At 42.9% G+C, this 57,671-nt stretch carries 46 protein-coding genes and 1 tRNA gene; 31 read left to right on the forward strand and 16 right to left on the reverse strand.

Annotated elements, in window-relative coordinates:
* Nucleotides 1-345: hypothetical protein (locus tag WHS63_RS07975; protein ID WP_445204646.1), on the forward strand; the 345-nt coding region annotated here is incomplete at its 5' end.
* Between the two features lie 300 nt (nucleotides 346-645).
* Nucleotides 646-1,254 (forward strand): bifunctional nuclease domain-containing protein, encoded by a 609-nt coding sequence (locus WHS63_RS07980; RefSeq protein ID WP_445204647.1) that lies wholly within the window; start codon nucleotides 646-648, stop codon nucleotides 1,252-1,254.
* 67 nt (nucleotides 1,255-1,321) lie between these two features.
* Here the strand turns inward: WHS63_RS07980 and WHS63_RS07985 are convergent, their stop codons facing one another.
* The 5 genes from WHS63_RS07985 to WHS63_RS08005 all read right to left on the reverse strand — a co-directional run bounded on the left by WHS63_RS07985 (nucleotide 1,322) and on the right by WHS63_RS08005 (nucleotide 6,641).
* Entirely contained in the window at nucleotides 1,322-2,590 is a 1,269-nt protein-coding gene (locus WHS63_RS07985; RefSeq protein WP_445204648.1) for a nucleoside permease, read from the reverse strand.
* A 295-nt stretch (nucleotides 2,591-2,885) separates the two neighbouring features.
* Complete coding sequence (locus WHS63_RS07990; RefSeq protein ID WP_445204649.1) at nucleotides 2,886-3,773, reverse strand: 4-hydroxy-3-methylbut-2-enyl diphosphate reductase; 888 nt, start codon at nucleotides 3,771-3,773, stop codon at nucleotides 2,886-2,888.
* A 45-nt stretch (nucleotides 3,774-3,818) separates the two neighbouring features.
* A complete protein-coding gene (gene cmk, locus WHS63_RS07995; protein WP_445204650.1) occupies nucleotides 3,819-4,508 on the reverse strand; it encodes a (d)CMP kinase in 690 nt (229 codons plus the stop codon).
* 62 nt (nucleotides 4,509-4,570) lie between these two features.
* Nucleotides 4,571-5,605, reverse strand: coding sequence for a type IX secretion system protein PorQ (gene porQ, locus WHS63_RS08000; protein ID WP_445204651.1), 1,035 nt, complete (start codon nucleotides 5,603-5,605; stop codon nucleotides 4,571-4,573).
* 67 nt (nucleotides 5,606-5,672) lie between these two features.
* A complete protein-coding gene (locus tag WHS63_RS08005) occupies nucleotides 5,673-6,641 on the reverse strand; it encodes a diacylglycerol/lipid kinase family protein (RefSeq protein WP_445204652.1) in 969 nt (322 codons plus the stop codon).
* Between the two features lie 263 nt (nucleotides 6,642-6,904).
* On the opposite strand from WHS63_RS08005, the gene WHS63_RS08010 reads away from it, so the two are divergent.
* From WHS63_RS08010 to WHS63_RS08020, 3 genes are read left to right on the forward strand one after another with little or no spacing between them, the layout of a single operon-like run.
* Nucleotides 6,905-7,705, forward strand: a complete 801-nt coding sequence (locus tag WHS63_RS08010; RefSeq protein WP_445204653.1) for a ParA family protein — start codon at nucleotides 6,905-6,907, stop codon at nucleotides 7,703-7,705.
* Nucleotides 7,706-7,724: 19 nt separating this feature from the next.
* Nucleotides 7,725-8,636: a ParB/RepB/Spo0J family partition protein gene (locus WHS63_RS08015; RefSeq protein ID WP_445204654.1), complete on the forward strand. Its 912-nt coding sequence runs from the start codon at nucleotides 7,725-7,727 to the stop codon at nucleotides 8,634-8,636.
* Between the two features lie 18 nt (nucleotides 8,637-8,654).
* The gene (locus WHS63_RS08020) at nucleotides 8,655-9,563 is read left to right on the forward strand and encodes a DUF5683 domain-containing protein (protein ID WP_445204655.1); all 909 of its coding nucleotides are present in this window, start codon (nucleotides 8,655-8,657) and stop codon (nucleotides 9,561-9,563) included.
* A 270-nt stretch (nucleotides 9,564-9,833) separates the two neighbouring features.
* Here the strand turns inward: WHS63_RS08020 and WHS63_RS08025 are convergent, their stop codons facing one another.
* From WHS63_RS08025 to rimP, 7 genes are all read right to left on the reverse strand, one after another.
* Nucleotides 9,834-10,871, reverse strand: a complete 1,038-nt coding sequence (locus WHS63_RS08025; RefSeq protein WP_445204656.1) for a hypothetical protein — start codon at nucleotides 10,869-10,871, stop codon at nucleotides 9,834-9,836.
* 131 nt (nucleotides 10,872-11,002) lie between these two features.
* A complete protein-coding gene (fdhF, locus tag WHS63_RS08030; protein WP_445204657.1) occupies nucleotides 11,003-13,726 on the reverse strand; it encodes a formate dehydrogenase subunit alpha in 2,724 nt (907 codons plus the stop codon).
* A gap of 2 nt (nucleotides 13,727-13,728) precedes the next feature.
* Nucleotides 13,729-14,982: a complex I 51 kDa subunit family protein gene (locus WHS63_RS08035; protein ID WP_445204658.1), complete on the reverse strand. Its 1,254-nt coding sequence runs from the start codon at nucleotides 14,980-14,982 to the stop codon at nucleotides 13,729-13,731.
* Between the two features lie 11 nt (nucleotides 14,983-14,993).
* On the reverse strand, nucleotides 14,994-15,455 hold the full coding sequence (locus WHS63_RS08040; protein ID WP_445204659.1) for an NADH-quinone oxidoreductase subunit NuoE family protein: 462 nt from the start codon (nucleotides 15,453-15,455) through the stop codon (nucleotides 14,994-14,996).
* A gap of 513 nt (nucleotides 15,456-15,968) precedes the next feature.
* Nucleotides 15,969-18,890, reverse strand: a complete 2,922-nt coding sequence (infB, locus tag WHS63_RS08045) for a translation initiation factor IF-2 (protein WP_445204660.1) — start codon at nucleotides 18,888-18,890, stop codon at nucleotides 15,969-15,971.
* Nucleotides 18,891-18,946: 56 nt separating this feature from the next.
* A complete protein-coding gene (gene nusA, locus WHS63_RS08050) occupies nucleotides 18,947-20,185 on the reverse strand; it encodes a transcription termination factor NusA (RefSeq protein ID WP_369489554.1) in 1,239 nt (412 codons plus the stop codon).
* 26 nt (nucleotides 20,186-20,211) lie between these two features.
* The gene (gene rimP / locus WHS63_RS08055; RefSeq protein ID WP_445204661.1) at nucleotides 20,212-20,679 is read right to left on the reverse strand and encodes a ribosome assembly cofactor RimP; all 468 of its coding nucleotides are present in this window, start codon (nucleotides 20,677-20,679) and stop codon (nucleotides 20,212-20,214) included.
* Between the two features lie 201 nt (nucleotides 20,680-20,880).
* Between rimP and WHS63_RS08060 the strand changes: the two genes are divergently transcribed.
* The 24 genes from WHS63_RS08060 to galK all read left to right on the forward strand — a co-directional run bounded on the left by WHS63_RS08060 (nucleotide 20,881) and on the right by galK (nucleotide 50,020).
* Nucleotides 20,881-22,002: a glycosyltransferase family 4 protein gene (locus WHS63_RS08060; protein WP_445204662.1), complete on the forward strand. Its 1,122-nt coding sequence runs from the start codon at nucleotides 20,881-20,883 to the stop codon at nucleotides 22,000-22,002.
* A gap of 2 nt (nucleotides 22,003-22,004) precedes the next feature.
* A complete protein-coding gene (locus WHS63_RS08065; RefSeq protein ID WP_445204663.1) occupies nucleotides 22,005-22,583 on the forward strand; it encodes a ribonuclease HII in 579 nt (192 codons plus the stop codon).
* A 75-nt stretch (nucleotides 22,584-22,658) separates the two neighbouring features.
* Nucleotides 22,659-24,809: a S46 family peptidase gene (locus WHS63_RS08070; protein ID WP_445204664.1), complete on the forward strand. Its 2,151-nt coding sequence runs from the start codon at nucleotides 22,659-22,661 to the stop codon at nucleotides 24,807-24,809.
* A gap of 357 nt (nucleotides 24,810-25,166) precedes the next feature.
* Complete coding sequence (locus tag WHS63_RS08075; RefSeq protein WP_369489549.1) at nucleotides 25,167-25,685, forward strand: SiaB family protein kinase; 519 nt, start codon at nucleotides 25,167-25,169, stop codon at nucleotides 25,683-25,685.
* A 5-nt stretch (nucleotides 25,686-25,690) separates the two neighbouring features.
* Entirely contained in the window at nucleotides 25,691-26,101 is a 411-nt protein-coding gene (locus tag WHS63_RS08080; protein WP_369489548.1) for a DUF1987 domain-containing protein, read from the forward strand.
* 10 nt (nucleotides 26,102-26,111) lie between these two features.
* Nucleotides 26,112-26,513 (forward strand): DUF1987 domain-containing protein, encoded by a 402-nt coding sequence (locus WHS63_RS08085; RefSeq protein WP_445204665.1) that lies wholly within the window; start codon nucleotides 26,112-26,114, stop codon nucleotides 26,511-26,513.
* A gap of 217 nt (nucleotides 26,514-26,730) precedes the next feature.
* Nucleotides 26,731-28,425, forward strand: coding sequence for a glutamine--tRNA ligase/YqeY domain fusion protein (locus tag WHS63_RS08090; protein WP_445204666.1), 1,695 nt, complete (start codon nucleotides 26,731-26,733; stop codon nucleotides 28,423-28,425).
* Nucleotides 28,426-28,524: 99 nt separating this feature from the next.
* A tRNA-Gln gene (locus tag WHS63_RS08095) sits at nucleotides 28,525-28,600 on the forward strand.
* 214 nt (nucleotides 28,601-28,814) lie between these two features.
* A complete protein-coding gene (locus WHS63_RS08100; protein WP_445204667.1) occupies nucleotides 28,815-29,996 on the forward strand; it encodes an acetyl-CoA C-acetyltransferase in 1,182 nt (393 codons plus the stop codon).
* An 18-nt stretch (nucleotides 29,997-30,014) separates the two neighbouring features.
* Nucleotides 30,015-30,758 carry a 3-oxoacyl-ACP reductase FabG gene (fabG, locus tag WHS63_RS08105; RefSeq protein WP_445204668.1) on the forward strand — a complete coding sequence of 248 codons (744 nt, stop codon included), beginning with the start codon at nucleotides 30,015-30,017 and terminating at the stop codon, nucleotides 30,756-30,758.
* A gap of 83 nt (nucleotides 30,759-30,841) precedes the next feature.
* Entirely contained in the window at nucleotides 30,842-32,395 is a 1,554-nt protein-coding gene (locus tag WHS63_RS08110; RefSeq protein WP_445204669.1) for a sodium:solute symporter family transporter, read from the forward strand.
* Nucleotides 32,396-32,409: 14 nt separating this feature from the next.
* On the forward strand, nucleotides 32,410-33,720 hold the full coding sequence (locus WHS63_RS08115) for an acetyl-CoA hydrolase/transferase family protein (protein WP_445204670.1): 1,311 nt from the start codon (nucleotides 32,410-32,412) through the stop codon (nucleotides 33,718-33,720).
* Between the two features lie 16 nt (nucleotides 33,721-33,736).
* Nucleotides 33,737-34,744: a 3-oxoacyl-ACP synthase III family protein gene (locus WHS63_RS08120; RefSeq protein WP_445204671.1), complete on the forward strand. Its 1,008-nt coding sequence runs from the start codon at nucleotides 33,737-33,739 to the stop codon at nucleotides 34,742-34,744.
* A gap of 20 nt (nucleotides 34,745-34,764) precedes the next feature.
* Nucleotides 34,765-35,781, forward strand: a complete 1,017-nt coding sequence (locus WHS63_RS08125; RefSeq protein ID WP_445204672.1) for a 3-oxoacyl-ACP synthase — start codon at nucleotides 34,765-34,767, stop codon at nucleotides 35,779-35,781.
* A gap of 192 nt (nucleotides 35,782-35,973) precedes the next feature.
* Complete coding sequence (locus WHS63_RS08130; RefSeq protein WP_445204673.1) at nucleotides 35,974-36,480, forward strand: hypothetical protein; 507 nt, start codon at nucleotides 35,974-35,976, stop codon at nucleotides 36,478-36,480.
* Nucleotides 36,481-36,558: 78 nt separating this feature from the next.
* The gene (locus WHS63_RS08135; protein WP_445204674.1) at nucleotides 36,559-38,154 is read left to right on the forward strand and encodes a hypothetical protein; all 1,596 of its coding nucleotides are present in this window, start codon (nucleotides 36,559-36,561) and stop codon (nucleotides 38,152-38,154) included.
* A gap of 10 nt (nucleotides 38,155-38,164) precedes the next feature.
* Nucleotides 38,165-39,118 (forward strand): alpha/beta fold hydrolase, encoded by a 954-nt coding sequence (locus WHS63_RS08140; RefSeq protein WP_445204675.1) that lies wholly within the window; start codon nucleotides 38,165-38,167, stop codon nucleotides 39,116-39,118.
* Nucleotides 39,119-39,125: 7 nt separating this feature from the next.
* Nucleotides 39,126-39,521, forward strand: a complete 396-nt coding sequence (locus WHS63_RS08145; RefSeq protein WP_445204676.1) for a hypothetical protein — start codon at nucleotides 39,126-39,128, stop codon at nucleotides 39,519-39,521.
* A gap of 64 nt (nucleotides 39,522-39,585) precedes the next feature.
* Complete coding sequence (locus tag WHS63_RS08150; protein WP_445204677.1) at nucleotides 39,586-41,010, forward strand: hypothetical protein; 1,425 nt, start codon at nucleotides 39,586-39,588, stop codon at nucleotides 41,008-41,010.
* Nucleotides 41,011-41,115: 105 nt separating this feature from the next.
* Entirely contained in the window at nucleotides 41,116-42,222 is a 1,107-nt protein-coding gene (locus WHS63_RS08155; RefSeq protein ID WP_445204678.1) for a helix-turn-helix domain-containing protein, read from the forward strand.
* A 160-nt stretch (nucleotides 42,223-42,382) separates the two neighbouring features.
* Nucleotides 42,383-43,705 (forward strand): Omp85 family outer membrane protein, encoded by a 1,323-nt coding sequence (gene omp85, locus WHS63_RS08160; RefSeq protein WP_445204679.1) that lies wholly within the window; start codon nucleotides 42,383-42,385, stop codon nucleotides 43,703-43,705.
* A gap of 24 nt (nucleotides 43,706-43,729) precedes the next feature.
* Entirely contained in the window at nucleotides 43,730-46,888 is a 3,159-nt protein-coding gene (locus WHS63_RS08165) for a glycoside hydrolase family 2 TIM barrel-domain containing protein (protein ID WP_445204680.1), read from the forward strand.
* A gap of 23 nt (nucleotides 46,889-46,911) precedes the next feature.
* On the forward strand, nucleotides 46,912-48,864 hold the full coding sequence (locus WHS63_RS08170) for a glycoside hydrolase family 97 protein (RefSeq protein WP_445204681.1): 1,953 nt from the start codon (nucleotides 46,912-46,914) through the stop codon (nucleotides 48,862-48,864).
* Nucleotides 48,865-48,868: 4 nt separating this feature from the next.
* Nucleotides 48,869-50,020: a galactokinase gene (gene galK / locus WHS63_RS08175; protein ID WP_445204682.1), complete on the forward strand. Its 1,152-nt coding sequence runs from the start codon at nucleotides 48,869-48,871 to the stop codon at nucleotides 50,018-50,020.
* 65 nt (nucleotides 50,021-50,085) lie between these two features.
* On the opposite strand, the gene WHS63_RS08180 is transcribed toward galK, so the two are convergent.
* Nucleotides 50,086-51,006, reverse strand: a complete 921-nt coding sequence (locus WHS63_RS08180) for a glycosyltransferase family 2 protein (RefSeq protein WP_445198832.1) — start codon at nucleotides 51,004-51,006, stop codon at nucleotides 50,086-50,088.
* Complete coding sequence (locus WHS63_RS08185) at nucleotides 51,003-52,595, reverse strand: hypothetical protein (RefSeq protein WP_445198831.1); 1,593 nt, start codon at nucleotides 52,593-52,595, stop codon at nucleotides 51,003-51,005. The genes WHS63_RS08180 and WHS63_RS08185 overlap by 4 nt, the downstream gene beginning before the upstream one ends.
* 232 nt (nucleotides 52,596-52,827) lie before the next feature.
* Here WHS63_RS08185 and WHS63_RS08190 point away from each other — a divergent pair, with 232 nt between their 5' ends.
* Both WHS63_RS08190 and WHS63_RS08195 read left to right on the forward strand, forming a co-directional pair.
* Complete coding sequence (locus WHS63_RS08190; RefSeq protein WP_445198830.1) at nucleotides 52,828-53,334, forward strand: plasmid pRiA4b ORF-3 family protein; 507 nt, start codon at nucleotides 52,828-52,830, stop codon at nucleotides 53,332-53,334.
* A 4-nt stretch (nucleotides 53,335-53,338) separates the two neighbouring features.
* Entirely contained in the window at nucleotides 53,339-53,845 is a 507-nt protein-coding gene (locus WHS63_RS08195; protein WP_445198829.1) for a prolyl-tRNA synthetase associated domain-containing protein, read from the forward strand.
* 297 nt (nucleotides 53,846-54,142) lie between these two features.
* Here WHS63_RS08195 and WHS63_RS08200 read toward each other — a convergent pair whose 3' ends face one another.
* Entirely contained in the window at nucleotides 54,143-54,325 is a 183-nt protein-coding gene (locus WHS63_RS08200) for a hypothetical protein (protein ID WP_445201108.1), read from the reverse strand.
* A gap of 715 nt (nucleotides 54,326-55,040) precedes the next feature.
* On the reverse strand, nucleotides 55,041-57,605 hold the full coding sequence (locus WHS63_RS08205) for an adenosylcobalamin-dependent ribonucleoside-diphosphate reductase (RefSeq protein WP_445200009.1): 2,565 nt from the start codon (nucleotides 57,603-57,605) through the stop codon (nucleotides 55,041-55,043).
* Nucleotides 57,606-57,671: the final 66 nt, after the last annotated feature.

Genomic DNA, 57,671 nt, shown 5'->3' on the forward strand with positions numbered 1-57,671 from the left:
ATTGAGTCCTTTCACAGCACGGTTACCAGGCTGGTGTGCAACAGGAACGTATTTCGCGATATAGATCACGCCAGGGAGATCTTCAGGGCGTTCTACTACGCTTACAACGAGACAAGGGCTATGAAATCGCTCCTTAGCTACCCTCCCAGAAAGTTCCTAAGGCTCTGGGAGGCCGGAATCGTGGGCGTCAGGAGAGATAAAAGAAATAAAGAAATTTTTTTCTTCAGAGAGAAGCCTTTCCCCCCTACAGGGATTGGCTCCTCCCCTGAAGACTTGATTTGGGCAAACAAAAATAGTATTTTTGATTCTTCAGTTCTAAACCCTTTGGAAATTAGTCCAGTTTAAAGGGGGTCAATACAACCACCTTCAATCATGAATCTGAAATCTGAAATCTGAAATCTGAAATTTTAAATTTTTAACCTTTATCCTTTATCCTTAAACATCCCCCCCGCTGTACACTGCTCATTGAACACGGTACGCTAACAATGAGTTCCTTCGCTTCGATCAGGATGACAAAAGAAATGCTTGTTTTTGTTAACTAATCAACATTGAATTATCAACTCAAAAAATTATTTGGGTTTGTGAATAAATGGTATATTTGTTTTAATTTGCAAATCTGTTTCTACACACTGAACATTTGTTCAAATGAGTAAAATTAAGTTAACCGTATTAGGGATATCGTATAGTCAAACCCAATCAGGAGCATACGCTCTGGTTCTGAGCGAGGAGAATGGGAACCGACGAATTCCCATAATCATAGGGGGGTACGAGGCCCAAGCCATAGCCATTCAGCTCGAAGGACTAACCCCGCCCCGCCCGCTAACCCACGACCTATTCCTCAACTTTGCCCGTGCCTTTGGTATCGATCTTATTGACGTTCACATCTATAAGCTGGAAGATGGCGTTTTCTTTTCAAAACTGCATTGTGAGGATAGCAAAAAGGAACTCTTTATTGACTCACGCACTTCCGATGCCGTTGCCCTTGCCCTTAGGTTCAACTGCCCCATTTATACCACTGAGGAGATAATTGAAAAGGCAGGCATCACCCTCGATGTAGAGGAGTATAATTCCGAAGAACCTCAAGATGAGAGCGAAACTGAAACACCAGAACCAACCGATAGCTTTACTGATCAAATCCGCAGGTTATCGCTCGATGAGCTCAACCGCTTACTTGGTGAGGCTGTTGAAAACGAGGAGTACGAAAAAGCAACCAAAATTCGCGACGAGATAAAACGTAGAGAAAAGAAAAAGTAATAAATCATTCAAAAACAAAGGCCATGAGTTTTTCCCATGGCCTTTTATATTTTAACACACCTACCTTTTAGTGCTGAACGTTAGCCACATCGGCAGGGTTATGCTTATGCTTGAATAGGAAAGCGAATAGAACGGCAACCACTAGCGAGTAGGCTGCAAAGGTTATCCAAATGCCTGTCCAGTTGAACTGTATTGCACCTTCAGGCGCATTAGGTATGGTGAAGAACTTGTCGATTATGATACCGCTAATGCTACTTCCCAGAAAAGCACCAAAACCGTTTGTCATCATCATAAACAAACCTTGCGCACTTGCCCTTATGGATGGCTCACTTTGGGTTTCAACAAACAACGATCCTGATATGTTGAAGAAATCGAAAGCCATACCGTAGATTATACATGAAAGGATAATCATCCAAAGACCCGGGCCTGGATCGCCAACTGCAAAAAGGCCAAAACGCAGCACCCATGCTACCATGCTCATCAGCATCACATTTTTAATCCCAAAACGCTTAAGGAAGAAGGGAATGGTAAGAATAAACAGTGTTTCGGAGATCTGTGAAATGGACATGATAATGGCAGGGTATTTTACGGCAACCAGATCAGCAAACTGGGGTAGTTTGGCAAAATCGTGAAGGAAGGTGTCGCCATAGGCGTTTGTCAGCTGCAGCGATGCACCAAGCAACATGGCAAAAATAAAGAAAATGGCCATCTTGGTGCTTTTGAAAAGCTTAAACGCATTTAGTCCAAGCTCATCGACCAACGACTTCTTATGACCACGAGCCAAGGGCGGGCATTGAGGTAAGGTAAAGGCGTATAGGCCTAAAATGAACGATGCCATGGAAGCAACGTAAAACTGGGTTGATGAAGTTTCAAAGCCCATTAAGCTGATAAACCATAATGCCACAATAAAACCAATTGTTCCCCATACCCTTATGGGCGGATACTCTTTTATGATATCCATTCCCTTGCTTTTCATTGAGGAGTAGGCAACAGTGATGGAAAGAGCAATGGTTGGCATGTAAAACATCATGTTAACCAGCATAACCCAAAACATTGTTGTGGGGTTATTGACCATTGGGACTATAAATAGCATTACTCCACCAAGTATGTGGAAAATTCCGTAAAGCCTTTCGGCATTTATCCAACGGTCGGCAATGATACCTGCTATGGCAGGCATGAACAGCGATGCCAGTCCCATTGTGGAGAAAATGGCGCCAAATTCTGTTCCGCTCCACTGCTTGGTTTGAAACCAGTAAGCCCCTATGGTAAGTAACCATGAACCCCAAATGAAAAACTGAAGGAAATTCATTAGGGTAAGTCGTAGTTTCAAATTCATAATGTTCAATTTAGTTGTTGATTTGGTCGGTAAAAATAGTATCGTTTTTTTGGTTATACTATATAGTCAACAATTTTTTAGATACTTAACCTAAACATTTGAACTTTTCAAAGCATATTTTCTACCATTTTACAGAAATTAGGGAAATATTGACTTGTTGAAACCAAAACATAGAAGTTCTGCAGAAGCCCTTTATTGTTCTACCCTATAAACCCTAATGATGTTTTATTGGCGTGCCCTAAACCTACTCATTAACCCGGTGACTTATTTCAGGACTAGACACATCCTTTAACCTTTATCCTTTCCCCTTAACAATTGCCTCAATGGCACTTGCCACCTCCTGCATGAGCCAAAGTGGAGTTGAGGTTGCCCCGCTAATACCTACACTCTGGCAACCACTTAACCACTCAGGCTTTAATTCAGCCGAATTTACAATCAAATGGCTATTGGGGTTTGCTTCCAGGCAGGCCTCAAAAAGCATCTTCCCGTTTGAGCTGTTGGTGCCACTAACAAAAATCATCACATCGTGTTTTTGTGCAAAAGCCTTAATGTGAGGCTTCCGGTTCGACACCTGTCCGCAAATGGTATTGTTAACCTTAAGCAGGGTTTCGGGCTGTGTGTTGTATATAGCTACCCGGCGCTTTATCTCCTCAACAATCTCCCTATAGTGCTCGGGTTCCTTTGTGGTTTGCGAGAAAATTTCGATAGGTTTACTGAAATCGATCCCGTCAAGATCGTTCAAATCCTGAACCACTACAGCCTGGTTGTTAGTTTGTCCGCATAGGCCGATAACCTCGGCGTGCCCCTTTTTACCAAAAATAATTACAGTTCCGCCAAGCGGTTGAAGGCGCTCCCAGGCCTTGCGGACACGTTCCTGTAGCTTGAGAACCACCGGACAGGTAGCATCAACCAGGTTGATGTTGTACTTTCTTGCCAACTCATAGGTTGATGGTGGTTCACCGTGAGCACGGATTAGTACACTCCTCCCTGCCAGCTCGGGCAGCTGGTCGTGCTTTACGGTTTTCATGCCTATCCCTTTAAGGCGATTATTCTCCATCTCGTTATGGACTATCTCGCCCAGACAGTTGATTTCAATTCCTTTGCTCAGATTCTCTTCGGCTGTTTTGATTGCATTTACTACACCAAAACAGAAACCGGCATTAGGATCAATCTCAATTCTCATTCAAATTCAGTATTATACTGCTAAACAGATAAGCTATAATTTGGTTTAAACGGTAAGGCGCTTAACCATTTCCTCCACCCACTCCATTTGCTCCTCAACTGTCATGTTAGTATTATCGAGAACTACGGCATCATCGGCTTTACGAAGTGGAGCCACATCGCGGTTCTGGTCAATGTAATCGCGCTCCTCAATATTTTTAAGCACCTCGTCTAAGGTAACATTCAAACCCTTTTCCTGCAACTCCTTTAACCTGCGCCGGGCACGAACAATAGGGTCGGCAGTCATGAATATTTTCAGCTCTGCATCGGGGAATACCACTGTACCAATATCGCGGCCATCCATTACAATTCCTTTCATTTTACCAAGTTCCCTTTGCAGCTCCACTAAGCGGGTTCGCACAGCCGGTATAGCGGCAACAAGGCTCACATGGTTAGCAACCTGCGGACTCCGAATTTCGTCCTCAACCACCTCGCCATTCAGGGTTGTAAGGTAAGCCATTTTAACAGGATCGTATGAGAAGCCAATGTTTATCTCCTTTAAAATACTTTGAAGCATTGATGTATCCACCACTCCATCGTTAATAAGCCCACGGCGGAGCAGTTCCAGCGTAACCACTCTATACATTGCTCCGCTATCAATGTAAAGGTAACCTAATCGTTTTGCAATGGCCTTAGCAAATGTGCTTTTCCCACACGATGAGAATCCATCAATAGCAATAACTATTTTTTTATCCATTGGTTGTAAGATCATTTTTTGAACCCGCTAAGGTAATAAAAACTCCACTTGATGGGTGGCCTCTAAAGCCAGTTTTGAAGATTGGTGGTTATTGAAAAATGGTTGGTAGAGCCGGTTAAATGGTATGTTGCCCTACTGTAGCTAACATCAAACTTCTTTATTCTAAGGCTTACTCCCCAGCTAAACCCAACGGTTGAAACTCGCTCCTGCACCTTAAGCTCATTCCGACGCTGGTAGTTATACCCCAGACGTAAGGCAAAGCCTTTCACGGGTACAAACTCAACCCCGGCAATTAAATGGCTAATCAGCTCACGACCTACCCGCTCAACCATATTGGGCGACGGTTTGTCATCTTCGCCAAGAATTTCGGTGTTGTTAATGGGGGAACTGTAATACAAATCGTAACGTTCCAGGTGCTGCATGGTTACAACAAACCTGAAAGGTGCGTGCGCCAGCTTCTTACTGAAACCGACAACCGCCTCAAAAGGTAAGTTCTCGTAAGTTCTGGCAGTGTAAGGTTTTACCATCACACCAACATTCCTAAGCGCAATACCCACAGCAAAGAGTTTATTGCCCGAAAGGTAATGTACGCCAAAATCGGTAGAAATCCCCAGGGAGTAGTAACGCTCCAGGTGCGAGTAGATGGGTTTAACGCTTACCCCTACATTAAAACAGGAATCGATTCGGTAGCTGTAGGTTACCGCCAAAGCAAAATCGTTGCCACTAAAGGTGCCCGATATTACTCCCGATTCATCAGCTTGGTCGAAACGGCCATAGTTAATTCCGAAAACTGAAAAGCCAAGCGTACTTCTGGAGTTCAATCGCTGGGCGTACGACACCGCTGCAAAATTAATGCCGGCGTAGTAGCTTGTGTAGAACAAGCTAACGGCATTATGCAGTGATGAATCGAGCATAGCCGGGTTTTGGTTAGTCAGGGAGATATCGGCCAAATCCGATGCTGCCATCTTACCACCAAATGCAGCAACGCGCGAAGAGTAAGGCAGATTCAGAAACTGATAGGTAGATAAGCCCCCATTCTGACCATTAACTGAAATGGCCATAATGAAATAAAGAATGATTGTTGGTGCAACCCGCATGGTGGTTTTTATGGGCTTAAATCTAAATAAATATCATTTTAAACGGATAGTATATGCCAAATATTGCCTACCTGGCTGCCGGTTCAAGTAGCTGGGGCTGTTTCTTAGCGGTTAGCTTGGACTGGTTAAACTGCTCACCAACTATTACGGAGAGCGCTTGCTGCATAATTGAGAATTTAAGAGGAGTTTCGCCAAGCGATTCGCCATCAACCTCAAGACCAACGGCTGGGATACTCATTATTTCAATGCTTTTCCCCCTCACGCCTAAAACACGTGAATGCTTTAGGATGGTTCCGTTGTAAAGCCTTGGCAGGTTGGCCACCACATTAAGCTTGCTTATCTTTTTAATAATGGTAACATCAAACAGCCCATCGTCCGAAAGGGCAAAAGGAACCTGCATCATACCTGCGCCGTTAAAGCGGCAAATTCCAATGGTGAGGCTGAAAACTTTGTCCTGAAAGTGCTTACCATCAACCTTTACATTTATTCGGGTTGAGCGGTACCGGATAAGCGCCTTAATAAGGCTAAGAATGTATAGCAACGCGCCACGTTTTCCCAAATCCTTTAAACGGTTAGTCCGGCGAGCTACCTCGGCATCGAAACCAACGCCGGCGGCGTTAATGAAGTAACGGGTATGCCTAACGCTCGATTCGTAGTACTCGGCCACACCTACATCCTGCTTGAATACCCTTTTATTCTTGATTGCCCTAACGCATTCCTCGTAGTTGTGTGGAATCTCATACATCCGAAACCAATCGTTTCCGGTACCAACACCTATTACTCCAACAGTAATTTCGCTGGGGCTTACCGTCTTTTGAATAAAAATCCCGTTAACCACCTCGTTCAGGGTGCCATCACCACCAACTGCAATAATATTTCGGTAACCCTTTACTATTGCCTTCACGGTGAGCTCAACAGCATGGTACTTATACTCCGTAAAGGCATGGGAATAGCGAATATCGTACTTGTTGAGCAAACGACTAATGATAGGCCAGTCGACAACCGATTTACCCCCTCCAGCCCGCGGGTTTACCACTACAAACCAACTTGTTTCCAACGTATAGAAATTTAGTCATCGAATCCGATGCAAATATAACCATTCTGTTAAAATTCATTCACTTATCCGGAAAATGGTTTTTGTTTGATAAAAGAATTTCTATTTTTGCAGTTACCGTTTGCACAAACCGATTGTTAATAACTTGTTAATAACATCGGGGCAAATGTTCATATTCACATCCATGGGGGTGTGGAATGAAAAAGAAAGGAAACTTATTTTTGACCCTTGTAAAAAACATAGTAATGGCAAAAGTAATTGCATTAGCTAACCAGAAAGGTGGTGTAGGTAAAACCACCACAGCTATTAACCTTGCAGCCAGTTTGGCGGTTCTTGAGAAAAAGGTACTCCTGATTGATGCCGACCCTCAGGCCAACGCCACATCGGGTACCGGTTTTGATTTGCGCAACGTAAAAACCAGTATCTACGAGTGCCTTATAGATGATATCAACCCTAAGGATATCGTTCTCAACTCTGAAATTAAGGGGTTAGACCTTATCCCCTCGCACATCGACCTGGTTGGTGCCGAAATTGAAATGCTCAACATGCCCAATAGGGAAAAGATACTTAAAGGGGTAATTGAAAAGGTTAAGGATGATTACGACTTTGTTTTCATTGACTGCTCGCCCTCATTGGGTTTAATTACTGTTAACGCACTCTCTGCTGCCGATTCGGTAATTATTCCTGTACAGTGCGAGTACTTTGCACTCGAGGGGTTGGGCAAGCTACTTAATACCGTAAAAATCATTCAAACCCGTTTAAACACCGAACTGCAAATTGAAGGATTCCTGCTAACCATGTACGATCCTAGGCTTCGCCTTTCGAACCAAGTAGTAGATGAGGTACGCAAGCACTTCCAGCAAATGGTGTTCGAGACTATCATCCAGCGCAACATTAAGCTGAGCGAAGCACCCAGTTACGGCAAACCAGTAATTCTGTACGATGCCGCATCTACCGGATCGTTAAACTACATGAACCTGGCTCGCGAGCTGCTGCAGAAAAACAACATGACCAGCATTGACAATAGTAGCAAGATAGAGGAATAAGAAGGAGGAAATATTTACCATGTCAAAAAAGATGGCTTTAGGCAAAGGGTTAGGTGCTCTAATTGACGATGCGGTTGACCCAACACGCAACCAGGATATTAAAACCGAAAAACAGGTTGTGAGCGAGCTGGTTAACGAGATTGAAATTGAAAAAATCGACGTTAACCCCTACCAACCCCGTACCCAGTTCGATGAGGAAGCGCTAAAGGAGCTAGCGGAATCAATATCCAAACTTGGTGTTATACAACCCCTCACAGTTCGTGCGGTTGATGGTCGCTTTCAGCTTATTTCGGGTGAGCGCCGCCTAAGGGCAGCAAAACTTGCCGGGCTAAAAACAATCCCAGTATTCATTCGCACTGCCGACGACCAGGGTATGCTTGAAATGGCCCTGGTTGAAAACATCCAGCGTGAGGACCTTAACGCCATTGAGGTAGCCATTAGCTACCAGCGCCTGATTGAGGAGTGTAACCTTACCCAGGAGACCCTATCCGAGAGGGTTGGCAAGAAAAGGGCTACCATATCCAACTACTTGCGCCTGCTTAAACTTCCAGCCGAAATTCAACTTGGCATAAGCCAGGACCTAATTAGCATGGGGCATGCTCGCGCACTTATTACCATTGAAGATCCTAAGGTACAGCTCGATATTTACCACCAAACCATTGCCGAAGGGCTATCGGTTCGTAGGGTTGAAGAGCTAGCCCGCATGGCTAACGATCCAACTCCCGTAAGTCCTGCTAAAACTAAGGATGGAAAGGAAAAGGTTAACCTTGGTGAACAGGAAATAGTCCTGAAGGATCATCTTACCAACCGCTTGGGACTCCGCGCCGATGTTAAGCCCGGTCCCAAGGGCGATGGCAAAATTGTTATTGCTTACAATAACCAGGCTGAACTGGAAGCCATTCTTGAAAAGTTTATCAAGATTGAGGAGTAGATACTAGTGTTGGAATCCATGCATGGCACTTGCTTTTTACTAAATGGCCGACAAGTCGATAAACGCCTGTCGGCCTTTGCAATTTTATTTCTTTTACTTATCGCACCAAGGGCTTACTCGCAAACAAGCGATACCAAAACGCTAAAAAAGCGCGATTTAACCACCCGAATCTGGCTAGGATCGCATGTACTGCCTGGTTACGGCCAAGCATACAATAAGCAATACTGGAAAATTCCAATTTTTTACGCCGGCATGGGCGCCATGGCTTACCAGGGTTACCAAATGAACTCTGACTATAAGAAATGGCGAAAGGAATACCTGGCACTGCCCGCCGATGACCCAAATCGCGAAGCATTCAACATCAATGCCACGGAGTACCGACAGAAGAGGAATTTATACTACGCCGCAGCCACTGCCTTTTACCTGGCCAGTGTTTCCGATGCAGTGCTGGTATACAACCGTGGCAAACACTCACCTGCTACCGCATCAATCCTATCAACATTGGTGCCCGGTATGGGGCAGGCATACAATGGCGCATACTGGAAAATACCGGTTATTTATGGTGGGTTATCCACCTTCTACTTCATGATTGACTGGAATAACCGCGGTTACAAGCGCTTCAAAACCGCCCTATTCAACCTGATAGATGACGACCCCGACACAAAGGATGAGTTCAACGGAACCCGGACTAAGGAAGAGTTAAGGTACTACATGGACAGCTACCGCCGCAATCGCGACCTGTCGGCCCTGGGTTTTGCTGTGGTGTATGTACTGAACATCATTGATGCCAACGTTGACGGGTACCTATACGACTGGAACGTGGACGACAACTTAACGTTCCGGGTTGAGCCAACCGTTTTTAACCCATCCCAGAATTTAACATACAGCACACCCGCCTTTGGGGTTTCGTGCAGGGTTACTTTCTAAGAACTTCATTTTTTTTATAATTCCCCTTAAATTAAAGCCCCCAAATGTAGCATTTATAATGAAAATCTAAGTTGTTTTGATAAGCAGTAACGATAATTGTTTGTTCTTGGGCTCAATTTTCTCTAAAGATTATCTTTTGGGGAATCAACCACTATGCGAGCCAGAAAAAGTTTGTTAAGCCTATTGTTCAAAAAGAGCGAAACCATAAGGCTTCGCTCTTAGCATATTTCAAGTAACTTTGGGAATAGAATAAAATATATAAATGATAAACTACTTATAACCTCCATCATATATATCCCAATATATATCTGAGTACGGGTTGTGTTTGAGACACTCATAAATTTGAGGCATTAATCCTTCAACCTCAACCTTTTCACCATTAGTGAATTTAAATAATACTTTCCAAAGTTCATCCTTTTCATATACAAAATCACCAACCTTTTTACCTTTTGTTGACGCTGAAAAGTTGATGAAAGTATTTCTATCGGAATTGTCTATTTGATTACTATTTGTATCAACATTCAAATTTAATTCAAGGTTACCAAATGTCCACTTTGATACGATGTTGTAATAATCAACACCTCCCAAATATTCCCACTGTATATTATATGTTTTACTAAAAAACACTTTATTGTCTTTCTTAATTATTATTTTCTCAATATCTTTATCTTTATCTTCATTGCTGTAATCATAATCAGATTCTTCATATTCAATTGAATATGAACCAAAGGTTATAGTGGCATTTGTTTTTCTACTATCCTCCTGTGTGTTTTCGGTTCTAGAGCATGTTAAATTACAAATAACAGCATTATTTTTTTCAATTTTTACTTTAACGCTTATAGTGTTATTTTGATTATTATAATCATAAAAGGTAGCCTTTACATTACCATAATCAGAAGGATAAATAATTATTACTTTATCGGATGGTGTAGTAGATGTACGCGTAAAACCATACCAGGAGGATGAGGGTGTCCATGTTCCTGTAATATTATTAAATTGATTTACATTTTTTAATTCATAAGAAAAATCAACCTCTGAAACTGAAAATTCTATATAAGAATCATCATACTGATTACTTGTTAATTCATTAAAAAAATAATCTGACACCCGAAGTAAATCTAAAGTATCAGAATAAGAGTCTGAAAATTTCATTCTATCAGCATTTCTACCGTACTCCTTGTCTTCTAACTTTATAAGTTGTTCTGCTTCATCTTTACTCAAAAAATCATCATCGTTTTTTTCGCACGCATAAAAGGCAAAAATGCCTAATGCAAGCAATACCAATAATGTTATTCTATTTGTTCTCATAATGCTAAGATTTAATTTAACATTAATTCAAATTTAATAAATTTTCATTTTAATAGTACTTATTGATTAAAAAAATTTCCATAGCGAAAAGGCATGGAGTAAGCGTTTTGGTATCCCGTTGGAGTTTTTACTTAGCTCAACACCTCAACCTTAACTGCCGAAATCTTAAACGGAGCTATCCGGCTGTATGGGTCAAGCTCATCGCGGGTTAAACGGTTGACCTGAGCCTCCGTGTAATGCCAGGGCATAAAAAGTTCTCCCTCAAGCACCTCATCGGCTATATGTACTTGGGTTACTAGGGTTCCACGCGACGAGGTTATTCTTACCCTTTCTCCATGCTTTACGCCAAGTTTCGATGCATCGTTTGGATGTATTATCACATAGGGTTGGTTGGTAAAATTGGTAAGTGCCTTGTTCCTGCGGCTCATGGTTCCGGTATGGTAGTGGTAAAGTATTCTGCCCGAATTGAGAATAAACGGGTACTCGGGGGTAGCCCTTTCGGTTTGGTCAACATGCTCAACTGGGAAAAGTTTTGCCTTACCGGTAGGGGTGTTAAACTTTTCGGTATAGAGCGTTGAAGTCCCCGGATGTTCGGGTGTTGGACATGGCCACTGAATTCCATGCTCCTCGAGCCTTGCATGCGATATACCAGCCATAATAGGGGTTACCTTTGCCAGCTCGTCGAATATCTCGGCCTCGTTGCGGTAGTTAGGCATGGGCTTACCCATGCGGGCAGCCAGTTCGTGGATAATACGCCAATCCTCTCGGGCTTCGCCCGGGCAATCGACCGCTTTGCGAACCCGCAACACACGTCTATCGCTGTTAACAAATGTTCCGTTCTTTTCCGCCCACGATGAAGCGGGCAGTACAACATGTGCAAAACGGGTAGTCTCAGTATGGAAAATGTCCTGTACTACCAAAAAATCGAGCTTTTGAAGTGCCTCCTCGGTATGGTTAAGGTTGGGATCGCTAATCATGGGGTTTTCGCCCATAATGTAAAGCCCTTTTATCTTGCCATGGTAGGCGGCCTGCATGATTTCAACGGTTGTAAGGCCTGGTTTATCGGAAAGCCTTTCGAATGGCACACCCCAAACCTGAGCCACCTTACGTCTATTTTCATCATCCGAAACCGGAATATACCCAGGATACATTGCAGGATGACATCCCACATCGGTAGCGCCCTGAACATTATTTTGCCCACGGGGTGGGTCAATCCCACATCGCTCCTTCCCAATCTTCCCGGTTACGAGTATCATGTTAAGCAAGCTAAACACGTTATGAGTGCCTGTAACCTGCTGGCTCATGCCCATTCCCGTAGCAACCATTGCGGTTTTGGCAGTTGCGTATATTCGGGCAGCATCTTTGATTTTTTGAGCTGGAACGCCCGTAATTTTTTCCGTGACTTCCGGGGTATACTTTTCAACCAGCTCCTTTAGCTCAAGGAAGGCTTGCATCCCCCCTTCCACCCTGCTCTCAATAAAGCTGTGGTCAACCCAGTTGTTAGCAATAATCTCCCTGACCATTCCGTTGAGCAGAGCCACGTCGGTTCCCAAACGGGGTTGTAGCCAGATTGTGGCATAGGAAACCAAGGGCGTCCATTTAGGGTCAATCACAATAATTTTCATCCCTTTTGCTGCTCCTCGTTTAACATAGGTTGCAGTAATGGGATGGGTTTCAATGATATTGTTGCCGGTTACAATCAGGCAATCGGTGGTTTCAAAATCTTCAATGGAATTGCTACCAGCGCCATCGCCAATGGACTTTAGCATTGCCGTTACTGTTGAAGCGTGGCAAAGCCTGGTACAGTAATCGATGTTGTTGGTTCCAAATACCGTTCTAATAAACTTTTGGAAGATATAGTTATCCTCATTGGTGCACTTGGCCGATGCATAGCCTGCCAGCGAATCGGGGCCATACTTTTCCTTTAGCTCACTAAACTTTGAGGCAATCAGGGTTAGAGCTTCGTCCCAGGTTGCCTCAACCAGCTCACCGTTTTTGCGGATAAGGGGTTTTGTGAGTCGTTCGGGACTGTGAACAAACTCATACCCAAATCGGCCCTTTACGCAAAGCCGCCCATCGTTTGGTAGAACTCCCTCTACACCATTGCTGCGAACTATCTTGCCATCCTGCACCAGCAGCTCAATTTGGCATCCAACACCGCAATATGGACAAGTGGTTCGAACCCTTTTCTCAACCTTTTCCAAATTTATGGTTTCCCTGTTGGGTTTTTCCACTATAGCTCCGGTAGGGCAAAGCTGGATACACTCACCACAGCCATCGCACTCGCTATCGCCCCAAACTCCGGTACCTGCAACTATAAAGGAATTCAACCCCCGCTCATAGAACGACAGTACATTTTTCCCCTGCACCTCGTCGCAAGCCTTTATGCACCTAAAGCACTTTATGCACTTTGAAGGGTCATAGGTAAGCACTGGCGAAGTACTATCAACCCTAAACTCAACATGAGGCTTAACCGGTTTAAAGAATCGGTTTTCTGGCTTATCGAGCCCATACCTTAGCATTAGCTCCCTGAGCTCATCGGTATAGGTGCCATCGTATTGGGTGTTTTGCTCGCTTACCAAATAGTCGAGAAGGAAACGACGGGTTTCCTCCAGTTCCTGGTCAAAGGCAACAATATTCATTCCTTCCTTTACGGTAAGGGTGCACGATGCAACCATGCCCCGGTGCCCCTCAACCTTAACCAGACATAAACGGCAGGCCCCAGTTGGTGTTAATTTATGGTGATAGCATAGGCCGGGTATGTTGAAACCGTTAAGCCGTGCTTGGTGTAACAAGTTGGCACCCTCGGTTGCCAGCACCTCCTTACCATCAATATGTATCTTTACTTTAGCCATAGCTACTTATTTGCAGTTTGTTTTACCAGTATGTGTTCCCATAAACTTTTTAGGGGTAGTATTGGTGATTGGCCAAGCGGACAAAGCGATGTGCGGGCAATCAACTCGGCTTGCCTTATAAGTTCAGGATAAACTTGGTTGTTGTTGAAGCTTTGCTGCGCCAAACTCTCTTTAAGCGTATTGTAGAGTTGAGCCGTTCCCACCCTACATGGAATACACTTGCCGCAGCTCTCGTGTTTAAAGAATTTAAGTATTGATAGCATGGTTTGGTTTAGGTTGCGAGTGCCATCCATAACTATTACAGCACCCGAGCCAAGGGTTAGTCCAACCTCGCGAAGCTTATCGTAGCCCATGGGCACATCTAAGTGTTGCACCGAGGCAAACGTGCCAGCTGCGCCGCCTATTAGCGCAGCCCCAAAAGGTTTTCCATTCCTAATGCCACCTGCCACATCGTAAATTAACTCCCTTAAAGTGATTCCCATTGGAAACTCATAGAATCCGGGCTTGCTAACATCGCCGCTAATGGTAAAAATTTTTGTGCCGGGCGAATTTTCGGTTCCAATGGAGCGGTACCACTTTGCCCCATTCAGAATAATTGCCGGGAAGTTTGCAAGTGTTTCAACGTTGTTGATTAGGGTAGGAGCACCCCAAAGCCCTTTCTCGGCAGGGTAAGGGGGTTTAATACGCGGGTACCCCCTTTTCCCCTCAACTGACTCAATCAGGGTTAACTCCTCACCGCACAGGTAGGAGCCTGCACCACGCCGAACCTCCAGGTCGAAATCGAATCCGCTGCCCAAAATATTCTTACCCAGAAACCCACGGCCATAGGCCTGCTCAATAGCATTCTGAACCCTTTGGATACTTAGCTCGTACTCACCCCTGATATATACGAATCCCCTGTGCGCGCCAATGCTGTAAGCAGCAATAACCAACCCTTCGATAAGCGTATGCGGGTCGGTTTCCATGATAATCCTATCCTTAAAGGTGCCTGGCTCGCCCTCATCGGCGTTGCAAATCACATACTTTTCGCAATCGGAGCAGATAACAGCAGCAGCTTTTTCCTTTGCCCCGGTAGGGAAACCCGCACCTCCACGGCCACGCAATCCGGAATCGTATATCTCCTCATAAATTCCAAGGGGTTCACTTTTCAGGGCCTTACGCAAAGCCTGGTAGCCATCGGCTGCAATGAACTCATCGATACTTTCAGGGTTAATAAGCCCCGAATTCCGTAAGGCTATTCGGTATTCCTTGAGCATAACATTCGGTTTTATTTGGTTTGCCGGGAGTAGTGTTCCAGCAGGCTATCGATCATTCCCGGCGTAAGATTACCGTACATTTCCTGATTTACCATCATGGCCGGTGCCGCAGCGCAGTTGCCTAAGCACTCCGATGTTTCAAGGGTAAAAAGTCCATCGGCGGAGGTTTCGCCCAGCTCAACACCAAGTTTTTGTTTAAGGTAATCCAAAAGGCTACAGCTACCCATCATGTTGCAGATTGGCGAGGCACATACACGAATAACATACCTTCCGCGCGGTTTAATGCTTAACATGGAGTAGTACCCAATAACCCCATAAACCTGTGCCTTTTTGATATTTAAATGCTCTGCAACCCTTTGAACAGCCTCCTCAGGAATGAAATTTTTGGTGCTATGGTTCTGGATATCGTGCAGGATTTCCAGTAGGTAATCCTTTCGTCTTGGATATTTGCTGAGTATCTTTTCAACCTCCATACTCAAGATTTTTGCCTTAAGTTAAGCCAAAAAGAAACTACAAGCAACAGCAAGGTGTAATTTAGAATTAGACTACTTGGCGGGAAGTGAATGAAGGGATGAAAAAAAATTGGGGAATCAATTTAACAATCTCGTGTTTTTGAATGAATTGGCGTGATTTTTCTACTTATTTCTGGTCCTGCGAATATCGAAATTAAAAGACATTGCCATTAAGTTAGGGAGATTTTTCATGTTGAGTCCCTATATATCGTGATAGATTCCACCGAAACATTATTAAACGATAGATAAATAGAGATCCTTTGCCACGCTCAGGATTACAGGTTAAGTTTATGCATGATTGTTGTTAGCTGACAGCAAATACAAACACAGATTTGTTTTAAATCAACCAAACACTAAAAGCCAAACACCTCTGCCCCCTGCACACCAGGAAAGTACACCTGCTTTCAGTTGGTTTAAAGGGCAAACGAAAAAAGGGTTGCTAACGCAACCCTTTCCGCTTATGCATTTATTTGGTTAGAGTTTTCGTTTAACCTCAACCTCCTGGAATCCCTCAACAATATCGCCAACCTTGATGTCGTTAAAGTTCTTGATATTTAAACCACACTCAAAGCCCGACGAAACCTCACGAACATCGTCCTTGAAGCGCTTGAGCGATTCAAGTTCGCCGGTGTAGATTACAATACCATCGCGGATAAGACGAACCTTATTGCTGCGCGAGATTTTTCCTTCACGAACAATACATCCGGCCACTGTTCCAACCTTGGTAATCTTGAATGTTTCAAGTACCTCGGCCGATCCGGTAATCTCCTCCTTAATCTCAGGGGCAAGCATACCCTCAATGGCATCCTTAATCTCGTTAATGGCATCGTAGATGATGGAGTACAGGCGTATATCAATTTCCTCCTTCTCGGCTAGCTTACGGGCACCGGCCGATGGACGAACCTGGAAGCCAATTACAATGGCGTTTGATGCTGCTGCAAGTAGGATATCCGACTCGGAAATCTGACCTACTGCCTTATGTATTACGTTAACCTGTACCTGCTCGGTGGAGAGCTTGATCAGGGAGTCGGATAGCGCTTCTATTGAACCGTCCACATCGCCCTTCACAACCAGGTTAAGTTCCCTGAAGTTTCCAATGGCAATACGGCGACCAATCTCGTCGAGGGTGATGTGCTTCTTAGTTTTCATGCTTTGCATGCGCACCAGTTGCTCGCGTTTGTTGGCAATTTCGCGAGCCTCACGGTCGGAGTCGAGAATGTTAAAGTAATCGCCAGCCTGTGGGGCGCCGTTTAATCCAATCACCTGAACGGGAGTAGCTGGACCTGCCTCCTGTATACGCTGACCGCGTTCGTTGAACATGGCTTTTACGTGACCAAAGTATATTCCGGCCAGCATGATATCGCCCTGGCGTAGTGTTCCGTTCTGAACAAGAACGGTAGCAACATACCCCCTACCCTTATCGAGGGCTGACTCAATAACGGTACCAGAAGCACGTCTGTTAGGGTTAGCCTTCAGGTCCTTAAGTTCCGCTTCAAGCAGCACTTTTTCCAGCAGTTTATCGACATTTAAGCCTTGTTTTGCCGAAATTTCCTGGCACTGGTATTTACCTCCCCAGTCCTCAACCAGGTAGTTCATGTTTGCCAGTTCCCCTTTAATACGCTCGGGGTCGGCAGTTGGCTTATCAATCTTGTTGATGGCAAAAACAATGGGAACGCCGGCAGCACTGGCGTGGTTGATAGCCTCAACAGTTTGGGGCATCACCGCATCGTCGGCGGCAACCACAATAATAGCCACGTCGGTAAGCTTTGCTCCACGGGCGCGCATGGCGGTGAATGCCTCGTGACCGGGAGTATCGAGGAATGTAATCTTTCGTCCATCCTCAAGCTCAACGCTGTATGCACCAATATGCTGGGTAATACCACCAGCCTCGCCTGCAATTACGTTTGTGTGTCTTATGTAGTCGAGCAGCGATGTTTTACCATGGTCAACGTGACCCATTACGGTTACAATGGGTGGGCGTGGTTTCAAATCTTCAGGTTTGTCCTCTTCCTCCTCCTTGATAACCTCCTGAACATCAACGCTCACAAACTCAACCTTATAGCCAAATTCATCGGCAACCAGAGCCATGGTCTCGGCATCGAGGCGTTGGTTAATGGAAACCATCAGGCCCAGGTTCATGCACACATCAATAACATCGGTTACGGGAACGTTCATCATGGCAGATAGCTCATTGGCCGAAACAAACTCTGAAACCTTGAGCACCTGCTTTTCCTGCTCCTGGCGTTCAAGTTCCTCGCGCTGACGGGCGCTCAGTATCTCACGTTTCTCACGGCGATACTTGGAACTTTTGGTCTTCCCTTTGCTGGTTAACCTTGCAAGGGTTTCCTTAATTTGACGCTGAACCTCTTCCTCGTCAACCTCAGGTCTAATTATTTTCTTTTTATTCTTCTTTTTGAGCTTTTTGGCTTTAAGGTCGTCCTTGTTGGCTTCTTTATCAACCTTTACCTCCTGGGGTTGCTCAATGCCTACCTTATCGCCTTTTTTGATACGTTTCCGTTTCTTCTTCTTTCCTTCCTTATCGAAATCGGACGATGAGGCAACAGGTTTTTTCTTTACTTCAAAGCGGCTAAGGTCAATTTTACCCTTGATGGTTGGTCCAGAGAGTTTTTCAACCTCGGCCCTGTAAACCTCAGGCTCTGTTTCCTGCGTTCTGGCAGTAAGCCCGGGTTCAGCTGGGGTTTCCTTTTCAGCCTCAACGGCAGGTTTCTTAATCACCTCCTTGGCGGGTTGTGGCTTTTCGTCCTTTTGATGAGGACGATGCGCCTCTTTTGTATGGGTTTTTCCAGCCTTTTCGATATCAATTTTGCCAACCACCTTAGGGGCTTCAACCTTAACATTGGGTTTAATAACCTCTTCCTGCTTTTGCTTAACTTCTTTTTCCTCTTTTGGGGTCGAAGGTTGCTCCTTTACGGGCGTAGGCTTTTCCTCAGGCTTATGCTCGGGTTTAGGCTCTTTAGGCTTTTTGCCTAAAGTATCGAGGTCAATCTTACCCTTTACCTTAAGGTCGATTTTAGGTTTTTCGACCTCAATGGTCGGGGTAGCCGTTTCAATTGTGTTTGTTTTAATGATTATCTCATCGTCCGATGGCTCATCGGAGAAATCATCCTCGTCCTTTTCAATATCGTCGATAGATATTGTTTTCTTTTTATCCCTTAAAGCCTTAAGGTTTTCCTTTTGTTGCTCAGTTTTTTTCTTAAGGTCTAGCTCGCTGCCAAACTCTTTCTCAAGAATGGTGACAACATCCTGGTCAACCTTAGCGTTGGGATTGTTTTCCACATCGTAACCTCGCTTGTGGAGAAACTCTACCAGTGTTCCCACGCCAACGTTAAACTCTTTTGCCAGCTTACTGAGCCTGATTTTGTTATCGCTTGTCATAAAGGCTTCTTCCCCTGATTTATTTATTACTTTGCAAAACTAAACTAATGGCAAAACTATTCAAATTCTGACTTCAAAATTCTTATGATTTCCTTAACGGTTTCCTCCTCGAGGTCAGTACGTTTTACAAGCTCATCGAATGGAATCTCAAGTACGCTCTTGGCTGTATCGCAACCAATACCTTTCAGAACATCAATTATCCACTCGTCAATCTCGTCAACAAATTCATCGATGCTAACATCTTCCTCGTCCTCAGCAGCCGATTCACGGTAAACATCAATCTCGTAACCAGTAAGCTGGCTTGCCAGCTTGATGTTGTATCCACCCTTACCAATGGCCAGCGATACTTCCGATGGTTTTAGGTAAACCTCGGCACGCTTGTTTTCCTCATCAATCTTAATGGACGTAATTTTAGCAGGACTTAGGGCACGCTGTATAAACAGCTGTGTGTTTGTGGTGTAGTTTATTACATCGATGCTTTCGTTCCTTAGCTCACGAACAATTCCGTGTATGCGGCTACCCTTCATGCCCACGCAGGCACCAACCGGGTCGACACGCTCATCGTACGATTCTACGGCAACCTTTGCCCTTTCGCCCGGTATACGAACAATCTTTTTAATGGTGATTAAGCCATCGAAAATCTCGGGCACCTCAAGCTCAAATAGTCGTTCCAGAAAAGCATTAGCCGTTCTTGAAAGTATGATTTGAGGGGTGTTGTTACGCATCTCTACCTTGTAAACCACTGCACGGATGCTATCGCCTTTGCGGTAGAAATCGGAAGGGATCTGCTCACTTTTAGGTAGAATTAGTTCGTTGCCCTCATCGTCAAGTACCAGGATTTCCTTTTTCCAAACCTGGTAAACCTCGCCGGTAATTATTTCGCCAATTCTATCCTTGTACTTACTGTAAAGGTTGTTGCGCTCCAGCTCCATGATTCGCGATGTAAGGTTTTGGCGAAGCGCCAGAATGGCCCTGCGTCCAAACTCCGATAGCGAAACCTCCGAAGTAACCTCCTCGCCAACCTCGTAATCCTCGTCAATTTTGCGGGCGTCGGAAAGTGAAATCTGACGGTTTGGGTCTTCTACCGCACCATCCTCAACCACTTCGCGGTTACGGTAAATCACAAAATCGCCCTTATCAATGTTGATAATTATATCAAAGTTATCGTCGGAACCGTAAAGCTTAACCAACATGCTGCGGAAAACATCCTCAAGCACACTCATCATGGTTGGCCTGTCAATATTCTTGAGTTCCTTAAACTCCAGAAACGAATCAATTAAGTTCAGATTCTCCATTGCTTTAAATATTTTTCCCTATTATATCACTTAAACTTAAGAACTACTTTCGCGCTTTTAACATGCTGGTAAGCTAACTGAATGGGCTCTACCACTTCCTGTTTTTTCTTTGAACCCGGAAGGCTTACCTTTTTGCTTACACCGAGTACAAATCCGGTGTTATCGGCACTGTTAAGTACACCCTTAATCTTTTCACCCGTTTTAAGCACAACATCCAGCTCCTGACCAATATTTTTTTGGTACTGGCGAGGAATTTTTAAGGGTTGGCCTAATCCTGCTGAGGTTACCTCCAGCTCAAAATCCTCCCTATCCCGGTCGAGGGAGTTTTCAATCCCCCTGCTAATACTAACACAGGAGTCAATTGAAACACCCTTGTCGCCATCTACGGTTACAACAATTTTATTATCGGCACCAACCGAAACATCGACAAGGAAAAGGTTTTCCTTTTCCAACAAAGGGGTTACTACTTCAAGTATGGCTTCCTTACTAATCATCCTTACGCATTTTTTAAGCAAAACAGGGGACAAAGTCCCCTGCCACTTCCAGCAAAACTTTTGCAAATATAGCAATATTTTCAACAAATTGCAAATTATTTGTTTGAAAACCAGTAGCTGCCATTTAAATGGGAGCTGAAAACACGCTATTGGGTTGCTAATATTTAAAAAAATGCAGTAATTAGCTCAAATTATTTTGCTTTGAGAATTGCGGTTAACACAAGGCTTTTGCTTAAGGATAAGCTGGAAGGGATAGGCTGGTTTACCTATGAAACACTCATACGGATTACACGGAACCACCCAGAACACCAGTTTTTTTTCATATTTGACAGGCCCTACCACAACTCGTTTATTTTTAGCAACAACATAACACCACTGGTAGTGCCACCCCCTGCACGTCATCCGTTCTTATGGTACTACTGGTTTGAGTTTAAAATTCCAAAAACACTCAAAGCCATTAATGCTGATGTTCTGGTATCGCCCGACGGCTACATTTCCTTGAAATCCGATACTCCGCAGGTAGCAGTTATACACGATATTAATTTTTACCATGCGCCCCAGGGTTTACCTTTCTTCACATCGCACTACATGAACTACTTTTTCCCACGTTTTGCCCAAAAGGCAAAGCGGGTTGTTACCGTAAGCCAATTTTCACGTACCGATATTGCCAATAATTTTAATATCGACCCAAATAAAATTGATGTAGCTTACAACGGTGCAAGCGACAGTTACAAGCCTCTTTCCGAAAGTGAAATTCAGCTGGTACGGGAGAGTATCTCCGAGGGTAAACCCTACTTTCTTTTTGTGGGAGCATTTAATCCGCGCAAGAATGTTGCCCGTTTAATTGAAGCCTACGACATATTCCGCAAAAGGACTGGTTCAGCAATAAACCTCCTGCTTGTAGGAGAACCCATGTTTAAAACCAACGATATCGACATAGCTTATAAAAACTGTAACCACAAAAACGATATCAAATTCCTTGGCAGGAAAGGCCTTGATGAACTCACTAAAATTACTGGGGCTGCACATGCTGTAATTTACCCTTCGACCTTTGAGGGCTTTGGGATTCCCTTGCTGGAGGCCATGAAATGTGGCATACCCATAGCAGCTTCAAACGTCACGGCTATTCCTGAGGTTACGGGTAATTCAGCCATTTACTTCGACCCCTATTCCGTGGATGAGATGGCTAATGCCATGCAGCGTGTAGCCTACGATGCTGAACAGCGAGGAACACTTAGCGCCAACGCGCTGAACCGACAACAACAATTCAGCTGGGATAATACTGCACAGGTGTTGTACAGTAGTATCGAAAAATGTTTTTAGCTATGCTTAAGCAGTACCTAAATGTCAATGTGATTGAAGCCGGATGCGATGAAGCCGGAAGGGGATGCCTGGCAGGCCCTGTTTTTGCAGCCGCTGTTATTCTTCCACCCGACTTCAACGACCCGCTCATTAACGACTCCAAGCAGCTAAACCACAAACAGCGCATGCAGCTCCGCAAGGTTATTGAGCACTACGCATTGGATTGGGCAGTAGCAAGTGTATCGAACCAAGAGATTGACAAAATAAACATACTGAACGCAGCCATACATGCAATGCACATCGCTATTGGAAAACTTAGCAAGCTGAAACCAGAACATTTGCTGATTGACGGTAACCGTTTTAAACCTTATCCCGGAATTCCCCATACATGCATTATCAAGGGCGACTCTAAATTTCTTTCCATAGCCGCAGCATCGATACTTGCAAAAACTTACCGCGATGAGTTCATGGTGAACATTAGCAAGGAGTACCCGCTTTATAGCTGGGATATCAACAAGGGCTATCCTACAAAAAAGCATAGGGAGAGCATTGCCAAACATGGGACTACACCTTACCACCGGCTAAGCTTTAGGCTATTGTAGCTATATTGTGTGAAGTTGAATTAAACTAATACCATATTTAGTTGTCCAAAAAAACAAACCTAAAAAATAAATGCCATGATTAAACGATTAACAACACTTTTACTGGGATTTTTGCTCCTGGTTAGTTCAGCCATTAAAGCCGACGAGGGGATGTGGCTTCTCCCTCTACTGCAAAAGTATAACATCCAAGCCATGCAGCAGAAAGGCTTTAAGCTTACTGCCGATGATATCTATAACCTCAACCAGGCAAGTATAAAGGATGCTGTTATTATTTTTGGGCGTGGTTGCACCGGCGAGGTGGTTTCCGACCAGGGTCTGGTTCTCACTAACCACCACTGTGGTTACGGTGCCATTCAACAGCACAGCACCCCGGAACACGATTACCTTGAGGATGGATTCTGGGCTAAGTCGTTTGAGGAGGAAATACCTACACCCGGCTTAACTGCAACTTTCCTTATTCGTATTGAGGATGTTACCGACCAGGTTAACGCTGCTTTTAAACCTGAAATGTCCGAAGTTGATCGCGATAAGGCTGCCATGGAGATTGGCCGTAAAATTGCAAAGCAAGCAACCGATGGCACCCACTACACCGCAAGTGTACGCAGTTTCTTTGGGGGAAACCAGTATTTCCTTCTGGTTTATGAGGTATTCAACGATGTTCGACTGGTTGGAGCACCCCCATCATCAATAGGTAAGTTTGGTCACGACACCGACAACTGGATGTGGCCCCGCCACACCGGCGATTTCTCGGTATTCCGCATTTACGCCAGTAAGGATAACAAACCTGCCGAATACTCGCGCGAAAACGTTCCCTACAAACCCAAGCATTTCCTCCCAATATCGCTGAAGGGGGTGAACAATGGCGATTTCACCATGATAATGGGATACCCGGGCAGCACACAACGCTACATGACCTCTGTAGAGGTTCAGGAACGAATTAATATACTCAACGCCAACAGGATATACGTTAGAGGTATTAAGCAGGAAATCTGGCTAAAGGATATGCAAGCCGACAAGGCCGTTAACATTAAGTACGCCTCAAAGTACGCCGGATCCAGCAACTACTGGAAAAACTCCATTGGCATGAACAAAGCGTTAAAGCGCCTTAAGGTTTACGATTTCAAGAAACAGCAGGAAGAGGAGTTTACCAAGTGGGTTCTTGCCTCGCCAGAACGTCAACAGAAGTATGGCGAAGCACTTAACTTGATTAATGAGGGTGTAACAGGCCGAAAGGAATATCTACACGCCAGCCAGTACATTAGCGAAGCACTATTCAGCGGAACTGAAATAATTGGAATGGCAGCCATGACCCGTTCATTGGTTGATGCCCTAAAGGGCAACAAAACCGAAGAGGTTACCAAAATCAGTAAGTCGCTCAAGACTCGCTCCGAGAACTTCTACAAGAACTACAACACACCAACCGACCAAAAAACGGCCAAGGCCATGTTCCGCATTTTCATGGAAAATGTTCCGCTAACCTATCAACCCGATATCTTCAACACTATCAGAGCAAAGTACAAGGGCGATGTTGACAAGTTCGTTGACCAGATGTTTGCCAAAACCATGTTTACTGATCAAGCTAAGTTCAACGCTTTCCTTGACAAGCCAAGCCTAAAGGTTCTTGAAAAAGACCCTGTGTACGTTGCAGCGGCTTCCATCTCAAACAAATACGAAGAAATTAGCAAAGCAATGGCACCACTCAACGAAAAGTTGCAACGCGGACAGCGCCTTTACATAGCTGGGGTGCTTGAAATGAACGAAGGCAAAGCCATGTACCCCGATGCCAATTTCACCATGCGCCTCACCTACGGTGAAATAAAAGATTATTACCCCATGGATGCAGTTCACTACGACTACCTAACCACCCTTGATGGAGTTATGGAGAAGGAGGATCCTGACAACTGGGAATTTGTTGTTCCTGCCAAACTCAAGGAACTATATAACTCAAAGGATTACGGCCGTTACGGGAAAGATGGTAAAATGCCAGTGGCATTTATATCAACCAATGATATCACTGGCGGTAACTCAGGAAGCCCTGTAATGAACGGCAATGGAGAACTTATTGGCATTGCTTTCGATGGAAACTGGGAAGCTATGAGCGGCGATATTGTTTTTGAAAACAAGCTGCAGCGCACCATATCGGTTGATATCCGCTACGTGCTATTTGTAATTGATAAGTATGCAGGTGCAACCCGACTGATTGACGAAATGAAAATTATTGAGTAGTGTACCTAACAAACATAAAAAAAGCCGAGTATTAACTCGGCTTTTTTTATATTAAACCAGATTTGTCAATAGAAACACTAAAAACTTTCTATTTCCCTCTAACTCCATCATATTCTGATCATTCCGACTCATTCCGATTCATTCCAATTCATTCCGACCCATTCCTCAAAATCCATGGTACCTGGGTTAAAATGAAACGTAGTATATCCTCTATTTTCTTATTTTTACCACGACTCATTTTTTTTTCATCAATTCAATATATACTATTCGTCAAAATGTATTACCTTTAGTCGGCTAATTAGTGAAACTTTGCGTTAAATATCATAGTAATTAATTATACAAACACCTCAAACTATCGTGGAAAAAGGCGAAGTTTTAATAAATCATTACGGTCCGCTCTCCTATGAGGAGATAGGTTTTTTGCTCAACAAGATGACATCGTTGCTGGAGCGGTACAACTTTGGAATTACCATTCGCAAAAAGGTTTACTCGGCAATGGTCGAGAGCCTGGAAAACATATATAAACATCAGGATGTTATAAAGGGGAGCAATAACTATCAACCAAAATTTTCGCTAGTACTGGAAAAAGACAAGGTAGACTTAACCTGCTCAAACTCATTACTAAAAGTAAAAATTGGACCGTTAAAAGAACGTTTGGAAAAAGTTAATCAACTCGATAAAGCTGGCCTAAAGGAGTTTTATAAGGAGGTTATCCTCAGTGGAAATGTCACCCAGAAAGGTGGTGCTGGTCTGGGCATTATTAATATCGCCAAGGTTACTGAAAACAAGCTGGAGTTTACTTTTGACGATATTGATGAACAGTACACATACTTTACTCTGAGAATTAAGGTGTCGCTTCAAAACCAAAACAACTAGTGACCATGGAACCATTATACATAGAGCCCAGCGAGTTTACACCCCGCGTGTTTTTCGATCCGGAAAATTCGGTTTTCGAGATCTCAGGTTTTTCAAGGCCCGAAAATACCGTTGGATTCTACAAGCCACTCATCAAATGGCTGGAAGACTACGAGGATAATGTTTTGGCAAAAAACACTAACTTTAACAAAAGCAACCTTGTACTGAATCTTAAACTTACCTACTTCAACTCAGCCTCATCAAAATTCCTTATGGATATACTTATGGTTTTCATGAAGTTTCACTCCAAAGGCAATGCCGTTGAAATTAACTGGTACTACGATGAGGATGACGACGAAATTTTTGAGTCAGGCGAGGAAATTTCAGAGATGATTAATTTCCCATTCAACTTTATTCCTATCACACCTAACTCGTAAATTGATTAGAATGAACCCATTAGTTTTACAGGCTAGCAACACAACACCATATATCGATTTTAACCCAAGCGAGAATAGATTGACCATTTCAGGCTACTCACGCCCTGAGAATGTTAGAGACTTTTATATGCCCGTTTTGGATTGGTTGGAATCGTTTAGCAACGAGCTAAAGAGCAAGATGTTAAAGGAAGAACAAATCCAACCCATTGAATTTCAGTTTAAACTGGTTTACTTTAACTCATCTTCCGCAAAATTCCTATACGACATTATCATCATACTTAACCAGATACAAAAAGCTAAGGTACCGTTAAACATCAACTGGTATTACGACAAGGATGATTCCGAACTTCGTGAGGCCGGTGAGGATTTATCGGAACTGGCTCAGGTTCCATTCAACTTCGTTACCTACTAGTAATTCAACATTTCCATAATTGCCAAGATACTGAATTGGAACTGTATCCAATTCCATTCAACTTTTTTGGTGAACTTTCATGAAACCTGTTATAAATCAATACCTTTAGCGGGTTTGCTGAAGGAAAGTGAAATACCCTTTAAAAAAAGTGTGCTTTAAAAAATCTATTTGTTAACAAAATTCTATTTTTGTTGGTTCTGATAAAACACTAAAAGCAATGACCGAACACGAATTAACCCTAGGGGACAGCGGCGAAAGGCCAAAAAATTTTTTAGAGGAGATTATTGAGGAAGATATTCGAACAGGCAAACATGGAGGCCGAGTGCTTACCCGTTTCCCGCCCGAACCTAACGGATATCTGCACATTGGTCATGCAAAATCGATATGCCTTAACTTTGGATTGGCTCAAAAGTACGGTGGCAAAACCAACCTGCGTTTCGACGATACCAATCCTGTAAAGGAGGACGTAGAGTATGTAAACTCCATAAAGGAGGATATACGTTGGCTTGGTTTTGAATGGGCAAATGAGTTTTACGCCTCCGACTACTTTGAGCAGCTATACGAGTGGGCCGAGCTGCTAATCAAAAAGGGGTTAGCCTACGTTGATGACCAGTCGCAGGAAGAGATACGCATAAACCGTGGTACTGTAACCCAACCCGGAAAGGAAAGTCCTTGGCGCAACCGATCGGTTGAGGAGAACCTCGACCTTTTCCGCCGCATGCGCGCCGGTGAGTTTAAGGATGGCGAAAAGGTGCTACGCGCTAAAATTGACATGGCGCACCCCAATATGCTACTACGCGACCCCATTATGTACCGCATTATACATGCTGAGCATCACCGAACTGGCGACAAGTGGTGCATTTACCCAATGTACGATTACGCACATGGCCAATCCGATTCCATTGAGCAAATTACTCACTCCATTTGTACGCTAGAGTTCGATGTGCATCGTCCCCTATACGATTGGTTTATTGAGAAGCTGGAGATTTTCCCCTCAAAACAGTATGAGTTTGCCCGCCTGAACCTCTCCTATACAGTAATGAGCAAGCGTAAGCTTTTACAGCTGGTACAGGAAAAAGTAGTAATGGGATGGGACGATCCCCGTATGCCTACCATTTGCGGTTTACGTCGCAGGGGTTATACCCCAGAAGCTATACGTTACTTTGCCGATAAGGTGGGTGTGGCCAAACGCGATAACGTAATCGATTTATCGTTACTGGAATTTTGTATCCGCGAGGATTTGAACAAGCGTGCTGAGCGCCGCATGGCGGTTCTTAACCCCCTTAAGGTGGTTATTACCAACTACCCCGAAGGACAGGTTGAAGAGCTTGAAGCCGTTAACAACCCCGAGGACGAAACGGCTGGTAAGCGCCTTATACCATTTAGCCGTGAAATATACATTGAGCGCGACGACTTCATGGAAAACCCACCCAAGAAGTTTTTCCGCCTGGCTCCCGGCCAGGAAGTGCGATTGCGCTATGCCTACTTCATTAAGTGCGAGGAGGTAATTAAGGATTCCCAAGGCAATGTTGTTGAGTTACGTTGCACCTACGATCCTGCCTCACGCGGCGGCAATTCGCCCGATGGACGCAAGGTTCAGGGCACAATACATTGGGTTTCCATTCCGCATGCTGTAAAAGCCGAAATCAGGCTATTCGATAGGCTATTCTCCAAACCCGACCCCGACGATGTTCCCGAAGGGCAGGATTGGAAATCGTCACTTAATCCCGAATCGCTCACCGTTATTGAAGGATACCTTGAACCATCGTTGCTGGATGTAAAGCCACTCGATAAGTTCCAGTTTGAGCGCTTGGGCTACTTCTGTGTAGATTACGATTCAACCCCTAATCGTTTGGTGTTCAACAGAACCGTAACGCTTAAAGATACCTGGGCAAAAATAGCCGGCAAGTAGCCGGCTATTGCTCCACAAAAAAGCCAGTTGCCAAAAAAATGTAAAAAATTTTGCAAATCAACTTTTAAAAACATTATCTTTGCAGCGTTATAAGTGCATTGTCCTGTGGTGTAATTGGCAACACGTCTGACTCTGGATCAGAAGAGTCCAGGTTCGACCCCTGGCAGGACAACCAAAAACCGCTCAGATGAGCGGTTTTTTTTATTTCATACAAATATAGATGTCGACTCAATAACAAACATTCCTATATATCTGTTTTACAAATATTTATATCACTAAATCAAAAAATAGGTTCATTAAGTCAACATACACTAAATTAATGCCGGCTGGTCTTTGGGGTATTGTTATTGTTTCTTCGTGGAAAGAAACTAATAAAAATGAACCCAAAAATGAAAGAAGTTGTAATAGTATCGGCCGCCCGAACAGCCATAGGAAATTTTAATGGCAGCCTATCAGGATTTAGCGCAGTTGAACTGGGTGCAATAGCTGCACGCGAGGCGATAGTCCGTGCGGGTATCAACCCGAACGAAATTAACGAAGCGATAGTCGGAAATATACTTTCTGCTGGGCTTGGGCAAAATGTAGCCCGACAGGTAGCTATAAAGGCGGGGGTGCCCGAAACATCACCGGCTATGACCATTAATAAGCTCTGTGGATCAGGACTGAGGGCTGTATCAATGGCAGCACAATTCATTATGCTAGGCGATGCCGATGTAATTCTAGCCGGGGGAACAGAAAGTATGACCAATGCCCCCTACCTGCTCGATAAGGCCCGCAATGGTTACCGAATGGGGAATGGTCAAATAATTGACAGTATGATTTACGATGGCCTAACCGATGTGTTTAACCAGTACCACATGGGTGTAACGGCAGAGAATATTGCTGAGCAATGGAAAATAAGCCGCGAGGAACAGGATGAATTTGCATTAAAAAGTCAGCAAAAAGCTGAGGCTGCCCAAAAGGCAGGCAGGTTTGATTCCGAAATTATTCCTATTGATATTCCACAAAAGAAAGGTGACCCAATCCAATTCAAATCCGATGAGTTTATCAGGCAGGGAGTTACCTTTGAACAGCTAGAAAGGCTGAAGCCTGCTTTCAAGAAGGATGGCACAGTTACGGCTGGTAATGCATCGGGTATTAACGACGGGGCTGCCATGTTAATTGTAATGTCGCGTGAAAAGGCTAATGAACTAGGAATAAAGCCATTGGTTAGAATAGTTTCATATGGAAACGCAGCCCTCGATCCTAAGATTATGGGCTATGGCCCGGTACCAGCGACCCGTATCGCTTTACAAAAGGCCAAAATGCAAATAAGCGACATTGACCTAATAGAGGCAAACGAAGCTTTTGCTGCACAATCAATTGCTGTACTTCGTGATCTAAATCTGAACCCCGAAATAGTTAACGTGAATGGAGGAGCCATTGCCTTAGGACACCCAATTGGCGCTTCCGGTGCACGTATTCTTACCACACTTATATATGAAATGAAACGCCGAAACGCCACCACAGGCTTAGCTACGCTATGTATTGGTGGTGGACAGGGAACCGCATTAATTGTTGAAAACATTTAACCTAAAACAATAACTACCATGAAACGAATTGAGAATAAAATTGCAATCATTACCGGCGGTGCCGATGGAATTGGTAAAGCTGCATCGATCCGTTTTGCACAGGAAGGCGCAACCGTGATTATTTGGGATATGAACGAGGAAAAGGGGAAGGCTACTGTTGATGAAATTAAGAAAAATGGCGGTAATGCTGAATTTGTAAAGGTAAATACTGCAAAGTATGAGGAAGTTGAAGCCGCAACTAAAGATACTATAGACAAATACGGAAGAATTGATATACTAATCAACAATGCTGGAATTACCCGCGACTCAACATTAAAGAAAATGACGCCCCAGCAGTGGCAGGAAGTTATTGATGTTAACCTTACCGGAGTATTTAACTGCACAAAGTGTGTAAGTGCATACATGACCGAAAAAGGTTATGGCCGTATTATCAATACCTCATCGGTTGTTGCCCTTTATGGCAACTTTGGCCAAACCAACTATGTGGCCACAAAGGCAGGGTTAATTGGAATGACAAAAACTTGGGGAAAAGAGCTTGGTCGTAAAGGCGTAACCGTTAATGCTGTAGCACCCGGTTTCATAGCAACCGAAATGGTTAAAAAGATGCCCGAGGATGTTCTAAAAGGTATGGAACAGAAAGTTCCTGTTGGCCGCTTGGGTTTGCCCGAAGAAATTGCATCAGCCTACCTATTCCTAGCCAGCGATGAGGCTGCCTACATAAATGGAGCAGTATTAAGCGTTGATGGAGGAATAACTATCTAATTCAAATTTGCATCCATAGACGCAGGAAGGTATTATTTGCCTAACTTGCGTCTTTGGCTTTATTAACCTAATAAACCAAACCTATGGCAACTAGCGAGCAAGTTATTGGAACGTGGATTTTAATTGCGCTTTATGCCGGTGTGGTGCTTTTCTTTGTTATCAAAGGGGCATTGCGCATAAAAAGTATGAGCGACTATGCGCTTGGCAGCGTTACTTTTTCGCCCTATTCAGTTGGACTATCGCTTGCAGCTGCAATGACAAGCGCTGCTACTTTTGTTATAAATCCAGGCTTAATTGCAAACTACGGGATTAGTGGTGTATTATCGTTTGGGCTTTTCTTCCCGTTAGCAACGCTAATATCGTTAACTGTTCTCACAAAAAGCTTCAGGCGTTTTGGCCAATCGGTAAGCGCTGTTTCGCTTGCCAGTTGGATGGAGAAGAGGTATAATAGTAAACCGTATGCCTTTTTTATAGCCATACTTTCGGTTTTACTAATCACATTTATAGTTTTAATCCTTGTTGCGCTCACAAAGGTTTTTGCTAGTGCACTTAATGCCAATGAGGTTTATACACTTGCTGTTATCGTTTTATTTGTATTTGGCTATATGATGTTTGGCGGTGCAAACTCAATGGTTTACACAAACACAATCCAGGCTGTTATTATGATTGTGGTTGCAGCCATACTTGTATTTTCAGGCATACATCATTTAAAGGATGGTTTTGGTGCTTTTATGGAAAAACTTGCTTCCATTGACCCGGCCCTGGCTAAACCAACTAATCCGAACAGCCCTCTTTTCCGTGACTTTTATGAAATAATATTTGCACAGATTGTAATTGGGGTAGCCGTTGTTTGCCAGCCGCATATCATAACCAAATCGTTACTACTTAAAAAGGAGAGCGACGTAAATAAATTCTTAGCCACATCGATTATAGTTGAAATACTATTCTTTAGCGTTGTTATTGCCGGTTTATGGGCTCGCATTGAGTTTCCTGACCTTACCTTGAATGGAGTACATCTTACAAACGATAGCATCATTCCCTCCTATGTTGTGAAAGTTTTTTCCAATGGAATTGTTGCCACTCTTGTCGGTTTGCTAGTAATTCTTGGGCTGATTTCGGCAGGAATGTCAACACTGGAAGGGTTAATTCAATCGCTGAGCAGCAGCATTAATAATGACATTTTCAAACCCTTATGGGGCGAAAAGAGAAAATTAAGCGAAAAGCAATACCTAACAGTTAACCGAATAATTATTGCAGCACTTGCACTGGTGGCATTTTTTGTTGCTCGCGACCAACTGCTACACCCCAAACTTAGCGTTGCAATTTTGGCACAAAATGGTGTTTACGCATATTTTTCCATAATTTTTGTTCCAATACTTATGGGTATCTTCCAAAAGGAAGTAAAATCATGGATACCCTTCCTGGCATCGATAGTTGCAACAGTTACACACTTCGGTGTTTATTACTTCATTCCTTACTTACACACCAAGTATTCCATTAGCTTTGGTATCTTCAACACCTATATTGAAGGGGTGGTTCGTAATCCGGCAATTGCTGCATCTACCGCTATAATTGCTTCAGTGATATTTGGGTATGGAGCGTTTTATATTTCAAGGCATGTTAATAAGAGTAAATAATACACGGAGTTGATATGAGCAAGTTTAACGATCTGTATAAAAGTAAACTAATCAGCATTGAACAGGTGGCTGATTTGATAAAAAGCGATAGCGATATTATTGTTGCCCAGTGTGCTTCGGAACCACAGGGTTGCATGAGCAAGTTCCATTTAGCCAAGGATAGGGTGAAAGACGTTAAGGTATTCTCCGTTCTAACCATGAAACCTTACGACTTTTACATGAAACCAGAGATGAAGGGTCACTTTGAGCTTTGCAGCTGGTTTCATGCACCCGGGTCAAGGCAGGCAATAAAGGAGAAAACAGGCACTGTAACCTATGTTCCCAACATGCTTCACCGGGCAGCAACCGATAGGTTGAAAGTTCGCAAGCCACACATGTTTGTCGGAACTTGCACTCCTCCCGATGAGAAAGGGTTTGTATCGCTCTCCCTTGGGGTTACTTACGAAAAAGACATACTTGAAGCAGCAGAGATTGTTGTACTTGAGGTTAACGACCATCTGCCCCGTACTTTTGGCGATACTCATGTTCACATCACCGATGTTGATTACTTTGTTGAGTACTCGCAGGTGCCACCAACGCTCCCTTCGCCCCAACCCGATGAGGAAGCCATGCGAATTGGAGAGCACATAGCCGAACTGGTTGACGACGGCTCAACCATTCAGCTTGGAATTGGCGAAATCCCTAACGCTGCCGCTTTATCGTTGCGCAACAAAAAAGATCTTGGCGTACACACGGAGATGATGGTTGACTCAATGATGGAACTCTATGAGCTTGGTGTTATCACAAACAAAAAGAAAGCACTGCATAACGGCAAATTCATTTGTACGTTTGCCATGGGTTCGGAAAAACTATACCGATGGCTCGATAATAACCCTTCGGTTGAATTCCTGAGGGGGCGGTACGTTAATGACCCTTGCGTCATCCGCAAGAATTCCAAAATGGTTTCAATCAATACTTGCATCATGGTCGATTTTACAGGACAGGTGGCCAGCGAATCGATAGGTATTAACCAGTACTCTGGTACTGGTGGGCAAACCGATACAGCCGAGGGTGCCATTGAGGGGTTCGATGGGTTAGGCAAATCAATTATTGCATGCCGTTCAACTGCCCGCAATGGTGAAATATCGACAATTGTACCCGTGCTACCCGAGGGCACTGCCGTTACCCTTCACCGGAGCCACACCGATTACATTGTTACGGAATGGGGATATGCACGGCTTACCGGATTAACCGTAAAAGAGCGTACAAAAGCGCTAATTTCCATTGCTCATCCCAAGTTCCGCGATGAGCTCACCGAAAAAGCAATGCAAATGGGTTACATTTAATAATTCGCTTTACATTATGATTCCAGTACGAATAAAAGCAACCGGTATTTATGCCCCGGGCGAGGCCATCGATAACAGGGAACTCAAAATAATAGCCAATATCGATTTTGATGCCGAGAAGACAGAACAAAAAATTGGAATTTACAAACGGCACATAGCTCACCTAAGAGGATTAAACGAAACCACAGCCGATTTTGCAACAAAAGCGGCTCAAAACGCTATTGAACAGGCAGGAATTAAAGCCGATGATATAGGACTAATTATAGTAGCAACCGATACTCCAGAATTTATTTCGCCAGCAACTGCAATTGTGGTTCAAGGACGCTTACAGGGAAAGGAGTGCTGGTCAACCGCTTTTGATATAAATGCTTCGTGCGCTAGCTTCACTATAGCATTCGACACGGCAGCTAAGACACTTAGTAATTCATCAAACATTGAGTATGCATTGGTTATTGGGGTATACAACATGCCTGCATTTGTACGCCCCGACGATGGTTTTGGATACTCAATTTTTGCCGATGGAGCCGGAGCCTTCATACTGGAGAAGGATACCAGTGGAAAGTCGGCCTATATTGCAGGACAACACCTGGCCGATGGCACACAGTGGGATTTTATTGGCATATACTCCGGCGGAAGTCGTAACCCAGTAACACATCAGAAAATTGATGCCAAGGAGTACGGGCTTCAGAACCTAAAACCACTACCTGGCGACAGAAACGTTAGGCTATGGCCCATGGTTGCCCATAAACTTTTGGGTAACAATAACCTAACAGCAAATCAGGTGGATCACTTCATCTTCACACAGATAAACCGGTCAGTAATAGTTAAGGTCATGGATGAACTGGGGCAACCCATGGAAAAAACAACCTGCATCATGGATAGGTACGGCTATACAGGATCGGGATGTGTGCCCATGGCTTTTCATCATGCTGTTACCGAGGGCAAAGTAAAGCGAGGCAATAAAATTGTATTTATTGCCTCGGGTGCAGGACTGGCAGTAGGAAGTAATTTGTTTATCTACTAAACTTCAAATTATTTGAAAGAATGAATACACATGTTGGAATAGTTGGAACAGGTATTTATATCCCAAAGGGAAGATTGACTGCCCGGGCGATTGCTGAAGCAACCGGTGGAGTTTGGAGTGAACAAGCGGTAGTTGAAAAATTAGGAATAAAATCGATTGTTGTTCCCGGGCCAGAAGATGGAACGCAGGAAATGGGTGTCAAGGCTGCTAAAGATGCTTTGATAAATACTGGAGTCGATCCTGAATCCATTGATCTGATACTATGCATAGGTGAGGAATGGAAGGAGTACCCCTTAACCACATCGGGCATATACATACAGGAACAAATTGGAGCCAAAAATGCTTGGGCAATAGATGTTCAGCAGCGATGCGGCACAACTGTTGCTGCAATGAAAATTGCCAAGGACATGATGCTTGCCGACGAGGATATCAAAACTGTAATGATTGTTGGTGGGTACAGAAACGGCGATTTCATTGACTTTAAGGATCCATCCGTATCGTTTATGTATAACCTTTCGGCTGGAGCCGGGGCACTTATCATGAAGCGCAATTATGGGTGTAACGTTTTGCTGGGCACGCATATAATGACCGACGGCTCACTTTCCCGCGATGTTGGCGTGGAGTTTGGAGGAACTTGCAAACCAATTACGGCTGACAACGTTAATCAAGCTTACAAATCGCTTAGGGTATTCGATGAAAAGCACATGAAGGAGAGGCTTAACGAAGTATCAATGAGCAACTGGATGCACTGCATCAATATGGCATTTAAGAAATCCGGCGTTGATAAAGATAAGTTGGGATACTTAGCCTGCCTTCACTTTAAAAGGTCGATGTACGAGAGTATGGTGCAGGAGCTGGGTTTAACCATGGATCAAACCATTTACCTTGAAGACTATGGACATATGGGACAAGTTGATCAAATCCTATCGCTCCACCTTGCACTTAGGGCAGGCAAAATCAAGAAAGGCACTATTATCTCAATGATTGCTGCCGGTATAGGGTATGCCTGGGGTGCAAATGTTATCCGCTGGGGTTAGGTGGTCGAACCCACACCCCATGTTGTTATGTATCTGTTTTTCTGATTATTAATCTACTTTTAAAAGTAACATCAACTTAATGTCAACCCAAGATATTTTAATGCAATGTTGACCCCATAGAATGAGTTTTTGTTACTTGCTAGCATAAATGAACCAAACAGAACTTAAAGTCAAACACTAAATCTTACAAAAATGAAAAAGTTACTTGTTTTAGCCATGATGCTTTCAGTAGTCTTTGTGGCTTGCGAAAAAAGCGAAGATGATGATTCAAACGATCCACAAAAAATAGGGATTGTTGGGGAATGGTACTCATCGGGTACAAATGTTGCACCATTACTTGCTTACTTTGGAATTGACTCAATTTATGCCAAGTTCAACAAGGATAATACCTACCTGGTTGAATCGTTCAGCGATGGAGCAAAAACCACTCTTACCGGCACCTATGTACAAACCAAGTCAGGTTTTGGTAACATTTGGAACATCACATTAAATCAAACTTCACCTACAGCCCTCACCAGTCAGGGGATTTTTGAAATAGATGCCACCAAAACCCCTTACACCATGAACTATGAAGTAGCTCAAACCGAGCCTCAATTGCAAGGTGTTACCCCTCCTACCGCTCAGGGTGGATTTGGAAGTACAAGTGGTGGCGCTTTGGGCACAAATAACGTTCAGAAATACATTAAAATTGTTCGTTAATCTCATCATAAAGGGGCTTGCAAACGCAGCAAGTCCCTTTTTTCTTTTTTAGAAACCATTGAACATATAAGGGTATCGATGAAAAAAAGAGTTGTTGGTCTTATGCTTACCATGCTTTTTGCATGGAGCATTCAGGGGCAAGTGCCCACAAATCAGTATTTCTCAAGGGAAATACCTGAAAAAGCCGATAAGGAGTTGCAGTTTTTTGCCTTCTTTATCAATCAGGGAGTGGCTTCCAACATGTATGCAAAGAGCGAATTTCTGAAAGGACAGGTTGTGGGCCGTTTATTTGGAGGTAACTCAACCACCACCAGCGATTCGCTAACCTCAAAGTATTTTGAACAAAGGTTAATACCCTTTTTCATTTATCAACCCAAACTATTCAACGGTAAAGCATTGCTGCGTGCATCGTTTGAAATTGATTGGACATGGGGCGACGCTGCCTACGGAGTTGGTGGTAATCTTGGTTCGGGCATTTCGGCCGACCAGGTGAACCTACAAACCCAAAATATCGAGATAGAGCTAAATCCGTCGAAGGGCTGGTATATTAACCTTGGCTTACAGCGCCTCTTCGACACTCCATATAACCCATACCGAACAGTTTTCGACAAAATGACCACCACAGGTTACCGCCTTGCTTACTGGGGTACCGATGGTGTGGGTATCTCCGTTAGGAAGGATTGGGACTTTTCAAGAATAAAAGCCGGATACTACCAGCTCTACGAAAATTCCACCGAACAAAACGACGACGTTTCCCTGTTAGAACTTACAGGCGAAAAGGATATAAGCCGCGCGTGGAAATGGGGGTTGTCGGCCTACTGGCTGCGCGATAGAGCATCGGGAAAAGGTGGTGTTTCAATTCTTGGACAAGGATTAAATTCCCTTCTCTCCTCATACAACGGTACATATTTCTTTCGCTATGGTGATGTACCCTACAAAGCCGATATTTACTGGTTAGGCACATTCTTTGGGCGTAACACCGAGCATTGGCTGGATCCATGGATGGTTACAGGTTTTGTAAACGTTAACCTGGGCAAAGCCGATACACTTTTAAACAAAACTGTATCGCAAAGTGAATGGACTAAGGCTAATGATTTTCTTGGCCTTGCAGCCAACCTAAGGGTATCGTACCGTTACGGGCAAACCCTTTCCGATGCAATTACGCTTGATATGCTATACTCCACGGGCGATGCCGACGGCTTAAAGGACGGACGATATTCTGGTGTAATCACTGGAAATCAGTGGGCTTCGCCAGGTGCAATTTTCATTAGTAGCGGTTCGTACATTCTAATGCCTCATGGCAATGTGGTTAACCGTTTTACTCCAGCTATATGCGATATTTCCAATATGGGCTATGGGCTAACTGCCAGCACCTTATCATTCTCAAAAGGGATAATACCTAACCGCCTAAATGCAAAGGTGGGTGGTGCGTTTGCACTTTCCAATGTTCAACCTAAAAATGGTGGATTTCTTATGGGAACTGAGTTGAACGGTGCTATTATGTACAATTTTGGCCCATTTATGAGTCTTGAACTTCATGGAGCCTACCTTATGTTAGGCGATTTTTACGACAGCAAAGAGAATTCCCATGGTAGTTCCGTAAACGGTGACCTCGATAAACGCCCTGCAAACCCATGGACTGCTTTTGTGGTATTTAAATGGTTAATGTTTTAATTGAATAGCAATGGTTCGATATTTTAAAATAGCATTCCTGACTGTCATGATTGCATCGGGCTGCAGCTCACCCTATAAGGGTTTAAGCGATTTGAAAACAATGGATGACCTTGACTACCCATTTCAGGTTAAAAAGGTCTATTTGCCCCACGATGGACATACCATAGCCTATGCCGACATGGGACAGGGCAATGAGACTATTATTTTTATTCACGGCTTAGGAAGTTACTCGCCTTCATGGAGCAGGAACATTATTGAGTTAAGCCAGCATTTCCGCTGTATTGCTATTGACCTCCCTGGGTATGGCAAATCAAGTAAGGAACCTCATAGCGGCCTAATGTCGTACTATGCCGGAGTAGTATCGGAACTAGTGAAAGAACTTAACCTTCAGAAAGTTTACCTTGCTGGCCATTCAATGGGCGGACAAATTTCAATTACTACCACCCTACTTCACCCTGAAATTGTAAAGGGACTTATTTTGGTGGCTCCAGCCGGATTCGAAAGATTTACAGCTGGGCAAAAGCAGTGGTTCAGAGATGTTATGACACCCAAAGGAGTGAAGCTAACCACCGCTGAAGCAATTCAGAACAACCTGGCCACAAACTTTTATAGGGTACCCAAAGAAGCTGAGTTTATGATTACCGATAGGCTCCGTATGCGAAAAGCTTCCGATTTTGATGGTTATTGCTACGCCGTGGCTCAGTCTGTGAAAGGCATGGTTGATGAACCTGTAATTGATTACCTTAGCGATATTAGGGTTCCTACTCTCATTTTCTTTGGTGAAAATGACAACTTAATTCCTAACCGATACCTTAACCCGGGTAAAACTAAAGACATAGCCAAATACGGAGCATCAAAAATTGCAAACAGTAAGCTAATTATGGTTCCTAAATGTGGCCATTTCATGATGTTCGAAAAGCCTGAAGTTTTCAATGCCAACGTAATGGAATTCATAAAAAAGTAGAGGAGAAATGGAAGCCATTGAGGTTGGGAAACATTGCAGAATAGAGGTTGTTGAAGATGTGCCTTGCCTGAAAATAAAATGGCTGGGACTTCCGCCTAGCGATGAATTCAGGAAGGGTTGCAATGCTGCTCTTGAACTCATGCGTAAGCACAACATAACCAAGGTGCTTACTGACAACACCGAAGCAAAGGTGTTTGCTGTTGAAGACCAAAAGTGGTTAAATGAGGAATGGCTGCCCCAGGCACAGGCCGTTGGATATCGCTGCTCGGCAGTATTACTGCCAAACGACCCTTTCATAACCTTTGCAGTGAAAAACATAATGGCCAAACGCGACCCCAAAAAGTTTATATCAAGGTTTTTTACCGATGAGTGCAATGCCCTTGATTGGTTGAAACAGATTTAATAATTTGAACCGGCCCAAAGCCGGTTCTTTTTTACTAAATTGCAATCGGCTTACCGTTTATCAAATGAAAAACAAACTTGCCGCTTTCGAAAGTTTTTGTGCGGAACTTTATCCGCATGAGCTGGACTACTTGATCTCAGTACAGCAATTTCAAAAGGATGAAAATTTAAAAATCCTAAACCTAATCCACTATAACACAAGAAACCCTGAAAACCGGTTGCCGTTCGACAAATCAATCGATAAGCGTACATACTCATACATGAAAACCTGGATTCAGGAAAACCTTGAAAAGATTGATGTCGATTTTTTTTATGCATGGCTAAGTGAGATTGAAAAGAGTATAATGAACGATTCCATCCAATCCGACCAAGAGGTGGAACTATTACGAAAGATGGACGAAGTATCGCCTACCAGCTACTACTTCATGAAGTTTTTTAGGGTTTTGCAACACTACCGCGACTACCTTTTAGTACGGAATCGCCCAAGAAACTACGCAATAGTATCTAGCTACCTGGAACGCTTTAAGGTAAATTACTTCAACTCACAACAGCTTAACAATAAAATGAACGAGGCTGCCGAAAAGGTTATCTTTAAAAAGATTTGGGTAGCCGAGGAGTTTGAAACCTGGGAAAAACTCTTTTCCGATATATACTATAACGACTCCATTGATGGGTATACCCGGTACAGAGCATTGGTAAGACTTACCATTCTTTACTACACCAATAGGGAGTTCGATAAGCTTCGTATGGTTTACCAGCACCTTGACATCCAGTTCAAAAGGGATGTGTTTTACTCCAAAAGAATATTGGCAAACTATTACGCAAACCGTGCCATGATGCACTCAAAGCTTAATGAGCTGGACGAAGCTGAAAAGTATGGGTTCCTATCAATCCGCTACCGCAATAGTGATTACCTATTTTACTTAATTAACCTTTGCGATGTATTGCTCCGGCAGGGAAAAAACGAAAAAGCCCTGGAGGTTATGGTTACATCGTTCCCTGAACTTAAAAAATCTGGAAATCTATACTACCGGATAGGGTTTGTTAGCTTTTACGTTAAAACCTTGGTGGCAAATAACCAGTGTGCAAAAGCAATAGATTATGCCGATGGATTTTTAAATGCTTACAAAAAAGAAATTTTTGAGTTTAGGTGGCATCTGTTTTTTACCTCATACATCGATGCTTTATTCCATGCTGAAAAGTACTCAAAAATAATCTCTTTGGTCCGCAGGCACAAGCTAATCCCCAAGGAAAAACAGATGAAGGAAACACCTCAGTACCTGCCTATAATTCAGCTTTACCATAGAGCATCGGAGTACATGGAAGGGGTAATTAATAGCGAAGGGCTAAAGCAAGCATTTATTCAGCATATAAACGAAATAGGACAAAATCGGTTCCGGCATAAAAGGGTTCTAGAGGTTTTAAAAACCATTGAAAGCAACTTGCCCGATATTGTTCACGATGTTATTAGGGAGAATAGGATAATATAGCTCAGTTATATTAAGGGAGACCGTTCTGGTTCAATAATTCTCAGTTGCAAGGATTCGTTTTTCATATATCCTAACTTTTCCATACATTTATCCAAAAATATTGGCATGAATAACGTATTACCTATTTATCACATAGGTCTTATTCAGGCATGGTTTGCCGCACTGTTGGTTTACCGTAAGCCAAACAAGGGGGCTGCCGATAAATTGCTTGTAATTTGGTTAATTGTTATAGGCATTGAAATGCTTTACTCCCTGCTTAATGCAAAATACCTAACATGGCTCCCCGATCTGATCATTATTCCTTTGAGCTATGGGCCTTTTCTTTTCTTTTACACCAAGCTCTTAACATCAAAAAAAACTGTAACCATCAGGAATATCCACAGGCACCTAATCCCTGTATATCTCTTTATATTAATTGCTGTTTTTTGGGGCAAGCCCATTGATATTAACTCGGTAAATTTTTTTAGTAAGGGGCCAATAACCTGGTTGGCGATTCTAAACTTCACACTTTTCCTGTTAGTAATTGTTTACTACTGGCGCGCCTCGCTAAAGCTGATTCGTAAGCACAACCATACCCTCGGCGATCATTTCTCGTATCGCTCTGAAACCATCATGCTTAACTGGCTAAAAACTACAGCTATTTGGATTCTATCAGGCTTTTTTGCCTCGGGGATAACCTTTATAATCTTTTCGACCCAAAACATTTTCCCTTTCAATCCCATTGAACTTTTTCATCTGGGCTTGCTGGTTTTTACCTTTTCAATAAGTTACTACGGTATACATCAACCCGTATTGTATCAGCACCAAAAGCCTAAACAACTCCAGGTTAGCGACGAGGCTCAAGAAAAAAAGTTGCAAAAGTTTGGCGATTTGCTTTACGAGCACATGGTTAAAAACAAACCATACCTAAACAATGAGTTAACCATTCAGGATTTAGCTGACCAGCTAAAGGTAAGCACCCAGGAAATATCGAACTACCTGAACAAGGAGCTTGGGGTAAACTTTTTCAACTACATCAACAGTTTTAGGATTGAGGAGGCCAAGCAGAGGTTAACTAATCCGGCCTTCGATTACGAAACACTTCTGGGAATTGCATACGATTCGGGTTTCAACTCAAAAACATCATTTAACACCCTTTTCAAGAAGGAAACCGGCATGACCCCATCAGAATACAAAAAGGCGTTCAGGAGTTCAACTAAAAAAAGTACTTAACGGACAACGATTCTTTTTACTAATTTCATATCACTGTATATCAATCGCTTAATACCACATGTCTACCTTAAAATTGTTCAAACTTTTTATTTGAACGACCAGCTTACTACACTTTTCTAAATAGCTACCCAAAACCTAAACCAAAAACCAAATTAAAGCTATGAGAAAAGTTATTTCTGTATTACTGGTATGTGTAGTTGCAACATCGTTGTTTGCACAGGAAAATCAAGAAAAAAAAGCCAAAGAAGAAGTAAAAACCGGTTGGACAGTTGGCGTTTTACCGGCATTAGGCTATGACTCAAACCTTGGGCTGCTGTACGGAGCAATTGTAAACTCGTTCGACTTTGGCGACGGCTCCAGGTATCCCGACTTCAACCACAACCTTTACCTTCAGCTATCGGCCTATACAAAAGGTAGCATGGATGCCATTGCCTACTTCGATTCCTACACACTTATTCCAAACAAACACTTTATTGGTCGCCTAAGCTTTAACCGGAACAGGACATACCCATTCTATGGTTTTAATGGCACACAAACCGTTTACAACGCCGATTTTGAGAATATCGATGCCACCGGCGATTTCATTTCTCAAGTATTCTACAAATACGACCGTAAGCTTGCAAAAGCCGATTTCCTACTTGAGGACAGAATAGCCGACAGCAAATTTAAGTGGATTGCAGGTTTTGACCTTGGCTGGTACGATGTTGCAACAGTAGATATTGACCACCTGAACAAAGGGCGCGACGACGATGAGCTTATCCCTGATGTTCCCATTCTATACGATCAGCTTGTTAGCTGGGGAATTATCCCGGCCGACGAAAAAGATGGTGGATTTGATAATAGCGTTAAGTTTGGGCTGGTTTTTGACACCCGCGACCGCTTAACTAACCCGATGAAAGGGGTATGGACAGAACTACTTTTTAGGGCATCGCCCAAGTTCATTGGCAATAACGATAACTACGGACGAGTATCGTTAATCCATCGCCAATACCTAACGCTTGTAAAGGAAAAACTATCGTTTGCATATAGACTTTGGTACGAAGGGAACCTTGGCAAAGTGCCTTTTTACGCCCGTCAGCACCTAACCACCAGCAACTACTACGAAGGTTTTGGTGGCGCTCAAACCGTTAGGGGTGTTTTGATGAACAGGGTTGTTGGTCAGCAAACAGCTATCGGTAATTTTGAGCTTCGTTGGAAGGCATACCGCTTCCATGCCATTGGGCAAAACTTTTACTTAGGCTTTAACCTTTTTGCCGATGCCGGCAAGGTATTGAAAGGTTACGAACTGGACCTAACAAATGTTCCTGTTGCCCAACGCAACCAACTGTTTTCAAACAGCTATAAAGATTTATATACCACATTTGGTGCTGGTTTAAAAATCGTAATGAACGAAAACTTTGTGGTATCGGCCGATTATGGCATGGCCATGAACAAAAATTACGGTTCATCGGGATTGTACGTTTTGGTTGGTTATCTGTTCTAGATTCAATAGAAAAACTGCTAAATGATGATGCGAAAAGCACTTTTCATAATACTCTGCGTTTGCAGCACTATGCTGCAAGCGCAGAATTGGCAAGACCCAAAGGTTTTTGCCATAAACAGGCTGCCCTCACACACTCTACTGGTCCCATTTCCTGAAAAGCCAAGCATTATTTCCTACATTTTCAATTCTGAGTTTGTGCAATCCCTGAATGGGGATTGGAAATTTATGCTGATAAACAATCCGTTGAATACTCCCGAAAACTTCTCAAATGTAGAATTTACCGATAGCGAATGGAGCACCATTCCTGTTCCATCAAACTGGCAAGCTAAGGGATTTGGTACCCCAATTTACTCAAACCAGATACACCCATTCCCAGCTAATCCACCCTTTGTTCCAAACGAAGGAAACGAGACCGGGCTTTACCGCCACACCTTCCGGATCCCTGATAATTGGAATGGAAGTAGGGTAATAATTCACTTTGCTGGGGTACAATCGGCAATTGACCTATGGATAAATGGCCATTACGTTGGCTACTCACAGGGAAGCATGACCTCCTCCGAGTTCGACATTACACCTTACATTACCGCTGGCCAGAATCTTTTGGCAGCAAGGGTAATCAACTGGTCCGATGGAAGTTACCTGGAAGATCAGGATTTCTGGCGATTAGGCGGAATTTTTCGCGATGTATTTGTTTACGCTCACCCTCAAAATGCACTCTGGGATATTGAGGTTAACACTTCATTCAGTAAAAGCTATACTGAGGCCATCCTTTCAGTTAGCGGGGTACTAACAAATACAACGAGCCAACTACCCAACATCAGCCTTTCACTTTTTGATAGTAATGGTATTGCAGTGTTTGAAAAAACGGTTCAACCCAAAATGAGCAGTGGGATAGCCACTTTTAAAGTTGATGAGATAGTGAAAAACCCACAGCTTTGGAGTGCCGAGACACCTAAACTTTATCAACTTATTGTTGAGATTGAGGGTAGATACTACCAGCAGCTGGTTGGGTTCAGGGATGTTAAAGTAGAAAACGGACAGCTACTAGTTAACGGACAACCAATAAAAATAAAGGGAGTAAACCGACACGAGTTCGACCCCTACAACGCTCGTACGGTTTCGTATGAGCTCATGGAGAAAGATGTTGTCCTGATGAAACAGAACAACTTCAATGCAGTTCGTACAGCCCATTATCCGCATCACCCATATTTTTATGAGCTATGCGACAGGTATGGGCTCTACGTAATGGACGAAGCCAATGTTGAATCGCACTACCTATGGCAGTACCGTAATCAATCGCCAGTGCTTTACCCCGAATGGAAGGATGCTATTGTTGACCGGGGTGTTAGCATGGTAATGCGTGACCGCAACCATCCATCGGTAATAATATGGTCGCTAGGAAACGAGTCGGGCGATGGACCAAACATGGTTGCCATGGCCGATACCATCAGAAAAATTGATGCTGTAAAAAGGCCTATACATTATGAAAGCAAAGCTCTTAAACGCCCCCTTAGCTTCGATGGTGTGGGTGCCTTTGAAAAGTTAAGGCGAATGATATCGGCCTTACAATGGTCAAAAGCCCTTACAGAGTACGACTTTAATGCTGGTATGTACCCCACCCTGGATAGGCTGAAGGAGATGGCTAAACTCGACAAAAAGGAACGCCCTATACTTATATGTGAGTACTCGCACGCCATGGGCAACAGCAATGGCCATTTCAAGGAGTACTGGGACTTATTCGAGAGCCACCCACGAATGGTTGGGGGCTATATATGGGACTGGACTGACCAAGGTCTGATTAAACATACACCTAACGGCAAACCATTCTACGCCTACGGAGGCGATTTTGGCGACAAACCCAACGATAAGGACTTTTGCCTGAACGGCGTTACTTTTCCCGACCGTTCCCTTAAACCTGCCATGGCCGAAATTAAAAAGGTACAACAGTACATTAAATTTACAGGGATTGATTTTGAACGCAAAACCGTTAACCTTAAGAATACATATGCCTTCCTGAACCTAAAAAGCTTTAACCTAACATGGAGCATTTCTGAAGACGGCATTACCGTTCAAAAAGGGGAACTGCCGTTACCCGATGTTAAGCCAAATGGAGAGGGCTCAGTAACAATTCCATACACGCTCCCTCAAATCAACCCGGGCAAACGTTACCATCTTAACCTATCGGTTCAACTGGCAAACGATGAGCCATGGGCTAAAAAGGGCTTTGAGGTGGCAATATACCAATACGAAATGCCCTGGCTGGTTCAAAAACCCACCACTATTGCTGCCACTAGCGGTAATTTGAATGTAACCGAAAATGCAGATACGTGGACTGTTAGTGGCGAGGCTTTTAGCATTGAATTCGACAAAACTACCGGAACAATTTCACAATGGAAATCGAATGGCGAAATGGTTGTCCAGAACGGTCCAAGGGTTAACCTTTGGCGAGCCCCAACAAGTAACGATATTGGCACGGGATTCAACCCCGACCCTCGTTTCTCGTTCCACGGAAAACTTTGGCAAAAGTATGGGTTAGACAATTTGATTATTAAGAAATCGAAGGTTACAATTTCCAGAACCGGCAAGGGGGTAGTAGTGCTAACCCGCCAGACCCTTGAAGGAAATAAATCGAGATTTAATGCTGTGATTACCCATGTTATTAACCCTGACGGAGTTGTAGATATTAACTATAAATTGACCTGTAGCAAAAAATTCAACCTGCCCCGTGTTGGCCTTATGCTTGAGTTGCCAAAAGAGTTCTCGCAGGTTGAGTGGCTTGGCCGAGGGCCTCAGGAAAACTACCGCGACCGCAGCTACGCTGCACATTGGGGATTATACCGCAAAACCATTGATAGTATGGTTACCCCATACATAAAGCCTCAGGAAAACGGTAACCGCTACGATGTGGACAGAGTAAGCATATTAAACCCCAACGGTACAAGCGGGATTGAGGTAACCGGGAAATCGTTCTGCTTTAGCATACACCCCTACTCGTTAGAAACACTCACCAAGGCAACACATACACCCGACCTAGTTGAAAGTCCCGTCAACCATCTTTATATCGACCTGGCGCAAAATGCACTTGGTAGCGAAAGCTTCTTCTACAACTACCTGGAAGAATATGTTTTAAAGGGCAAGAAGTTTGAGTTTCAGGTAAGCCTCAAACCGGTTACCAAAAACTAGTTAAAATGCATAACTGCAACACAATGAAAAGAATATCAATACTAACAGCTCTGATATTTACTACAAAATTGATGTTTGGGCAAAGTTACACCTTAAAATCGCCCAATGGCATTTTAGTGGCAAATATCGATTTAAAGGATAGGTTAACCTATTCGCTATCCTGTAATGGCAATGCAATTGTTGAACCCTCGGGCATAGCAATGAGAACAAGTGCTTTTGCTGAGAGCGATTTTTTTGGGGAGCATACCGCAACATTCAATAGCAAAAACCAAGCTGTGAAATTACTTTGGGGTACTACAAAGGAGATTGATGAAAATTTCAACCAGCTAAAGCTGAATTATAGTAATGGCCTTTCGGTTGAGTTCCGTTGCTATAACGAGGGTTTTGCTTGGCGTGTTGTTTCAGCTTTTGACAGGGAGGTTATAGTTTATAATGAAACAAGTGAATTCAACATTCCAAACAGTTCAACTGTTTACTTCCCCGAGGTGAAGGGTTTCCTTACTCCATTTGAGGTTAATTACTTGCCAAAATCGATGCAAACCATAGCCGATGGCACTCTAGGTTTAACCCCCTTCATGTATAAAACACCAAGCGGCGAACTGGTTGTGATATCGGAATCGAATCTCTTCGAATATCCGGGCATGTTCATCCGCAAGGATGCAGGGAACTCAGTAAAAGCGGTATTCCCTCTTTATCCTAAGAAGGAAAAACAGGAATTGCCAGGCAGACTTCATCTGGTCAAGTGGCCTCAAATTTCAAGGATGGTGGTAAAGAAAACCGAAAACTATATTGCCAAAAGTAATGGTAATCGTTCATACCCCTGGCGTGTGGTAATGGTGGCACAAAACGATGCCGAAATTCTACAAAATAGTTTGGTTTACCTGTTGGCCGATGAGCCCAAAATGGACTTTGGTTGGGTAAAACCAGGTAAGGTGGTTTGGGACTGGTACCATAACTGGAACCTACAAGGCGTTGAATTTAAACCGGAGATAAATACCCAGACCTACAAGTATATGGTTGACTTTGCCGCCAATAACGGCATTGAGTACATCAATATTGACGATGGGTGGGCTAAACTTTGGAATTTTAAAAAGGTTAATCCAAACCTAGACCTCAAGGAGATAATTGACTATGCCAACAGCAAGGGTGTTAAGGTATTTATTTGGGCCATGTGGAACACCATTGAAAAAGACTTTACAGCTAACCTCGACATGTTTAGCCAATTGGGAGTAGCAGGGATCAAGGTAGACTTTTTCGACCGCGCTGACCAACGAATAGTTGATTTTGTGAATAAGTTAGCCGATGAATGTGCCAAGCGCAACCTTTTACTAAACCTACACGGTATGTATAAGCCTACCGGAATAAATCGCACTTTCCCAAACATTGTTAATATTGAGGGAGTGCTTGGGCTTGAGTACAACAAATTTTCCGACAAGTGCACACCGGTTCATAACCTTACCATTCCTTTCGTTAGGAATGTGGTTGGCCCAATGGATTACACACCCGGCTCAATGCGACATGTAACCCCTGAACAATTCGTAAAATCATGGGAGAACCCCCACTCCATGACCACCAGGGCCCAGCAAATGGCAATGTATATAGTTTATCACGGCGGGGTTCAAATGCTAGCCGACTCGCCAACGCTCTACCAAAAAGATAGCATTGCTCTGAACTTTTTATCAGGAGTTCCCGTTACATGGGATAAAACCATTGCCCTTGAAGGCAAAGTTGGCGAAAGCATTGCAGTTGCCCGTAAACATGGCGATAAGTGGTATATTGGATGTATGACTGCAAACCAAGAGCATGAGTTTAACTTAAACCTTAACCTCCTCGATGACAGGGAGTATAAAATGACAATTATTGCTGAAGGTAATTCCGATGACGAATTAGTACTAAGCTCAAAACATATTTGTAAAAACGATAAACAGAACTTTAAGGTAAAACCCCGTAGTGGATTGGTAATAATTCTAGAGTAAACCAATGGTAGAAAGGATTGTTTCAACTTTTAAGGATCGTTTTGGCTCCGATCCCTTAGTTTTTAGAGCTCCCGGCAGGGTGAATCTGATAGGCGAACACACCGACTACAATAATGGTTTTGTGATGCCTGCGGCCATAAACCGTTACGCATACTTTGCCATAAAACCAAATGGACTTGGCTTATACAGGTTCCACGCTGCCGATTTTAGGCGCGATTACACAACCCCCGTTTACAAGATTGAGCCATCAAATACGCACTGGGCAAACTACCTTTTAGGAGTAATTGCCCAAATGGTAGCCGAGGGTAAAGATATCCCAGGTTTTGACTGTGTTTTTGGTGGCGATGTTCCAATTGGAGCGGGAATGTCATCGTCGGCAGCAATTGAGAGCGGATTGGCCTTTGCGCTGAACCATATCTATGGGCTTGGTTTTACGCGCATGCAACTTGCCCAAATAGCCCAAAGGGCTGAGCATGAGTATGCCGGGGTAAAATGCGGCATAATGGATCAGTTTGCATCGCTGCATGGCAAGCAAAACCATGTACTTCAGCTCGACTGCCGTAGCCTTGAGTTTGAGCCCTTTGAACTCAATATGGATAACCATTCCATCATTTTGGTTAATACCGGGGTAAAGCACTCGCTAGCTTCGTCGGAGTACAATAAACGCAGGCAGGAGTGCCAAGCCGGAGTTGATATCCTTAAAAAGTACAATAATTCAATACAATCGCTACGCGATGTAACAATCAATGATTTAAACAACCATAAAAGAGAGTTTAGCAGTAAGGTGTGGGAAAGGTGTTTGTATGTGGTTGAGGAAAATCAGCGCGTGGTTAATGCTGGTAAAGCACTAACCCAAAAGGACTTTGAATCGTTCGGAAAGTTAATGTACCAGTCGCATTACGGACTCCGTGACATGTATGAGGTTAGCTGTCCAGAGCTTGACAAGCTCGTTGAGTTAACTGAAAAACTCGATTATGTGGTTGGCTCACGAATGATGGGCGGGGGTTTTGGGGGTTGCACAATAAATGTGGTTAAAAACGCCCATATTGATGAGTTTACAAAATGTGTAAAAGAAAACTACAAAACACCCGATGGTAAAATTCCTCAAATTATTACCTGTGTGATTAGTAACGGAGCAGAGCTTTTGGTATACTAAAGGTTAGGTCAGCTTTACTCCCACTTAAAGGCTATCCTTTTTCGGATAGCCTTTTTGTTTTTTAATTATTCAATGTTAATTCGCTCTTTAATGATATAAATAGGACGTTGCTTGGTTTCTTCAAATATTCTTGCTATGTAAAGCCCAACTATTCCAAGACTTAACATCTGAGCGCCACCTAGCATGAGTATAAGAATTATAGTAGAAGCCCATCCTGGGATAGTCATGCCATTAATAAATTGAACTAAAACATATATTGAGTAACCCAATCCAAAAATGAATGATAAAAGCCCTAATATAAAGGGAATTTTTAAAGGTTTAGATGAGAAAGAAAGTATACCAGCAATTGCAAACTTTATCATCCGAATAAATGTATATTTAGATTTTCCAGAAATGCGCCTGGGAGAATGATACTCAACAAAAGCTGTTTTAAAACCCATCCAATTGATTAAACCCCGATTAAAACGTACTTTTTCAGGCAAACCTAAGAAAACATTAGCGGCATTTCGTGTCATCAAGCGAAAATCGGCACTCCCTTCTTTTAATGGAATATCAGAGAGATAATTAAAAAAACGATAGAATAAATGCGATGTTATTCTTTTAATAAATTTTGCATCAACAGTACTTTTTCTAATTGTAAGTACAATATCATAACCTTCATTTGCTTTGTTAATTAATGTTGGGATTAAAGTTGGCGGGTGCTGCATATCTGCATCCATAGTAATTATATAGTCGCCCGAAGCACTATTCATCCCAGCAATAATTGCAGATTGATGCCCAAAGTTTCTTGAAAGAGATATACCTTTTACCTTTCTATCATCCATTGCAATTTCTTTAATTGTTGAGAGAGTGCCATCCACACTCCCATCATCAACAAAAATGATTTCATACTCATACTTATCTGTAAGAACACTCCTCAATTCACTATATAGTAATTTTATATTACCTTCCTCGTTATAACAAGGCAGTACTACACTTATTTTCATTGTATTTTCTTATAGGGTTTAAGATCAAAAATATAAATTCTTTCGTATTGGTAGGCAACATAATCTGAATAAGGTATTTTAGCCCGCTCCTCCTCACTACCTAAAAACACAACATATCGTGCACCCCTTTTATATGCATCAACAATAGCTTCCCTATCGGAAAATCCATTATATAGAAATTTTGAATATCCAATTCTTCCAAGGGTATATAAATGTACATTAGGAGAATAATCACGTAGGCATAAAATGGTATCAGATGGTTGAATAATTTTTTTTATCTCATCAGATTTGCTTTGAAGGGTTTTTAAATTAATCCCATAGTCATAATTAAACCAGCGCCATGTATCAATATCTCTTTTTTTAAGAAAAATATTATTTACAATCAATTTTGGATTTGCTGAAAAGCGAACCCAACTGCATGTGTATGCATGGAGAACTACAAAAATTATAAAAAAATATAATGCTAGATTAATCTTTTTTAAATCTAGGAAACTAAAAAACGAATTAATTTTATAAAGAAAGATAAAAAACAAAACATTAAATACAAAAAGTATCTCTATTAAATAGTAGTCATGAACATCAAAAACCCAATACCAAAGAATGAGGTATGAAAATAAGGCACCTATAGACATAACTATTAACCATTTAAGAAAAGCGTTAATTGACCTAGAAAATAGTGCAACAACACCAAAAATTATAAGCGCAAAAACAATAACTCTGTGATACGCATAATTTATCATTGTATTTATTATATGCCAAAAAATTTCATTTCGCTTTTCAGCAGGTATTTCCCATATTGGACGAATTGTTGTTGAAAATAAGTGAGAATCATACTTAGTATTATAATAAATTGCATAATAATACCATGCAGCTACTAATGCTAAAGTAAGAATGAATGAGCCTGAAAGTAATGATATTTTTATTTTATATTTTCTCCAAAAGTAGTTATTATCAAAAAGTTCATAAAAAATAAATGCTCCAATAAAGGACATAAAAACCAATATGCTTGTTATCTTGATAAGTATTGCTAAAGTACTAAAAACAAAGAAGCCTATTAATCCATATAATTTATTATTTTGTAAAAATTGAAATACAAAAAAGCCAGCAATCAAATTTAAAGCAAATGAAATTGGATTAGGGATAAAATTGTGGGCATATCCAATAAGAATTGGCGATGAAAACATAAAAACGCTATATATAATTGTATATTTTTGTGATTTTAGATAATACTGTACTACTGTCGCAAATAAAATAATTCCTAACAAAAGAAGAACAAAACTTAATAAACGATACAAAAACTCATTTTGCCCTATTACAGACCATAGTTTCCCCATCAAAAAATATATAATTGGAAATTCAGACACCGCATTCCTGTTACCGTTTTCTAAAATAAGATTTGTTTTCGGTTCAAAAAAAGGCTCACCCTTCATGTAATTATAGGTAATTGACAAACAATCTGCTTTGCGCCACTCATGTATAGGCTTAGGCCCTTCAAAAAAATCAATATAGAAACCATATAAAAAAGTTAAAACTATCAATACTAACAATAATTTTAACCTCAAATTAATATCCTTTAGGAATCTAATCATATATTACTATTAAAGCGTTCTCGTTTTATCCAAAATTATTAAACTTTATCAAAAAGAAAGACCTTTTGGGTTATTTTTTATATTTCGCTAATTTATTTCATTCTAACTGGAAATTAAACCTATGATATGCTTAACCCAAAAAACGCTTTGTTTATAACTTAAATCTTCCATAGTAATCCTTACGCTTGCAAAAAATGTTTATATTTGGTGACAATAAGCCAAACTCCTCAAAATGATTGACGTAAAGTTAAGCATAGTAAACTCAAAGCCCGAGATATTCAGAATTATTAGGGTTGATGAAAATATCAACCTACAACTATTTCATGAGGTAATACAAGCAGCCTTTGAGTGGAGTAATATGCACTCACATTTTTACAATGCCGATAAGTCAATACTCAAGAATGAGGAAGAAATTTTATTGGGTAATGCATTGAACAAATGGGAGAGCCTTATCTATGTTTATGATCTGGCCGATTTTTGGACAATATCAATTTCGCTTCTTGCTACAAATTCAGGTGAGCTAAGCAAAAAACCCGTTTGCCTTCAAGGGCAGGGCAAATCGCCACCCGAGGATTCTGGGGGTATAATTAATTACTGTGAAGTACTTGAACTCCTTGCAAAACATAATAAGGGCGATAGACAATACCCTCTAATTGCCGACTGGCTTGGAGAAAATTACAACCCTAACGAGTTCAATTGCGAACAGGTAAACCTTAACTTTAAAAATCTAGTACTTTAGCCATATGGAGTACCGTGGCGACCCCTTGGTTTACCAAACGCTAAACGAATTAAGTATTCCATTTGAATACTACGAGCATCCTGAGGCTCCCACTGTTGAAATTGCCTCTAAATACTGGGAAGGGATAAATTCATCGCACTGCAAAAATCTCTTTTTCAGGAACCACAAAGGAAACAGGCACTACCTGGTAATTCTGGAATACCGTAAGATGCTGAACATTCATCAACTCGAAAAACTACTAAAACAAGGCAAGCTAACATTTGCCTCGTCCGAGCGTATGAAACGCTACCTGGGGTTAACGCCAGGTTCGGTATCGCCTTTTGGATTACTTCACGACACCTCTCGCCATGTGCATCTGTTTATCGACAGTGAACTAAAAAACACTCAACGACTTAGCTTTCACCCAAACCTAAATACTGCATCGCTGGTAATTCCAACCATCGATTTTTTCAGGTATCTCAACTGGGTTGGAAATACGTATGAGTTTATTGATTACGTAAATGAGCTGTAGCTATATTTGCCCAAATATACCAGGATAGACAATTCTTTGGCATGCTGTGCGCTGCCCAAGCATCTCTTTGTACCTATATCACTTTTTAATGTGATTCCTCGACTAGCTCGGAATGACAAGCAGAGTTGACAGTTGATGGTTGATAGTTGATAGTGAAAAAAAAAACAAGCACTACTCTCAATTTTCCCTTTAAACTGCACACTGTACACTGCACTCTTTTCAAAAGATCCTTCGCTGCACTCAGGATGACAAATGAAACTATTCGTATAAGTTGTTCGTTATTCGTGGGATACGACCTCACCCCAACCCTTTTCCCTGAGAGGGAATGGAACGGATGAAGCAGGCAGTGGCATAAAAGCCTGACCCGGCAATGGGTCGGGGGTGGAACGTGGCGGTGGGTCTAGTAAGCGATACCATATGAGTCACTCCGAAGGAGTGGCGAATAGTATCGCGTGGCAGTTCCACCCACGGGGTACCCATCGGGTCGGGCTTTTCAGCCTTGATTTTCTTTGGTTCTTTCTTGTATCAAGACAAGAAAGAACGTGTAAATAGCTCTTTGCCATGACTTCCCTTTGCGATGCAACGATTCGGTGTTGCTCTTTGGCAAATGCATAGCGTGCATCGCCAAATATTTTGAATACCACAATACCCAGGGTTAAAACCCTGGGCTAAGTTGATTTTTCATTACATGGCTAGCGGACGTTGTACGTTGTTCGTGAATCATTGTTCGTGAAAACTGAGATGGAACACAGATGACACGGACTAGGCAGATTTACACTGAGAAACATCGTGTAAACTCTGTGTAACACCGTGTTACATCGTGTAACTCTGTGATACCTATTTAGTTGTTGGTTTACAGTTGATAGAAAATTCAATAAAACACAGATAGTACAGATTAGGGTGGTTTACGCAGATTTTCACTAAACACTAAACACCAACCCTACTGTACACTGCACACTGAACCCAGTAAACTAATAATGAATTCCTTCGCTACACTCAGGATGACAAAGAGAGTTTTTTCAACTAAGCGACACTAATCCCTAAATATCCAACATCCATTATTGTATAGTACATGATTGAATCAGCTCACCCCACATAATTCCAGAAAGAGTATATACGGTAAACTGCTTTAATCCAAACATTACCCCATAAAAAAACCGCCTATACAGGCGGTTTTTTATAGTTCTATAAAATACTATCCGCATTTTGAGTGTCCACAGTTCTTACAAGTCAAACAACCCTCCTGGTAAATCAGCGACTCAGAACCACACTCAGGACACTTCTTGCCGGGTTTTGCCTTTGTTCCATCGGGTATATAACGGCGCAAGGAACGTTCAACACCAGCAATCCATGAGTTAATACTTTCGTTATCGAGCCTTAACGATGAAACCAGGTTAACCACATCGGGTATGGGCATTCCGTTTCGGAGTACACCCGATATCAGCTTGGCATAGTTCCAAAACTCCTTGTTGAACATGTGCGAAAGACCACCAATGGTGTTAGTATAGCCATACTTATCAACATACTGGAAATCGTAGCGGCTACCGTTTTCATCCTTTATCTTGATAATCCTACCCTTTGTTACTGCTTTGGGGATAGGCAGCACATCATCCTCGGTTCTACCAGTAAAAATCTCATACGGACGGCCATCGTAAAGTCCCACGAATGCAACCCAATCCTCATGGCTATTTTTAAACCTGATAACATCGCACTCCAGTACTGGCGGACGCTTGCTTGGGAATGCCGATGATGTAGCTTGTTCCTTCTCCTTTTTGTTGGTAACAAGTACGCCATCGCGTGATCCCTCGCGGTAAACAGTGCACCCTTTGCATCCGCTCTCCCAGGCTGTTTGGTAAACCTTTGCAACCATCTCCTCGGTAATATCTTCGGGGAGGTTAACTGTAACGCTAATGGAGTGGTCAACCCACTTTTGGATCATCCCTTGCATGCGAACCTTGCTAAGCCAGTCAACATCGTTGGATGTTGCCTTATAGTAGGGCGATTTCTGAACCAGTTCGCTTAGTTGCTCGTCGTCGTAATTCTTTACCTCTTCGGGGTTGTATCCATTCACTTCCATCCAAACCAGGAATTTATGGTGGAATACATTAAACTCCTCCCATGAATCGCCTACCTTATCAACAAACGACACCTTAACATTCTTATCGTTGGGGTTAACCTTACGGCGACGCTTATAGTAAGGCATAAAAACTGGCTCAATACCCGATGTGGTTTGAGTCATAAGGCTTGTGGTTCCGGTAGGAGCAATGGTTAGCAGGGCAATGTTTCTACGTCCATAAGTAGTCATCTCCTTGTATAATTCCTCATCTTCCGCTTTAATGCGATTAATGAATGGATTATCCTTCTCGCGCTGTGCATTGAAAATTGGGAATGCACCACGTTCCTTTGCGGTGTAAACCGATGAACGATATGCTTCCACCGCTAACGATTTGTGAACCTCAACCGCAAAATCGATTGCATCGTCAGAGCCATAGCGTAAGTTTAAAGCGGCCAACATATCGCCCTCAGCGGTTATACCAATGCCAGTTCTTCGTCCCTCAATGGTTTTCCTGCGGATCTTTAGCCATAGGTTCCGCTCAACCGATTTAATTTCATCATCCTCAGGGTCATTGGCTATCTTTTCAAGTATAGCATCAATTTTTTCGAGCTCAAGGTCAATTATATCGTCCATCATGCGCTGGGCTGCATGCACATGCTTCTTGAAAAGCTCAAAGTTGAAAGTTGCCTGGGGGGAGAATGGATTATCAACATAGCTATAAAGGTTGAGCGCCAGTAGGCGGCAGCTATCGTATGGGCAAAGGGGAATCTCACCGCATGGATTGGTCGATACGGTTTTGTAGCCCAAATCGGCATAGCAATCGGGAACTGATTCCCTGATAATGGTGTCCCAGAAAAGTATACCGGGCTCAGCCGATTTCCAAGCGTTATGTACAATCTTTTTCCAAAGCTCGCTAGCATTAATTTCCTGACGGAATTTTGGATTTGATGAGTCAATTGGATATTGCTGCACGTAAGGTTTCCCCTCAATGGCCGCGCGCATGAACTCATCGTCAATCTTTACTGAAACATTGGCACCAGTTATCTTTCCCTGCTCCATTTTGGCATCAATAAACTTTTCGGCATCGGGATGCTTGATGGAGATTGACAGCATAAGTGCGCCACGGCGACCGTCCTGAGCCACCTCGCGGGTTGAGTTGGAGTAACGTTCCATAAAGGGAACTACTCCGGTTGATGTAAGTGCACTATTAAGCACCGGACTGCCCTTGGGACGAATATGGGAAAGGTCGTGCCCCACGCCGCCACGGCGCTTCATGAGTTGAACCTGCTCCTCGTCAACCTTCATTATTCCACCGTACGAGTCGGCATTGTTATTACCAATTACAAAACAGTTTGATAGCGATGCAATCTGAAACTTGTTTCCAATACCTGTCATTGGCCCACCCTGGGGAACTATGTACTTAAAATCCTTAAGCAAGTGGTAAACCTCCTCCTCACTCATGGGGTTTGGGTACTTCCGCTCAATGCGTGCAATTTCGCGAGCCAGCCGCCAATGCATATCATCGGGGGTTAACTCATAAATTGTTCCGAATGAGTCCTTAAGGGCGTACTTACTCACCCAAACCTTTGCGGCCATCTCGTCGCCTTTGAAATACTTAATGCTTGCCTCATAGGCCTCCTCAAAGGTGTAAGTCTTTACCTTTTGCTTTGCTTGTTGTTCCATCAGGGAAATGTCTTTACTCATGGTTATATATTTTTTACTTTATTGACAAAAGTTCCATGTCACAGCTTTAACTGTGAGTTGATTAAG

Origin of the sequence: Tenuifilum sp. (assembly GCF_037481895.1) — a bacterium.
Classification (GTDB): domain Bacteria; phylum Bacteroidota; class Bacteroidia; order Bacteroidales; family Tenuifilaceae; genus Tenuifilum; species Tenuifilum osseticum.

Coding starts and splice junctions, on each gene's coding strand:
- WHS63_RS08145 (WP_445204676.1), top strand. CDS start 39,126: ATGGAAGCCATTGAGGTTGGGAAACATTGCAGAATAGAGGTTGTTGAA.
- rimP (WP_445204661.1), bottom strand. CDS start 20,679: ATGATTAGTAAGGAAGCCATACTTGAAGTAGTAACCCCTTTGTTGGAA.
- WHS63_RS08065 (WP_445204663.1), top strand. CDS start 22,005: ATGCTTAAGCAGTACCTAAATGTCAATGTGATTGAAGCCGGATGCGAT.
- WHS63_RS08185 (WP_445198831.1), bottom strand. CDS start 52,595: ATGATTAGATTCCTAAAGGATATTAATTTGAGGTTAAAATTATTGTTA.
- WHS63_RS08085 (WP_445204665.1), top strand. CDS start 26,112: ATGAACCCATTAGTTTTACAGGCTAGCAACACAACACCATATATCGAT.
- WHS63_RS08150 (WP_445204677.1), top strand. CDS start 39,586: ATGAAAAACAAACTTGCCGCTTTCGAAAGTTTTTGTGCGGAACTTTAT.
- fdhF (WP_445204657.1), bottom strand. CDS start 13,726: ATGGCTAAAGTAAAGATACATATTGATGGTAAGGAGGTGCTGGCAACC.
- WHS63_RS08070 (WP_445204664.1), top strand. CDS start 22,659: ATGATTAAACGATTAACAACACTTTTACTGGGATTTTTGCTCCTGGTT.
- infB (WP_445204660.1), bottom strand. CDS start 18,890: ATGACAAGCGATAACAAAATCAGGCTCAGTAAGCTGGCAAAAGAGTTT.
- WHS63_RS08015 (WP_445204654.1), top strand. CDS start 7,725: ATGTCAAAAAAGATGGCTTTAGGCAAAGGGTTAGGTGCTCTAATTGAC.
- WHS63_RS08035 (WP_445204658.1), bottom strand. CDS start 14,982: ATGCTCAAGGAATACCGAATAGCCTTACGGAATTCGGGGCTTATTAAC.
- nusA (WP_369489554.1), bottom strand. CDS start 20,185: ATGGAGAATCTGAACTTAATTGATTCGTTTCTGGAGTTTAAGGAACTC.
- WHS63_RS08020 (WP_445204655.1), top strand. CDS start 8,655: ATGCATGGCACTTGCTTTTTACTAAATGGCCGACAAGTCGATAAACGC.
- WHS63_RS08155 (WP_445204678.1), top strand. CDS start 41,116: ATGAATAACGTATTACCTATTTATCACATAGGTCTTATTCAGGCATGG.
- porQ (WP_445204651.1), bottom strand. CDS start 5,605: ATGCGGGTTGCACCAACAATCATTCTTTATTTCATTATGGCCATTTCA.
- WHS63_RS08205 (WP_445200009.1), bottom strand. CDS start 57,605: ATGAGTAAAGACATTTCCCTGATGGAACAACAAGCAAAGCAAAAGGTA.
- WHS63_RS08170 (WP_445204681.1), top strand. CDS start 46,912: ATGAAAAGAATATCAATACTAACAGCTCTGATATTTACTACAAAATTG.
- galK (WP_445204682.1), top strand. CDS start 48,869: ATGGTAGAAAGGATTGTTTCAACTTTTAAGGATCGTTTTGGCTCCGAT.
- cmk (WP_445204650.1), bottom strand. CDS start 4,508: ATGGATAAAAAAATAGTTATTGCTATTGATGGATTCTCATCGTGTGGG.
- WHS63_RS07985 (WP_445204648.1), bottom strand. CDS start 2,590: ATGAATTTGAAACTACGACTTACCCTAATGAATTTCCTTCAGTTTTTC.
- WHS63_RS08040 (WP_445204659.1), bottom strand. CDS start 15,455: ATGGAGGTTGAAAAGATACTCAGCAAATATCCAAGACGAAAGGATTAC.
- WHS63_RS08090 (WP_445204666.1), top strand. CDS start 26,731: ATGACCGAACACGAATTAACCCTAGGGGACAGCGGCGAAAGGCCAAAA.
- WHS63_RS08200 (WP_445201108.1), bottom strand. CDS start 54,325: ATGGGTACCCCGTGGGTGGAACTGCCACGCGATACTATTCGCCACTCC.
- WHS63_RS08195 (WP_445198829.1), top strand. CDS start 53,339: ATGGAGTACCGTGGCGACCCCTTGGTTTACCAAACGCTAAACGAATTA.
- WHS63_RS08010 (WP_445204653.1), top strand. CDS start 6,905: ATGGCAAAAGTAATTGCATTAGCTAACCAGAAAGGTGGTGTAGGTAAA.
- WHS63_RS07990 (WP_445204649.1), bottom strand. CDS start 3,773: ATGAGAATTGAGATTGATCCTAATGCCGGTTTCTGTTTTGGTGTAGTA.
- omp85 (WP_445204679.1), top strand. CDS start 42,383: ATGAGAAAAGTTATTTCTGTATTACTGGTATGTGTAGTTGCAACATCG.
- WHS63_RS08100 (WP_445204667.1), top strand. CDS start 28,815: ATGAAAGAAGTTGTAATAGTATCGGCCGCCCGAACAGCCATAGGAAAT.
- WHS63_RS08135 (WP_445204674.1), top strand. CDS start 36,559: ATGAAAAAAAGAGTTGTTGGTCTTATGCTTACCATGCTTTTTGCATGG.
- WHS63_RS08140 (WP_445204675.1), top strand. CDS start 38,165: ATGGTTCGATATTTTAAAATAGCATTCCTGACTGTCATGATTGCATCG.
- WHS63_RS08125 (WP_445204672.1), top strand. CDS start 34,765: ATGAATACACATGTTGGAATAGTTGGAACAGGTATTTATATCCCAAAG.
- WHS63_RS08120 (WP_445204671.1), top strand. CDS start 33,737: ATGATTCCAGTACGAATAAAAGCAACCGGTATTTATGCCCCGGGCGAG.
- WHS63_RS07980 (WP_445204647.1), top strand. CDS start 646: ATGAGTAAAATTAAGTTAACCGTATTAGGGATATCGTATAGTCAAACC.
- fabG (WP_445204668.1), top strand. CDS start 30,015: ATGAAACGAATTGAGAATAAAATTGCAATCATTACCGGCGGTGCCGAT.
- WHS63_RS08080 (WP_369489548.1), top strand. CDS start 25,691: ATGGAACCATTATACATAGAGCCCAGCGAGTTTACACCCCGCGTGTTT.
- WHS63_RS08180 (WP_445198832.1), bottom strand. CDS start 51,006: ATGAAAATAAGTGTAGTACTGCCTTGTTATAACGAGGAAGGTAATATA.
- WHS63_RS08130 (WP_445204673.1), top strand. CDS start 35,974: ATGAAAAAGTTACTTGTTTTAGCCATGATGCTTTCAGTAGTCTTTGTG.
- WHS63_RS08165 (WP_445204680.1), top strand. CDS start 43,730: ATGATGCGAAAAGCACTTTTCATAATACTCTGCGTTTGCAGCACTATG.
- WHS63_RS08115 (WP_445204670.1), top strand. CDS start 32,410: ATGAGCAAGTTTAACGATCTGTATAAAAGTAAACTAATCAGCATTGAA.
- WHS63_RS08110 (WP_445204669.1), top strand. CDS start 30,842: ATGGCAACTAGCGAGCAAGTTATTGGAACGTGGATTTTAATTGCGCTT.
- WHS63_RS08025 (WP_445204656.1), bottom strand. CDS start 10,871: ATGAGAACAAATAGAATAACATTATTGGTATTGCTTGCATTAGGCATT.
- WHS63_RS08190 (WP_445198830.1), top strand. CDS start 52,828: ATGATTGACGTAAAGTTAAGCATAGTAAACTCAAAGCCCGAGATATTC.